This is a genomic window from Castellaniella defragrans (assembly GCF_014203015.1).
Lineage (GTDB): Bacteria > Pseudomonadota > Gammaproteobacteria > Burkholderiales > Burkholderiaceae_B > Castellaniella > Castellaniella defragrans.
Genome location: NZ_JACHIB010000001.1, coordinates 222,036 through 279,706, shown reverse-complemented (window position 1 = coordinate 279,706; position 57,671 = coordinate 222,036). Strand labels below are relative to the sequence as shown.

The following is a 57,671-nucleotide window of genomic DNA, read 5'->3' as shown; positions in this document are numbered from 1 at the left end:
CCGAACCACTTTTTCGCGTCCTCGGGCGTCATGGCGATCGTCATCAGGTCGCCGACCTTCTCGCGGGTGAAGAGCAGGTTCTTCTTGATGTCGTCCTCGGACAGGCCCAGGTCCATGAGCTTGTTGTAGCGCATGGCATTGGCGCTGTGGCAGTTCAGACAGTAGTTGACGAACAGCTTGGCGCCGTTTTGCAGGGCGGCCAGTTCGGTGATGCGGTCGGGGGTGCGATCCAGGTGTGCGCCGCCCTCGGAGGCGAGGGCCAGCGTGCAGGTCAAAGACAGGGCCAGGGCACCGAGCAGTTTTTTCAGCATGATCTTTCCGTGACAGTCAGGGGTTCGGCCTTCAGTGGGCCCGGAAGGTGACGCGGTCGGGAACCGGCTTGAAGGTGCCCAGACGGCTCCAGACGGGCATCGCCAGGAAGAACGCCAGATAGATGACCGTGCCGATCTGCCCCATCAGGGTGGCGGAGGGCGAGACCGGCTGCGTGCCCAGCCAGCCCAGGATCAGGAAATCGACGATGAAGATCGCGTACAGGACCTTGTGCCAGTTGGGACGGTAGCGGATCGACTTGACCGGGGACTGGTCCAGCCACGGCAGGAAGAACAGGATGACGACGGCGCCGCCCATGGACACCACGCCCCAGAACTTGGCGTCCAGGACCTTCATGAGGATGGCGACCAGGATCAGGATGCCGGGCACGGCCAGGCGCCAGATGCCCGAGAGCCGGCCCTTGGCGAACAGCACCACGGCGGCCAGCAGGGCGCCGGCGGCCATCACCCAGGTGAAGTCGCTGGTGGTGGCGCGCAGCATGGTGTAGAACGGCGTGAAGTACCAGACCGGGGCGATGTGCGGCGGGGTCTTCAGCGGGTCGGCCGGGATGAAGTTGTTGTATTCCAGGAAGTAGCCGCCCATTTCGGGGCCGAAGAAGATGATCGCGGCGAACACGATCAGGAAGCCCGCCACGCCGACCACGTCGTGCACCGAGTAGTAGGGGTGGAAGGGGATGCCGTCCATGGGGCGGCCGTACTTGTCCTTCGGACCCTTCTTGATCTCGACGCCGTCGGGGTTGTTCGAGCCCACTTCGTGCAGGGCGATGATGTGCGCCACGACCAGGCCGATCAGCACCAGCGGGATGGCGATCACGTGGAAGGCGAAGAAGCGGTTCAGGGTGGCGTCGGACACGACGTAGTCGCCGCGGATGAACAGGGAGAGGTCGGGGCCGATGAAGGGGATGGCCGAGAACAGGTTCACGATCACCTGGGCGCCCCAGTAGGACATCTGGCCCCAGGGCAGCAGGTAGCCGAAGAAGGCCTCGCCCATCAGGCACAGGAAGATGGCCACGCCGAAGATCCAGACCAGCTCGCGCGGCTTGCGGTAGGAGCCGTAGAACAGGCCGCGCAGCATGTGCAGGTAGACCACGACGAAGAACATCGAGGCGCCGGTGGAGTGCATGTAGCGGATGAACCAGCCGCCCGGCACTTCGCGCATGATGTATTCGACGGACTCGAAGGCGAAGCGCGCATCGGGCTTGTAGTTCATCACCAGGAAGATCCCGGTGACGACCTGGATCACCAGCACCAGCAGCGCCAGCGAGCCGAAGAAATACCAGAAGTTGAAGTTTTTCGGAGCATAGTACTCGGACATGTGCTCCTTGAACATTTTGGTGAGCGGGAAGCGGTTGTCCACCCAGCCCAGCAACCCGGTCGTCTCGACGTTTTTATCGGCCATGGAAGGCTCCTAGATTCAATATCGCAAAAGGATGAACGGGGGCGTCCATCAGGCCTTGTTGTCTTCGTCGACGCCGATGGTGATGCGGCTGCCGTCGGCGGAGAAGACGTAGGGCGGGATTTCGAGATTGTCAGGGGCGGGCTTGTTGGCGAACACCCGGCCGGCCAGATCGAAGGTGGAGCCGTGGCACGGGCAGAACCAGCCGCCCGGCCAGTCGCTGGGCAGCCCCGGCTGGGCGCCGGTCTGGAAGTGGGCGGTGGGCGAGCAGCCCAGGTGGGTGCAGATGCCGATGCAGACGAAGTATTCGGGCTTGCGCGAGCGGTATTCGTTTTTCGCCCATTCCGGCGTGAAGCCGGGGCGGTCGGACTGGGGATCGGCGAGCTCGGCGTCGTGCTTGGGCAGGGCTTCGATTTCGGCCTTGGTGCGGCGCACGATCCAGACCGGCTTGCCGCGCCATTCGACGGTCATCATCTGGCCTTCGGCCAGGCCGGAGATGTCGGCCTCGACCGGCGCGCCGGCCGCCTTGGCCTTTTCGGACGGGGCGAACGAGCCGACGAACGGCACCGCCGTGGCGACGCCCGCCACTCCGCCAAGGGTACAGGCCGATGCGACCCAGAAGCGGCGCGAAGGATCGGGGGGCAGGTTCGGGTCGACTGCGCCCTGCTCGTCGGACTGTGTCGGATGCTGACTCATTCTGTTATCCCTGGTTGCCGCCCTGGGGGCGGAGCGTTTTGAACGTGATCTGCCTGTGCGTGGAGCCGCGAAAAGGTCGCCCCACAAGGGTCTTCAACCGCGTATTATAGCGTTACGCCCAGTGGGGTAAATGGATGGAGGACGAGCGAAATGAGCGCAGCCGGGGGTTTCATCAAAGAATTCCGTGAATTCGCCATCAAGGGCAACATGATGGACCTGGCGATCGGGGTCATCATCGGCGGCGCCTTCGGCAAGATCATCGATTCGATCGTCAACGACCTGTTCATGCCGCTCATCAATTTCATCCTCGGCGGCAGCGTCAATTTCGACAACCTTTTCTGGGTGCTGCGCCTGCCCGAAGGCTATGCCGGCGCCATGACGATGGCCGACCTGACCAAGGCGGGCGCGGTGGTGTTCGCCTGGGGCCATTTCCTCACCATCTTCGTCAATTTCCTGCTGCTGGCCCTGGTGGTGTTCATGCTGGTGAAGCTGGTGAACAACGCCCGCCGCCGCTTCGAGGCCGAGCCGGCCCCCGAGGCCGCGGCGCCCCCCGAAGACATCCTCCTGCTGCGCGAGATCCGCGACGCCCTGAAAAAATAGGAAGCACAGGCCGTGCGTGCGCGGGCCGCGCGCCCGGCCGCGGCCCCCGGGGGCCCGGCCGCCGCGCTAGACGGGATTGTCGATGTCCACGAATTCGCAGGGCACGCCGAAGCGGGCCTCGATGGCCTTGCCCAGGGCCTGCACGCCGTAGCGCTCGGTGGCGTGGTGGCCGGCGCTGATGTAGGCCGCGCCCGTCTCGCGCGCCAGGTGCACGGTGGGCTCGGAGATCTCCCCGCTCACGTAGCAGTCCGCGCCCGCCGCCAGGGCGGCGTCCATCATGCCCTGGGCTGCGCCGGTGCACCAGGCCAGCCGCCGTGCCGGCTGCGCCGGGTCGCCGATCACCAGGGGCTCGCGCGCCAGCCGGCGGGCGATGTCGGCCGCCAGCGCGCCCACCGTCGTCTCGCGGGCGGGCGCGCCCAGCCAGACCAGGCCGTCCGGGCCGCAGCGCCGCGGGGCGCCGTCCGGGCCGGTGTCCGGGATCCAGTCCATGACGCGCGCCAGCTGGGCGTTGTTGCCCCATTCGGGGTGGGCGTCCAGCGGCAGGTGGTAGGCGAACAGATTGATCTCGCGCGCCATCAGGGCCGCCAGGCGGCGGTGCTTGGGGCCGCGGATGCAGGGGTCCTCGTTCTTCCAGAACCAGCCATGGTGCACGAGGATGGCGTCCGCATCGCGTGCGGCGGCGGCCTCGATCAGGGCCTGCGAGGCCGTCACGCCGGTGACGATGCGGCGGATCGCGCCGCGCCCCTGGACCTGCAGGCCGTTCGGGCAATAATCACGGAAGCGTTCCGGCTGCAACGCCTCGTTCAGCCAGTCCGCCAGTTCCTGCCGGGAGATTTCGGTAACCATGGGATGTTGTCCTTCAGCGCGTCTTTCCGTCTGTGCCGCATGGGCGGATCCGGCCGCGGGCCGGCCCGTGCGGATCGTCCTGCGTCCGGCCCATCCGGGCGGCGCCGGGGCCGCGCAGGGGACCGCACGCGCGGGACGTATCGGATGATGTCATGTTCATGCGACGATTGTGGCTGATTTTCGCCCAGACCGTGACGGTCTGCCTGGCCATCCTCTTTCTGGTGGCCACCCTGCGGCCGCAGTGGCTGCCGGGCGGCGCGCCCGAGCCCGGCCCCGCGCCCGGCGCGCCGGCGGCGCCCCGGGCCCCCTCGGCCCCCGCTCCGGGCGCGGCCCCGTTCAGCTACGCGGACGCCGTGGCGCGGGCCGCGCCGTCGGTGGTCAACATCTACACCGCCAAGCACGTGGACGTGCCGCTGGTGCCGCTGCCGGCCGATCCCGGCCTGGAACGGTTCCTGCGCGGCCTGCCGGGGTTCACGCGGCGGGAATCGGCCACCAGCCTGGGTTCGGGCGTGATCGTGCGGGCCGATGGCACGATCCTGACCAACTACCACGTGATCGAGGCGGCCGACGCGATCGAGGTGCGCCTGCGCGACGGCCGCCAGGCGGCGGCGAAGCTGGTCGGCGCGGATCCTGAAAGCGACCTGGCGGTGCTGAAGATCGGCCTGCCCGACCTGCCCGCGATCGCCTTCGATCCCGCGCCCTCGGTGCGCGTGGGCGACGTGGTGCTGGCGATCGGCAATCCGTTCGGCGTGGGCCAGACCACCACCCAGGGCATCGTCTCCGCCGTGGGCCGCAACCGCCTGGGGCTGAACACCTACGAGGACTTCATCCAGACCGACGCGGCCATCAACCCGGGCAATTCGGGCGGCGCGCTGATCGACGCGCGCGGGGAACTGGTCGGGATCAACACGGCGATCTATTCCGAGACCGGCGGCTCGCTGGGGATCGGCTTCGCCATCCCGGCGGCGGCCGCGCACCACATCCTGGACGAGATCCTGACCTACGGCCGCGTGCGGCGCGGCTGGCTGGGCCTGGAGCCGCAGGACATCACGCCCGACCTGGCGCAGGCCTTCCGCCTGAAGGACACGCGCGGCGCGATCGTCGCCCGCGTCCTGCCGGGCGGGCCGGCGGCGGGCGCCGGCGTGCGGGTGGGCGACGTCATCCGCACGCTGGACGGCCGGGCGGTGGAAGACGCCTACGACCTGGTCAACCGCCTGGCCTCGCTGCGGGCGGGCGGCACCGCCCGCCTGGGCGTATGGCGCGCCGGCAGGAACGTGACGCTGGAGGTGCCCGTGGGCGAGCGCCCGACGGTGCGGCGGCGCTGAGCCGCGGCGGCCGCGATGGGGAAGGCCGCGGCGCGGAAGGCCGCGGTGCGGCAAGCTGAGGGGCGGCAAGCCGGCAGAAATGAAAGGAATGCAACGAGCATTTCCGATCTGGATCATTTTATTACATTCGTGCTATCCTGGGCGCCCCCGGCTTTCAGGACCGCCAGGGCGTGCAGGCGGACGGAGGGCGCCGCGCGGGTGGGCGGCGGATTTCCTCCGGAGACATCAGGAAAAGAATGCGCTGATCATGAATCAGGCGGTTGGCCTCGGGACACACCTCACGCGTATGATCGCCCGCGCGGCCTGGCCGGCCGCCGCGGCGTTTCCGCTGGTGTTCGCCGCTCTGTGGGCGTGGCCGGTGTTCGGCAGCCTGGCGCTGTGGCCGGTCGACGCGATCCTGGCCGGGGCGCTGCTGCGTTCCCGCATGCGCGTGCCCTCCCTCGCCTGGCCCCTGCTGGGCGCGGCCCTGGTGCTGGCCCGGCTGGCCTGGGGTCAGGCCGCGGCGCAGGGTCTGGCCGATCTGTCGGGCCTGTTCGTCGTCTGGCTCGTCCTGTCCCGCTTCCTGCCCCAGGACAGCCTGCGCACGCCCGGCGCCATCGTCCGGATCCTGCTGGCCGGCCTGGCGGGCGCCATCGTCCTCTCGGCGGTGGCCCGCGGCCTGGGCTACCTGCAGACGGGCGGCATCCCGGGCAGCGCGGATGCCCTCAGCGGCCTGCTGGGGCGCTGGCTGGGCTATTGCGTCTTCCTGCCACCGGTGCTGCTGCTGCCCCGGCCCGGATTCCTCCGCGGCGAGCGCCGCCGCGCGGGCCGCGGCCTGCTGCGGCTGCTGGCGGCCCGGGCGGTCTGGCTGCCGCCGCTGGCGTGGCTGGCCAGCCTGGCGCTGTGCCTGGCGCTGGGCGGCGCCGGCTCCCTGGTGTTCCCGCTGGCCTCGCTGATGTATTGCGCCCACGCCTGCTCGCAGCGGATGGTGGCCTGGCTGGTCCTGCTGACGGTGCTCGGCATCGTGTCCGGCATCGGCGCCGGCTGGCCGGGGCCACCCGCCGGCGGCTCGCTGACGGGCATGTCCGGCTGGGCGCTGGTCTCCCTGCAACTGGGCCTGCTGCTGGTGGTGGCCGCGCCGCTGCTGATGTCCAGCGCCCTGGCGGCCCGCAGCGACCTGATCGTGTCCCTCAACCGCGCGCTGGACCACGACGAGATGACGCAGGCCCTGTCGCGGCCGGCCTTCATGCGCGGCGCTCAGGAATACCTCCGGCAGATCCCGCCGTTCCTGCACGGCAACGGCCTGATGATGCTGGACATCGACCATTTCAAGCAGCTGAACGACACCCACGGCCACGCGGCGGGCGACAACGTGCTGCAGGAATTCTCCCGCACGATCCGCGGCGCCATCCGCCCCCAGGACCTGTTCGGGCGGCTGGGCGGGGAGGAATTCGGCCTGATCCTGCCGGGCTGCTCCCTGGAGGACGCCGTCGAGACGGCCCGGCGCCTGCGCGCCTGCGTGGAAGGCATCAGCCTGTACTACGACAGCGACGAGCCGCTGCGCATCACGGTCAGCATCGGCATCGTGCACGATTCCCAGAGCCCGCGCGCGGACCTGGACGAGCTGCTGCGGCACGCCGACCAGGCCCTGTACCGGGCCAAGCGCGGCGGCCGCAACCGCGTCTGCCTGTACGGAACGTCGGAGCGGGACTGCCTGGCGTGCGCCGCCGAGGCCTGAACGGCAAGGGTCGAACGGCGCGCCGGCCTCAGCCCCGCGCGCGCAGGATCTTCGCCGCGGCGATGGCGAAGTACGTCAGGATGCCGTCGCCGCCGGCGCGCTTGAAGGCCAGCAGCGATTCCATCATCACCTTGTCGTGGTCCAGCCAGCCGTTGGCGGCTGCGGCCTTGATCATGGCGTATTCGCCGCTGACCTGGTAGGCGTAGGTCGGCATGCCGAAGGCGTCCTTGACCTCGCGCAGCACGTCCAGGTAGGGCAGGCCGGGCTTGACCATCACCATGTCGGCGCCTTCGCGGATGTCGGCGGCGACTTCGCGCAGGGCCTCCAGGCGGTTGGCCGGGTCCATCTGGTAGGTGGCCTTGTTGGACGCCCCCAGGTTGGCGGCCGAGCCCACCGCGTCGCGGAAGGGCCCGTAGAAGGCGCTGGCGTACTTGGCCGAGTAGGCCATGATGCGGGTGTGGATGCGGTCCTGGGCGTCCAGCGCCTGGCGCACGGCGCCGATGCGCCCGTCCATCATGTCGCTGGGGGCGACGATGTCGGCGCCCGCCTGGGCGTGGGTCAGCGCCTGGCGCACCAGCATGGCCACCGTGGGCTCGTTCAGCAGCTGGCCGTCGTCGTCGATCAGGCCGTCCTGGCCGTGGCTGGTGTAGGGGTCCAGCGCCACGTCGGTGAGCACGCCCAGTTCGGGGAACTTCGATTTCAGCAGGGCCACGGTGCGCGGGATCAGGCCGTTCGGATTGGCGGCCTCCTGGCCGTCGGGCGTCTTCAGGGACGGGTCGATGTGCGGGAACAGGGCCAGCACGGGGATGCCCAGCTCCAGGCATTGCTCGGCCGTGCGCAGCAGGACGTCGGGGGACTGCCGCGCCACGTCCGGCATCGAGGCCACCGGGTCGTGCACGTCGCGGCCCTCGCAGACGAACACCGGATAGATCAGGTCGTCGGCCGACAGGCGCGTCTCGCGCACCAGGCGGCGGGAAAAGTCGTCGCGCCGGTTGCGGCGCAGGCGCATGGCGGGAAAATCGGCGGGGGGCAGGAAGGCGGTCATGCGGGACTCCGGAAAACACCCGCCGCGCGCGGCGGGACGATGAAGGGGGCGTGGGAGGATGCTCGCGCGCTCAGGGCACGGCCTGGGGCGAGATCCAGTTTTCGATGTGGGCGGCGGCCTCGTCCAGGCCGATGCGGTGGGTGGCGGAAAAGGGCAGCGCGGTCAGCGTGCCGATGTCCGCCAGGTCCTTGCGCGCGCGCGCGGCGGCCTGGATGCGCTGGCCGTAGGGCAGCTTGTCGGCCTTGGTCAGCAGGGCCAGGGTGGGCAGGCCGCGCAGGGCGATCCAGCGGGCCAGGCGCCGGTCCAGGTCGGTGACGCCGCGGCGGATGTCGATCAGCAGCACCACGCCCGCCAGGCTGGCGCGCTCGTGCAGGTAGCCGCCCAGGACCTCGGCCCATTCGTCGCGCGCCGCGCGGTCCACGGCGGCGTAGCCGTAGCCGGGCAGGTCCACCAGGAAGCCCAGCCAGGCGTCCGGCGCGAGCGGATCGGGGATGCCGAACAGGTTGATCAGGCGGGTGCGGCCGGGCGTCTTGCTGGAAAAGGCGAGCCGGCGCTGGTTGGTCAGGACGTTGATGGCCGAGGACTTGCCCGAGTTGGAGCGGCCGACGAAACAGACTTCGGCGGTGGTCGGGGCGGGCAGCTGGTCCAGCCGGGCGGCGGACACCGTGAACCGGGCGCGATGGAGGAGAGACACGGGGGGCGGGCTCGACAGGAGAGGGGGGTGAAGCCTATTGTATAATTTCATATTGAATGTTGCGCCGCGCATCGCGTGTCCCGGGCGGATACGGTGTCGGCCTTGTCAGGCGCCGGATCCCGGCGTCGTGAACGAATCACCACCGAGGATCTCATGAAGCGTGCGCTTTCCAGTGTGTTCATGGCCGGCAGCCTGATTCTCGCCGGCGCCCTGCCCGGCTTCGCCCAAGCCCAGGACGCGCAAAAACCCGATGCCAAGGCCGGCGAGCAGCTGTTCCTGAATGGCGACATGTCGCGCGGCGTGCTGGCCTGTGTCACCTGTCACGGCGAAGGCGGCAACAGCACCATCCCCATGAATCCCAACCTGGCCGCGATGCCGCACGAATACATCGCCAAGCAGCTGCGCGATTTCGTGCCGCAGGGCGACAAGCGCGCGGTGCGCACGGGCGCCGACGGCGCGCCGTCCATCATGTCCACCATCGCCCCCACCCTGACGCCCCAGGACATCCAGAACGTCGCGCTGTACCTGTCGCAGCAGAAGATGGACTGGGACAAGGCCGGCACGGCCACGCACGAAGCCACCATGGAACGCGGCCAGACCATCTGGCGCGCCGGCATCGCCGACCGCAAGGTGCCGGCCTGTGCCGCATGCCACTCGCCCAACGGCGCCGGCCTGCCGGCCGAATTCCCGCGCCTGGCCGGCCAGCACCCCGAATACCTGCTGGACCAGCTCAAGCTCTTCCGCTCGGGCGACCGGGCCAACGACATCATGCACGACATCGCCGACCGCATGAACGACAAGGACCTGGCCGCCGTGGCCGACTACGCGGCGGGCCTGCGCTAGGGCGGCGGGCGGATTTCCCGGTCGCGCGCAGGGTCTTGGAGGGATCCCGGCGCGTACCGGTGTATCGTTGAAACTTAAAAGACTTGAATCGAGGGGGGCACGCGCGAGCGCACCCCCTGTTTTTTTACCGCCGGGCCGCCCCAAGGTAAAAAGCGCCCCCCTGGGGGGATGAGCCAGGACACGAACAAGTCCCTTCGGACCGTTTCGAGCCTGGCGAATCCCCGCGGCATGCATGCTGCGAGGTGGACGCGAGCCGAAGGCGCGGCGTGGGGCATTTCATTTTCATGAGTCGAGCCGCCGTGGCGCCTTCCCCCTCTTCCCGCCCCCTGGGCGCCGATGTCGTCGAGCTCCTGGGCTCGATGCGCTTCGCCATCAGCCTGCTGGTGTTCATCTGCGTGGCCAGCCTGATCGGCACCGTGCTGCCGCAGAACCAGTCGGCCAATGCCTACGTCGACCAGTTCGGGCCCTTCTGGTTCGCGGTCTTCGACCAGTTCTCCATCTGGCACGTCTACAACAGCGTGTGGTTCCTGCTCATCATGGCCTTCCTGGTGGTCTCGACCACCCTGTGCGTGCTGCGCAACGCGCCCAAGATGCTGCGCGACATGCGCTCGTTCCGGGAATACGTGCGCGGCTCCAGCCTCAGGGCCTTCCACCACCGCGTCGAGCTCTCCAGCGACCTGCCGCCGGAACGCGCCTGCGCCGAAGTGGGCGCGCTGCTGCGGGCCCAGGGCTTCCGCTACCGGGTGCGCGAGGACGGCGACAGCCGCATGGTGGCGGCGAAGAAGGGCGCGGCCAACCGCCTGGGCTACATCTTCGCGCACGTGGCCATCGTCGTGATCTGCCTGGGCGGGCTGCTCGACAGCGAGCTGCCGGTGCGGCTGCAGACCTGGCTGTTCGACAAGCAGCCCGTGACCGGCAACATGCTGATCTCCGAGGTGCCCGAGTCCGGGCGGCTGTCGGCGCGCAATCCCAGCTTCCGGGCCAATATGCTGGTGCCCGACGGCAAGCAGAGCAGCGTCGGCATCGTGGCGGCGGGCCAGGGCGTGCTGCTGCAGCCCCTGCCCTTCACGCTGAAGCTCAACAAATTCCACATCGACTACTACGACACCGGCATGCCCAGCGATTTCCGCAGCGACGTGACGGTGACCGACCTGGCGACCGGCGAGTCCTTCGACCGCACGATCCAGGTGAACGAGCCGCTGCACTATCGCGGCGTCACGGTCTACCAGTCCAGTTTCGACGACGGCGGCAGCACCCTGCAGCTCAAGGCCTGGCCGCTGCGGGGCGGCGGCGCGCAGCCGGTGGAAGTCGCCGGCACGGTCGGGCGCGAAGGCAGGCTGCCCGCCAGCCTGGGCGGGCTGGTGGTGGACTACACCGGCCTGCGCGTCATCAACGTCGAGAACATGGGCGACGGCCAGGGGCCGCAGCCGACCGACGTGGTCGAGCACGTGGCCGCCGTGACCGGCAGCGCGGCCCGGCCGCGCAACGACGGCCTGCGCAACGTCGGGCCCAGCGTGCAGTACCGGCTGATCGGCGCCGACGGCCAGGCGCACGAGTTCAACCAGTACCTGCTGCCGGTGATGATCGAGGACGTCCCGATGTTCCTGCTGGGGGTGCGCAACAGCGCCTCGCAGCCCTACCGCTACCTGCGCGTGCCGGCCGACGGCCAGGGGACGATGGCGGAATTCATGCGGCTGCGCGCCGCGCTGGACGACGCCGGCCTGCGCGACCAGGCCGCCCGGCGCTTCGCGGAGCGCAACGCGCCCGCCGGCGAGCAGCGCGAGCTGATGTTCCAGGCCGCGCGCGGGGCGCTGCGCACCTTCGCGCGCGACGGCTTCAACGGCATCATCGACGCCGCACCGCCCGACCAGCGGGAAAAGATCCTGAACTTCGCCGTGCCCATGATCCAGCTCAGCCTGACCGAACTGCGCGACCTGGCGCGGGCCGGCGCGGGCGAGCCGGCGCTCGATCCGCAGGGCCCGGACGCGGAGCGCGACCGCCAGTGGATGCGCCAGGCCGTACTGGCGCTGGCGACGCTGCCGGATTATCCTGCCTCTGTGGCCCTGCAGCTCACCGGCTTCGAGCAGGTGCAGGCGAGCGTCTTCCAGGTGGCCCGCAGCCCCGGCAAGACCATCGTCTACATCGGCTGCCTGCTGCTGGTGCTCGGGGTGTTCTCGATGTTCTACATCCGCGAACGCCGCGTCTGGGTGTGGATCCGGCCGCAGGACGGGGGCAGCGCCTGGCTGGCCGCCATGACCACCCAGCGGCGCACCCTGGATTTCAATCACGAATACGAACGGCTGCGGGATGCCCTGCGCCGCTTGTCCGGAGGACCCGATCATGACGTCTGATTCCATCGCCGCGCGCGCCGCGGCCGCCTGGCCCCATGACATGAACGCCAGCGGCGACCGCCGCGGCCGCCGGGGCCGGCCCGACTGGACCGATTTCGCCTTCTTCCTGCTGCTGGCCGTCGGCGCCGGCCACGTGCTGACGGAATACGGCACGTTCATGGACTACTACGAAAAGCTGATCCTGATCGGCGCGGTCGGCCTGTTCAGCTGGATGGGCTGGCTGTGGCGGCCGCTGCGCACCCTGATGGTGGCCAGCGGCCTGACGGCGCTGCTGGCGATCTGGCTCTACAGCCCCACGGGCGCGCTGCTGCAGGGCGACCTGTCGCGCGCCGAGAGCACCTTCCTGCTGAAATACCTGATCTCCTCGCAGTCGGCCATCCTGTGGATGTGCGCCCTGTTCGCCCTGGCGACGGTCTGTTACTGGATCGGCTTCGCCAGCCGCACGGCGGCCTGGGTGGGCACCCTCCTCACCTGGGCGGCGGTCTACGCCGGCGTGACCGGGCTGCTGGTGCGCTGGCGCGAAGGCCACCTGCTGGGGCCGGACATCGGCCACATCCCCGTCAGCAACCTCTACGAGGTCTTCGTCCTGCTGTGCCTGGTCACGGCGCTGTTCTACCTGTACTACGAGCGCCGCTACGCCACGCGCGCCCTGGGCGGCTTCGTGCTGCTGGTCATCAGCTCGCTGGTGGTGTTCCTGCTGTGGTATTCCTTCACCCGCGACGCCTACCAGATCCAGCCCCTGGTCCCGGCCCTGAAGAGCTGGTGGATGAAGCTGCACGTCCCCGCGAACTTCATCGGCTACGGCACCTTCAGCCTGGCGGCCATGGTGGGCTTCGCCTACCTGGTCAAGTCGCATGGCGAGACCCGCAGCTGGAAGCCGCTGGTGCCGGTGTTCGTCCTGGGGGCGGTCCTGTGCGCCGAGCCGCTGATCTTCGGCTCGCGCGAGCTGTCGGCCACCTGGATGCTGTATTTCGGCATCGGCGCGCTGGTCGTGGGCACGATCCTGGCGTTCCGCGCGCCGATCGCCCGGCGGCTGCCGTCGCTGGAGATCCTCGACGACATCATGTACCGCGCCATCGCGGTGGGTTTCGCCTTCTTCACGGTGGCCACGATCCTGGGGGCGCTGTGGGCGGCCGACGCCTGGGGCACCTACTGGCAGTGGGACCCCAAGGAAACCTGGGCGCTGATCGTCTGGCTGAACTACGCCGCCTGGCTGCACATGCGCCTGATGAAGGGCCTGCGCGGCGCCATGTCGGCCTACTGGGCGCTGTCGGGCCTGCTGGTGACCAGCTTCGCCTTCCTGGGCGTCAACATGTTCCTGTCGGGCCTGCACTCGTACGGCGAACTCTGATCCGCGGGCCCCGCTCCAGGGGCTCCGTTCCGCCGCGGGCCGTCCCGCCGGCGCGCCCTACGTCAGGCGCCGCCCGCTGATTTCCTCGATGTAGGCGCGGGCGGCCGGGTCCCCCACCAGCGGCAGGATGTTGTCGCAGGCAAGCAGGTCCAGCGGCGGCCGCGAGCCCGAGATCACGTAGCCCTGGACGTAGTCCACGCCCATGTCGGTGAGCGCGCGCAGGGTGGCGACGTCCTCGACCCATTCGGCGATGCATTCCATGCCCAGGTTGTGGGCCAGGTCCACGATGCTGTTGACGATGGCGATGTTGGCCTCGCTGGCGAGCATGTCGCGGATCAGGGTGCCGTCGATCTTGATCATGTCGGCCGGCAGTTCCTTCAGGTAGGAAAACGAGGTGTAGCCGGCGCCGAAGTCGTCCAGGGCCACGCGCGCGCCCATGCGCTGCAGGCGCCGCATGAACTGGCGGGTGCGCTCCAGGTCCTGCAGGGCCACGCCCTCGGTGATTTCCACGCACAGGCGGCGGGTGAACTGCGGCTGCTGGTTGAGGATGCCGAACAGGACGTTGATGAAGCGGTCGTCGTTGAGCGACACCCCGCTGAGGTTGACGTTGACCTGGCGGGTCTGGCCGAGCTTGAGGTGGTGCCTGGACATCCACTCCAGCAGCGTCGTGAAGACCCATTTGTCGATGGCGGTGATCATGCCGCTGTCTTCCGCCGCCTGGATGATCTTGTCGGTCTGGAGCGGCCGCGCGCCGGTGTTGCGCACCCGCAGCAGCGCCTCGAAGTTGAGCGTCTTCAGGGGATGGCGCAGCGACATGATGGGCTGCATCTCCAGGAAGATGTCCTCGGACGTGCCGGTGCTTTCCAGCTGCTCGAACAGGTGCATCTCGTCGATGTGGTCGAACAGCTCGCGGGCGTTCTCCTCGTACAGGACGACGTCCTGGTGCTGCTTGCGGGCATCGCGGCAGGCGCGGCTGGCGGCGGCGATGGCGTCCTTGGGGGTCATGTTGCGGTCGATGTCGATCAGCCCCATGGCGCTCTTGAGCTGGAAGGCCCGTTCGCCGACGTACAGCGCCGAGCCGTTCAGGCTCTCGATCATGTCCTGGGCCGCGCGGCGCGCCTCGCCGGCCCGCATGCCGGGGAACAGGATGATGAACTCGTCATTGCCGATGCGGCCCAGCGGCTGTTCGTCGGACAGCGAGTATTTCAGCCGTTCGCAGACCATCTGCAGCAGCGTGTCGCCGGTGGAATGGCCGAACAGGTCGTTGACGCGCTTGAGGTGATCCAGGTCGAGGAAGGCCAGGGCGCAGGGCGTGTTGGTCTGTTGCAGGTTCTCGATCGCCTTCTGCATGGTCTTCTCGATCCCGCGGCGGTTGAGCGTGTCGGTCAGGGGATCGTTGTCGGCCATCAGGCGCAGCTTGCGGATGGTCTCGGTGCGGGCGCTGATGTCCTGCAGGGAGCCTTCGACGCGGCTGCCCACCAGCGTGGCGCGCAGCAGGAAGTTGCGCGCCGGCGCGTCGCGCGCGGCCTGGATGCGCTGGATCTCGGTGTCGCGGCCCTGCTCCGTGGCCACGGAGATCGCCAGCCAGTCCACCTTGGGGAAGAAGTCGCTCCAGGCGAGCGCGTGCAGGTCCGAATCGGGCGCGATGTCGAGGATCTCGCGCGCGTTCGGATTGAGGTGCTCGAAATGCCGGGTGGCGCCCAGCGTGAACAGGCCCAGCGGCGTGAGCGTGTCGCGGGCGATCAGGTCGTTGCGCTGGCGCAGGCGCAGCTGGCGCTCCTCGCGCATCTTGTCGGCGGCCGCCAGGGCGATCAGCAGGTTGCACAGCAGCAGCGCGACCGTACCCGGGAAGGGGGCGATCAGGCTCGCGCGCCCCAGGCCGATCAGGACCAGGCCGGTCAGCAGGACCGCCAGGGCCAGGCAGACGCCGATGGTGTGCCAGAGCTGCGAGCGCGTGTTGAAGCGGAACAGGCCGTGGACCAGCGTGACCGTGACCAGGGCCGAGGCCAGCCAGGCGGTGAGGAAGGTCGTGAGCTGGAACCAGTCGTGGGGCAGCGCGAGCAGCGCCAGCAGCAGGCAGATCGCGCTCCAGCGGCCGACCAGGCGCAGGCGGCGCACCGTGGCGGCGTCCAGGCTGGGGCGGAACAGGGTGACGAACAGGTGGATCGTCAGGGCGTAGTAGAGCAGGACGGTCAGCTTGCGCACCCAGACCAGCGGATCGGGGGGGATGATCTGGCCCAGGAACTGGTGGTCCCAGCCCAGCGCCCAGGCGCCCAGGCGCAGGTTGCAGAGGATCCAGCAGGCCAGGACCATGTAGGGCTGCTCGCGCATGGTCAGGGCGATGATGACCAGGAAGGCCGCCAGCGTCAGCAGGCCGCCTTCCAGCAGGCCGGCGGCCTGGGCGGTGTGCGCCGTGGTCTCGGACAGCGTGTGGCCCTGCCATTGCTCGATGGAGAGCCGGGTGGGGAAGGACAGCACCAGCCGGCACAGGGCCTGGCCGGCCGCCGCGGCCGGCAGCCGCATCTGCTGTCCCAGCAGCCCGTCCCGGACCTCGATCTCCGCCAGGGGCGATCCGGCGCCGTCGTCGGCTTCGTCCCGGGCCAGCCAGCATTCGGGCGGGGCGGCCGTGTGCACCGGCAGCAGCAGGGCGAGCCCCGCGGACGCGTCGGCGTCGCGGCCGTCCGGCAGGTCGGCCAGCAGCCAGATCGGCCCGTCCGGCGCGGCCTCGGCGAGCCGGGTGGGGCGCGTGCGCAGCCGGGCCAGCGCCTGTGCCGGGTCGAGCGCGGTGTCGGCGTGCAGGAAGCGGGCCGTCAGCGGCTGGCCGGCGGAATCCGTATAGCGCGGCTGCAACAGCAGCAGGGCGGCGATCAGCCCCAGGATGATCAGGACCGGGGTCCCGGCGTACAGCAGGAACGACCAGACGCGGCCGGCGGCGGAGCGGGCGGGAGGGGTGGACGGGCTGGAAGGGAGCGTCTTGATCGCCATGAAGCAAAGGGATGGATAACGGTCCGGTTTCAGCAATGCGCACGCCGGGGCTATGGGCGATTGACGTCCGGAAGGAGCGGAAGTTTAGGGTCGGTGGGGAATGCGCTCCTGGGCGTACAGTTCCTGGATGGTTTCGCGGGGGCGGACGAGCCACGAATCCTGGCCGTCCACCAGGACTTCCGCGGCCCGCGGCCGCGTGTTGTACTGGCTGGACATGGAGAAGGCGTAGGCGCCGGCGGACTGGATGGCCAGCAGGTCGCCCTGTTCGATGGGCAGCGCGCGGCCGCGCGCCAGCCAGTCGCCGCTTTCGCAGATCGGCCCGACCACGTCGTAGGTCTCGACCGGGGTGCCGGCGCGCGGCGCCACCGGCACGACGCCGTGCCAGGCCTCGTACAGGGCGGGGCGCATCAGGTCGTTCATGGCGGCGTCCACGATGGCGAAATTGCGCGCCTCGGTCCGCTTGAGGTATTCGACCCGGGTCAGCAGCACGCCGGCGTTGCCGACCAGGGAGCGGCCCGGCTCCAGGATGAGCTGCAGGTGGTCCAGCCCGCGGGCCGCCAGCGCGGCGAAGACCGGCTCCAGCAGTTCGGCCGGGTCGGGCGGGGTCTCGTCGACGTAGCGGATGCCCAGGCCGCCGCCCAGGTCCAGGTGCTGCAGGGCGATGCCATCGGCCGCCAGGGCGTCGATCAGGTCCAGCAGCTTGTCGAGCGCGTCCAGGTAGGGGGCGATCTGGGTGATCTGGGAGCCGATGTGGCAATCCACCCCGACGATCTCCAGCCCCGGATGCTGCAGCGCCTGGCGGTACAGCTCGGGCGCCTGGCGGATGTCCACGCCGAACTTGTTTTCCTTCAGGCCGGTGGAGATGTAGGGATGGGTGCGCGCGTCGACGTCGGGGTTGACGCGCAGGGACACCGGCGCGCGCACGCCCAGTTCCTGGGCGATGTCGGCCAGGCGTTCGAGCTCGGCGGCCGACTCGACGTTGAAGCACTTGATCCCCGCGGCCAGCGCCTTGCGGATCTCCCAGCCCTGCTTGCCCACGCCGGAGAACACCACGCGCTCCGGGCTGGCGCCCGCCGCCAGGATGCGTTCGAGCTCGCCGCCCGAGACGATGTCGAAGCCGGCGCCCAGGCGCTGGAATTCGTGCAGGATGGCCAGGTTGGAATTGGCCTTGACGCCGTAGCAGATCAGCGCGTCGTGCCCGGCGATGGCGCGCTCGTAGCGGTACCAGGCGGCGCGCAGCGCGGCGCGGGAATAGACGTACAGGGGAGTGCCGTAGCGGTCGGCGAGTTCGGGCAGCGGGATGTCTTCGGCATGCAGGATGCCACCCCGGAGAGGGAAGGGGGAATCGGCGGTCATGAAGGTCAGGGCTGCGAGGCGGGGCTTGGGTGGTCCGGCGCGGACGCCGGCGCGATGGAGGGCGGGGCCGCCAGCGCGGCGTCGGCCGGCGGCGGTTCGGGCAGGCGCAGGTCGCCTTTCATGCCGCAGCCGGCCAGCGCGAGGGCCAGGCCGGCACCGGCCAGGAGGCGGACAGCGTTCGGGAGCAGGGACGAGGTCTTCATCAGAAAGGCACGCGGACGGGTTGGGGGATGGCGCCGCCGGAATCGGCATCGGAGGATTCGCCGTGCAGCTGATCGAGCAGCGTGCCGATGCCGTCCAGGCCGCCGGCGGGGGCGCCCGGGGCGCCGGGCACCGGGTCGCCCGGCGCGGGCAGGCCGACGCGGGCGATGGCCGTGCCCGGCGGGAATTCGGAAAAATAGAAGTCGCCGTCGATGCGCGTCAGGCCGCTGGGCACGGGGCCGGGCGGGATTTCCGGCTGGCCCGCCAGGGCGGCGCGCATGTAGTCCACCCAGATGGGCAGGGCGGCGCCCCCGCCGGTCTCGCCCTGGCCCATGGATTTCGGCTGGTCGAAGCCCATCCAGGCCACGGCGACCAGTTTCGGCGTGAAGCCGGCGAACCAGGCGTCCTGGGAGTCGTTGGTGGTGCCGGTCTTGCCGCCGATGTCGTTGCGCTTGAGCTCGCGGTGCGCGCGCGCGCCGGTGCCGTAGGTGGCCACGCCGCGCAGCATGTCGTCCATGACGTAGGCCGTGCGCGGATCGATCACGCGCGCCAGGGTGTCGCCGGCCACGGTGGGCCGCGAGCGCATGATGACCTTGCCGCTGCTGTCGGTGACGTAGTCGATCAGGTAGGGCGGCACGCGGTAGCCGCCGTTGGCGAAGACCGCGTAGCCGCCGGCCAGCTGCAGCGGCGTCACGCTGCCGGCGCCCAGGGCCAGCGGCAGCACGGCCGGCTGGCGCGAGCGGTCGAAGCCGAAGCGGGTGACGTAGTCCTGCACGTACTGGGGACCCACGGCCTGCATGATGCGGATCGAGACCATGTTCTTGGACTTGTACAGGCCCTGGCGCATGGTCAGCATGGGCTCGTAGGAGCGGCCGTAGTTCTTGGGGTTCCAGGCCTTGGAGCCGGTCTGCTCCGCCGTCAGGGAGAAGGGTTCGTCAGAAATCTGCGTGGCCGGCGTCAGGCCGCGTTCCAGGGCGGAGGCGTAGATGAAGGGCTTGAAGGACGAGCCCGGCTGGCGCCAGGCCTGGGTGACGCGGTTGAACTTGCCCTCGTCGAAGTCGAAGCCGCCCACCATGGCCTGGATGGCGCCGTCCTGGGCGCTCAGCGAGACCAGGGCGGCCTGGATGGCGGGCTTGTTGATGAGTTCCCAGTATTCGGGCGTCTGGTGCACGTAGACGACCGAGCCGCGCTGGATGCGCACGGATTCCTTGGCGTTGGGGGCCAGGCCGCGCGCCACGACGCGCAGGGCGCGCTTGTCGGTGATGTCGATGATCTGGCTGGCGCTGCGCGCGACCCGGACCTCGGTGGGGCTGGCCGACAGGACGATGCCGATGAGCAGGTCGCCGTTGTCGGGATGCTTTTCCTGCTGCTCGTCGATCAGGTCGTTGAGCGCCTCGGGATCGGATTCGATGCCCTTGGGCAGGTCGATGTTTTCCTCGGGGCCGGTGTAGGGCGCGCGGCGGGTGTAGTCCAGGATGCCTTCGCGCACCGCCTGGTAGGCGGCTTCCTGGCCCTTGGAGTCGATGGTGGTGTAGACGTTGAAGCCGCGCGAGTAGATGTCGTCCTGGTAGACGCCGTAGAGCAGCTGGCGGGCCAGTTCGGCCGGGTAGTCGCCGTGGATGCCGTAGCGCCCGCCCGGGGTGTTGGCCGCCGAGCGGATCACGATGGGCTGCTCCACGGCGCGCTGGTATTCGGCGTCGGTCAGGTAGCCCAGGCTGCGCATGCGGCTGAGCACGTAGGCCTGGCGCGCCTTGGCGCGCTCGAAGTTGGAGATCGGGTTGAAGCGCGACGGGGCCTTGGGGATGCCGGCCAGCATGGCGGCCTCGGCCGGGGTGATCTCGGCGAGCGGCTTGCCGAAATAGGTGCGGCTGGCCGCGGCGAAGCCGTAGGCGCGGTGGCCCAGGAAGATCTGGTTCATGTAGAGATCGAGGATCTGGTCCTTGGTGAGGGTGGCCTCGATCTTGAAGGTGAGCAGCAGCTCGTAGAATTTGCGCGTGTAGGTCTTTTCCGACGACAGGTAGAAATTGCGCGCCACCTGCATGGTGATGGTGCTGGCGCCCTGCGTCTTGGACATGTGGATGGTGTTGGCCAGGGCGGCGCGCAGCACGCCCGCCCAGTCGATGCCGCCGTGCTGGTAGAAGCGGTCGTCCTCGGCCGCGAGGATGGCGGACTTCATGACGTCCGGGATCTCGTCGAAGCGCAGGACGTTGCGGCGTTCCTCGCCGAATTCGCCGATCAGGACCTTGTCGGCGGTGTAGATGCGCAGCGGCACGCGCGGCCGGTAGTCGATCATCGCCGTCAGGTCCGGCAGATTCGGCCAGGCCAGCGCCAGCGCCAGACTCATGAGCAGCGCCCCGCACAGGCCCAGGCCGGCGAAAAGCACGATCGCCTTGAGGACCAACCGCGTGAACCAGGAGCGGGCCGCCGGGGCCTTCTGCTTGGAGGAGGTATTGGTGGGTTTCATCAGAGGCGATTGTAAGCCCTGCCCGAATGGGGCCCGGAGGCGGGGGCGGAGTCTGTGTAACAGGATGATGCGCGCAGGCGAAGCCGGCCGGGACGCCGGCTGATGCGATAATACACGCAAACGAACAGCCCGATGCCCCGCCATGACGATGGAATGCGCCACCGATTCGACCCGGATCTCCCCCGCGGAGCGGGACGGCGCGCGGCCGATTTTCCTGGTCGGCATGATGGGGGTGGGCAAGACCACGATCGGCCGCCAGCTGGCGGCGGCGCTGGGGCGCGAATTCGTCGATCTGGACCACGCCATCGAGGCGCGCTGCGGGGTGCGCATCGCCACCATCTTCGACATCGAGGGCGAGGCGGGCTTCCGCCGCCGCGAGACCGCCGCGCTGGATGAATACACGCGCCGGCCCGGCCTGGTCGTGGCGACGGGCGGGGGCGCCGTGCTGGCCGAGGAAAACCGCCGCATGCTGAGCGAGCGCGGCTGCGTCGTCTACCTGCGGGCCGGGGCCGACGAACTCTACCGGCGCGTGGCGCGGGACCGCAACCGGCCGCTGCTGCGCACCGACGATCCGCGCCAGCGCATCGCCGATCTGCTGGCGCAGCGCGAGCCGCTGTACGAAAGCGTGGCCGAGGTCACGCTGGACACGGGCGAGCAGCCCGTCGCCCAGGTGCTGCGCAGCCTGCTGCCGCTGCTGCCGGCCCGGCCCTCCGTCCAGGCCCACACCCCTCCCGTCCAGGTCCACACCACTCAATAGGAAGCCATGCACACGGTCGAAGCCACGCACACGGTCCAGGTCGAGACGCCCGGCGGGCGCTATCCCATCCACATCGGCGCGGGCCGGCTGGACGCCGTCGCGGACAGCATCCCGGCCGACGCCACGGCCATCGCCGTGGTCACCAACACCACGGTGGGCGCGCTCTACGGCGCGCGGCTGCGCGCGGCCCTGGAAGCCACCGGCAAGCCGCTGCTGGCCATCGAGCTGCCCGACGGCGAGCAGTACAAGACCTGGGAATCCCTGGACCGCATCTTCGACGCGCTGCTGGCGGCGGCCCTGGACCGCAAGGCCGTGCTGGTGGCCCTGGGCGGCGGCGTGGTGGGCGACGTCTGCGGCTTCGCGGCCTCGTGCTACATGCGCGGCATCCGTTTCGTGCAGGTGCCCACCACGCTGCTGGCGCAGGTGGATTCCTCGGTGGGCGGCAAGACGGCCATCAACCATCCGCGCGGCAAGAACATGATCGGGGCGTTCTACCAGCCCCTGGCCGTGGAGATCGATCCGGGCGTGCTGGCGACGCTGCCCGCGCGGGAAATTTCCGCCGGCCTGGCCGAGATCGTCAAGTACGGCATGATCGCCGACGCCGAATTCTTCGACTGGTGCGAATCCCACGTCGACGCCCTGCGCGCGCTCGACGGCGAGGCCATCCGGCACGCCGTGCGCCGTTCCTGCGAACTCAAGGCCTGGGTCGTGTCCCAGGACGAACGCGAATCCGGCCTGCGCGCCATCCTCAATTTCGGCCACACCTTCGGTCACGCCATCGAATCCGGCCTGGGCTACGGCCACTGGCTGCACGGCGAGGCCGTGGGCTGCGGCATGGTCATGGCGGCGGAACTGTCCGCGCGGGTCGCCGGGCTGGACGCGGCGGCCGTGGACCGCATCCGCGCGCTGGTGCGGGCCATCGGCTGCCCGGTCGATCCCCCCGGCCTGGGCGCCGCCCGCTGGCTGGACCTGATGCGGGTGGACAAGAAGAACGAAGGCCGGCGGATCCGCTACGTGCTGCTGCCGGCCCTGGGGCGGGCCGAGGTCCGGGCGGTGGACGACGACACGGTCCGTCCGCTGCTGCCGGGCGCCGCGCAATCCTAGGCCCCCGATCGAAAGGAGTCGAGCAGGCATGAACCATCGGATCGATCCGGCTCCCTACGCCTGCCACCCGGACGCTTCCCGGGGACGCCGCCATCCCGAGCCGCCGCCCGCCGGCCGCACCGCCTTCCAGCGCGACCGCGACCGCATCATCCACTGCTCGGCCTTCCGCCGGCTGGAATACAAGACCCAGGTCTTCCTCAACCACGAGGGCGACCTGTTCCGCACCCGCCTGACGCACAGCATCGAGGTCGCGCAGATCGCGCGCACGCTGGCGCGCAACCTGGGCGTGAACGAGGACCTGACCGAGGCCATCGCGCTCGCCCACGACCTGGGCCACACGCCCTTCGGCCACGCCGGCCAGGACGAGCTCAACGCCTGCCTGCGCGAGTTCGCGCCCGAGGCCGGCGGCTTCGAGCACAATCTCCAGAGCCTGCGGGTGGTCGACGAGCTGGAAGAACGCTACGCGGCCTTCAACGGCCTGAACCTCTGCTTCGAGACCCGCGAGGGCATCCTCAAGCACTGCTCGCGCGCCCACGCGCGGCGGCTGGGCGACGTCGGCGCGCGTTTCCTGGACGGCACCCAGCCGTCCCTGGAGGCCCAGCTCACCAACCTGGCCGACGAGATCGCCTACAACAACCACGACGTGGACGACGGCCTGCGCTCGGGGCTGATCACGCTGCCGCAGCTGCTGCACCTGGACATCTTCGCCGCGCACCACGAACAGGTCCTGCGCCGCTACCCGGACGCCGAGCCCAAGCGCCTGGTGTCCGAGGTCATCCGCGCCATGATCAACACCCTGGTGCTGGACCTGACGCGCACCACGGCGGACCGCATCGCCCGGCTGCGGCCGCGGTCCGCGGACGATGTCCGGGCCGGCCCGCCTCTGGCGGCCTTCTCCGACGAGATCCGCGCCCAGGCCGACGCCCTCAAGCAGTTCCTGCTGCAGAACCTGTACCGGCACTTCCAGGTCATGCGCATGACGGGCAAGGCCCGGCGCGTGGTGCGCGAACTGTTCCGGGCGTTCCTGGACGATCCCCGGCTGCTGGCCGACGAATACCGGCGCGACGACCCGCTGGACCAGGCGCGGGCGATCGCGGACTACATCGCCGGCATGACCGACCGCTACGCGATCCGCGAACACCGGGCGATTTACAGAATGGATTAGCCTGGACACGGGTCAGTCCCCTGCGGACTGAGCCGTGCCTGGCGAATCCGGGCGGTCTGCAGGCCGCGCGGTGGAGGGCTGCCGCGGTTGGAGATGCTCGCGCATGGAGGACGAATCATGGACGTCGAATCCTCGGATCACATCGGCATGCTGCGGCAGATGCTGGCCGCGCTGGACGCGGACGCGGACGCGCCGCCCGGGGCGCTGCGCGTGGAAGGCCGGGCGGGGCTGGCCTCGCGCTATCCGGTCAGCGGCCTGGCCTGCGCCGCCATCGGCTCGGCCGCGCTGATGCTGGCGCGCTGGGCGCGGCCCGGCGACCCGCCCTCCGTGCTGCTCGACCGGGCGCTGGCCTCCTGGTGGTTCGGCTACAGCATCCGGCCGCAGGGCTGGAAGCGGCCCGACGTGCGCGACGCCGTCACGGGCGACTACGCGGCCCGGGACGGCTGGATCCGCCTGCATGCCAACGCGGCCCACCATCGCCATCGCGCGCTGGCGGCGCTGGGGCTGCCCGACGACGCCGCGCGCGCGGCCGTCGCCGAGCGCATCCGGGGCGAATCCGCCGAGGCGCTGGAGGCCGCCATCGTGGAGCGGGGCGGCTGCGCGGCCGCCCTGCGCCCGCCCGCCGCCTGGCGCGACCATCCGCAGGGCCGCGCCGTCGCGGCCGAGCCGCTGGTCCACCGCCTGCCCGGATCGGCCGCGGCGCCGGACGGCGGCGGGGTGAACGGCGGGGGGGCGGCCGGCGGCGGAACGGCCTCGGGTGGAACGACCTTCGACGGGATGCACGCTCCCGATCCGCGGCGGCCGCTGGCGGGCATCCGCGTGCTGGACCTGACCCGCGTGCTGGCCGGCCCCGCCGCCACGCGCTTCCTCGCCGCCTACGGCGCCCAGGTCCTGCGCCTGGACCCGGCGGACTGGGACGAGCCGGGCATGGTGCCCGAAGTCACCGTGGGCAAGCGCTGCGCCTTCCTGGACCTGCGCAGCCCCGCGGGGCGGGACCGGTTCCGGCGGCTGCTGGCCGGCGCCGACGTGCTGGTCCACGGCTACCGGCCCGGCGCCCTGGACGCGCTGGGGCTGGACGCCGAGACCCGCCAGGCCCTCCGGCCCGGCCTGGTGGACGTCTGCCTGGACGCCTGGGGCTGGACCGGCCCCTGGCGCGGGCGCCGGGGATTCGACAGTCTGGTGCAGATGAGCGCCGGCATCGCCTGGGCGGGCGAGGACGCCGCGCCCGACCCCCTGCCGGTGCAGGCGCTGGACCAGTCGGCGGGCTACCTGATGGCGGCCTGCGCGCTGCGCGGCCTGGCGCTGCGCCGGGAAACCGGCCGCGGCGGCGGCTGGCGCGTGTCCCTGGCGCGGATGGCGCGGCTGCTGCAGGAAGCGGCCGACGCCGCGCCCGGCGCGCCGGCTCAGGATGCGCCCGCCCTGGGGCCGGCGCCCGACGCGGCCTACGACCCGGCGATCGAGCCGACCGCCTGGGGACCCGCGCAAAGACTGCGGGCGCCCTGCCGGGTGGCAGGCGCCCGCTGGGGCTGGGACCTGCCGGCAGGGCCGCTGCGCAGCGGCCCGCCCGACTGGGGATGATCGGGCCGGGGCGATCGGGACAGGCGGAGATCGGGACAGGCGGAGATCGGGTGGCCGCGTGGTCGGACGGCCGCCTGGTCCCATGCTGGCCGAGCCCGCCGGGACGGGGGCGGCCCGCTCAATCGTCGGAGGCGACGAGCTCGGCGCCGACGGCCTCGCCCCGCTGGCGCCGCCTGGCGCGGCGGCGGCGCATCACCGGCGGGACGACGACGATCAGCAGCGAGACGATCCACAGGCCCAGGGCGATCGGGCTGTCCCACAGGATGTGCAGTTCGCCGTTGGTGATGGACAGCGCGCGGCGCAGGTTCTGCTCCATCATGTCGCCCAGCACCACCCCCAGCACCATCGGCGCCATGGGCACGCCGGCCTTGCGCAGCAGGTAGCCCACCACGCCCAGGAAGGCGGCCATGGTCAGGTCGAAGGTGCCGGCGTTGATCGCGTACACCCCGATGTAGCTGATGCACAGGATGCCGGGCACCAGCAGCCAGTTGGGCAGCGACAGGACCTTCGAGAAGACCCGCACCATGGGGATGTTCATCAGGAACAGCAGCACGTTGGCGATGAACAGCGAGGCGACCAGGCCCCAGACCAGTTCCGGCTTGGTGTCGAACAGCACCGGGCCGGGGGTGATGTTGTAGAGGGTCAGCGCGCCCATCATCACCGCCGTGGTGCCGGAGCCGGGCACGCCCAGGGTCAGCATGGGCACGAAGGAGCCGACGGCCGACGCCGTGGAGGCGGCTTCCGGCGCGGTCACGCCGCGCAGGTCGCCCTCGCCGAAGCAGGCGTTGGGGTCGCGGCCTTCCTGGTAGCGCTTTTCGTTGGAGTAGGCCACGGCGGACGCCACGCTGGCGCCCGCGCCGGGCAGCACGCCGATGAAGAAGCCCAGCAGCGAGCCGCGCAGCACGGTCCATTTGGTGAACAGCAGCTCTTTCAGGTTGAACAGCTTGCGCTCGTTGGGCGGGACCTCCGGCGCCTCGCCGCGGATGGTGGATTCCAGCAGTTCCAGCAGCTCGGCGATGGCGAACAGCGCGATCACCACGACCACGAAGTCGATGCCGTCGAACAGGTGCACGGAGTCGAAGGTGTAGCGGTAGACCCCCGAATTGGCATCCACGCCCACCGTGGCGATGGCCAGGCCCAGCATGGCCGACAGCGTGCCCTTGACGGGCTGGTTGCCCAGCAGGCTGGTCAGGCAGCAGAAGGCGAAGACGATCAGGACGAAGTATTCGGCCGGGCCGAAGGCCAGCGCCCAGCTCGCCAGCAGGGGGGCCAGCAGGATCACGCCGATCGTGGAGATCAGCGCGCCGCAGAAGGCCGACCAGCCCGACAGCGACAGGGCGACGTTGGACAGGCCCTTGCGCGCCAGCGGATAGCCGTCCAGCGTGGTCATGATGGCGCTGGCTTCGCCCGGCACGTTGATCAGGATGGCGCTGATGCGCCCGCCGTATTCGGCACCCACGTACACGGCCGCCAGCAGGATCAGCGCGGTCTCGGGCGGCAGGCTGAGCGCGTAGGCGATGGGGATGAGCATGGCCACGCCGTTGATCGGCCCCAGGCCCGGCAGCACGCCGACCAGGGTGCCCAGGAAGGCGCCCAGGGCGGCGACCAGCAGGTTCATCCAGGAAAAGGCGACATCGAAGCCGATGCTCAGATGGTCAAGGATCTGGCTCATGACAGGAACTCCAGGAGGCCCAGGGGCAGCACGACGTCCAGCGCCCGGTCGAACAGCAGGAAGAACAGCACGCTCATCGTGATGCCGCCGATGATCATCTTGCCCCAGCCGCCGCCGAACAGGCGGCCGATCAGGACGGTGACGATGGCGGTGGCGATGATGAAGCCGAGCCACTCGAACAGCAGGGCGTAGCCGAAGACGTAGACCACCATCAGCAGCAGGCGCGGCCAGTCGATGTGGGGCGCCTGCTTCGTGCTGCGCCAGTTCTTGAACAGCAGCCAGGCGCCGCACAGCGCGACGATCAGCGCGATGAGCAGCGGGAAGGCGCGCGGCCCCACGGGCTCGTAGGAGAAGGGCGCCTGCAGGTCGTGGCCGAACCACGCCATCAGGGCGGCGAAGACGAGGGCGGAGACGCCCAATAGACGATCACTCATGGCGAAGTCCGGGTGTGGGCCCGGGCGCATGCGGCCGGGGAGACCTGGCCGCGCGCGCCCGGAGGCGGGATGAAGGAATCAGCGGATCAGCGGGTCGGCCGATCAGCGGATCAGGCCGAATTCGTTGGCCAGCTTGGCGTAGGCTTCCACCTGCTGCTTGACGTAGGCGTCGAGATCGGCGCCGGTCTTCTTGAAGGGGAACAGGCCCTGCTTGTCGCGCAGCGCGGCGTAGCCCGGGTCGTCCAGGGTCTTGTCGAAGGCCTGCACCCACCATTGGTAGTCGGCGTCGGACACCTTGGGGCCGAGGTAGAAGCCGCGGATGATGGGCCACTGGATGTCGAAGCCTTCTTCCTGGGCGGTGGGCACGGAGGACAGCTTGCCCGGCAGGCGTTCGTTGTTGAAGACGGCCAGGACGCGGATCGGGGCGCCGCCTTCGAGCATGGTGAAGGCCTCGGCCGCGTCGCCCATGTAGGCCTGGATGTGGCCGCCGCGCAGGGCGGTGATCGCGTCGCCGCCGCCCTCGAAGGCCACGAAGCGCATCTTGCGGTAGTCCACGCCCGCCGCGCGCGCCGTCAGGGCCGCCTTCATCCAGTCCTGGCTGCCGACGGTGCCGCCGGCGCCCAGGACGATCTTGCTGGGGTCTTCCTTGAAGGCCGCCATCAGCTCCTTCAGGTTCTTGTAGGGCGAATCGTTGCGCACCACCGCCACGCCGAAGTCGGCGCCCACGGCGGCCAGCCAGCGCACGTCGTTGACGTTGTAGCGGCCGAACTTCTTCTGCGCGAGGTTCAGCAGCGAGCCGCCGGAAAAGGCCACGATGGAATTGGCATCGTCCGGCTTCTGGGCGATCACGTGGTTGTAGGCCACGGCGCCGATGCCGCCGGGCATGTAGACGATGCGCATCGGGTCGGCCAGGGCGCCGGAGGCCTTCAGGCCTTCCTGGGCCAGGCGGCAGGTCAGGTCGAAGCCGCCGCCGGGGTTGGCCGGCGCGATGCATTCGGGCTTGGTCGGGGCCGCCTGGGCGGCCAGGCCCAGGGAGAGCAGGACGCCGCCCAGCAGCAGCGACAGGGAACGGGATTTCATGGGAAGTCTCCTCGAATGGGGAAATCGCGCCGGTGAAGGAACGGGGCGCGTTGGCGACACCATAGGTCGGCCCGGCTTTCCGCTCGCTTTCAAAAAGACGAATTCCCGGGTAAACCCTGATCGATGGGGAAGACCAGCGAGACCAGGACGCCCGGGTCGGCGGGCTCGATGCGCAGGGCGCCGCCGTGCCGCCGCATGATGGTGTGGACGATGGCCAGGCCCAGGCCCGCGCCGTGGCTGCGCTTGCCCGCCCGGCCCCGGCGGAAGCGCCGGCCCGCCTTGCGGATGTCGGCCTCGGTCATGCCCGGGCCGGTGTCGCGCACGCCCAGGACGACGCTGGCGGCCGTGTGCTCGATGCGCAGGGTGATGGCGCCGCCCTCGGGCGTGTACTTGATGGCGTTGTCCATCAGGTTGACGAGCGCCTCGCGCAGCAGCCATTCGATCCCCGGCACGACGGCGCCGAGTTCGCCGCCCTCCATGCCGATGGTCTGCCGCTTCTGGCGCGCCAGGCCGTAGAGCTGGCGGATGACGTCCTGGGCCAGCGGCGTGAGCGCCACGGGGCCCGGCGGGCTGGCGCGGGTGTCGGCTCCCCGGGCGCGGGCGAGCGCCAGCATCTGCGCGGCGGTGCGCTGCGCCTGGTCCAGGCCGCCGCGCATGGCCAGCAGGGCGGCGCGCGCCTCGGCGGGATCGGATTCGCGCAGGGCGTAGTCCAGCTGGGTGCGCAGGACGGCCAGGGGCGTGCGCAGCTGGTGCGAGGCGTCGTCCAGGAACTGGCGCTGCCGGCGCGCCTGGCGGGCGTGGCGGGCGACGTGCTGGTTGACGGCGTCCACCAGCGGCTGGACCTCGCGCGGGAGTTCCGGCGCGGCGATCGGGCTGAGGTCGTCGGGCGCCCGCCCTTTCAGTTCGCGGTACAGGCGCGTGAGCGGCCGCAGGCCGATCAGCACGCCGACGACGATCAGGCCGGTGGAGGCCAGCACCTCGATCAGGTCGCGCACGATGTTGCGCACCATCATGTCGCGGATCACCCGGTCCCGGCCGCCGCGGTCCTCGCCCACCATGACGATGATCCGGCCGTCCTTCTGCCCGTAGAGCGGCGGCGACATGGGGCGGGCCAGGGCGGCGATGCGGATGGAGGCGCCCAGGTAGTCGCGGTCGTAGAACACCGGCGCGTTCGAGGGCAGGCGCGCGTCGGGCAGCGGCAGGTCCTGGTTGCCGATGTCGGCCAGGCCGTCCTCGGTCAGGATCCGGTAGTAGACCGCGTCGTTGGCGGTCAGCTCGAAGAATTCGAGCATCAGGTAGGGCAGTTCCACGGACAGGCCGCCGCTGCCGGTGGAGATGTTGTGATCGATGGCGCGCAGGGCGCCCGCCAGGGAGCGGTCGTAGGCCAGATCGACCTGCTGGTGCAGCTGGCGGCTGGAGAACCACAGGGCCAGGCTCAGGACCGCGATCTGCGCCGGCACCAGGACCCACAGCAGCAGGGACCGGAGGCTGCCGGGCCGGCGCTCAGCCCGGCGCGTCATGCATCGGCTCCAGGCAGTAGCCCATGCCGCGCAGCGTGACGATCTGCACGCCGGCGCCGGCCAGCTTCTTGCGCAGCCGGTGGATCAGCACTTCGATGGCCTCCGGATTGATCGCCGTGTCCTCGGGGCTGATGCGCTCCAGGATCTGCTGCTTGGCCACCGGCTCGCCCGACTTCTGCATCAGGACCTTGAGGGCCGCGTATTCCCGCGGCGACAGGTTCAGCGGCTCGTCGCGGTGCAGGAAGCGCTGGCTGCCGATGTCCAGCACCAGGTCGCCCAGCACCCAGCGGGGGTGCTCGCGGCCGCGGCTGCGCCGGATCAGGGCGTTGAGCCGGGCTTCGAGCTCTTCGATGGCGAAGGGCTTGTGCATGAAGTCGTCGGCACCTTCGTGCAGCGTGCCGATGCGCTCGGACAGCGAATCGCGCGCGGTCAGCACCAGCACCGGGCAGCGGTCGTCGCGCCCGCGCAGGCGGCGCAGGAAGGCGTGGCCGTCCATGCCGGGCAGCCCCAGGTCGAGGATGATGGCGTCGAACTCCTCGACCGCCAGGCGGCGTTCGGCCAGTTCCGCGTCGTCGGCCCAGTCGACCATGAACCCGCCGTGGCGGGCCAGGCCGCGGGCCAGCCACGCGGCCAGTTCGGATTCGTCTTCGATCAGCAGGATGCGCATGCCGTCCATCATAGAGTCGGACGCGCGGGTTGCCCAGTCCGCGCAACGGGACGCGGGCGGCGCGGCCCGCGCGGCGTGGCGGCCACACCCGGCCGGATTTCCTGTTTCCTGGTGGCGCGAAATGTATGCAGATGAGAAACTGCCGGAAACAGGGCTTGGGCACCGGAGGTTCGAGGGTGAAGCGCACGCTGTCCGTCGTGATCCTGCTGTTGCTTCTGGGCGTCGCGGCCGCGCTGGGCACGGAGTTCTATGACCGTTCCCGCAGCGAGGCGCGCATCATGGCCAGCGTCCGCCAGCAGTTCGATGAACGCGCCGCGCGCCTGCGGGACGACCTGCGCGCCCTGCAGGACCTGAACGGCCGCCTGGCCGCCGCGCTCGCGGCCGCGCCCGGCGGCGAAGCGGGGCCGTTCGGTTCGATCGCGCCCGGCATGGCGCGGGCCCGGCCCGACATCCGCAGCATCGTCTTCGTCCACAAGCTGCGGATCGAGCAGGTCTACCCGATCGCCGGCAACGAGCCCGTCATCGGCCTGGACTACGGCCTGCGGCCCGAGTTCATGGCCAAGATCAGCTACATGATCCAGCACCGCGTGGCGGTGATCGACGGCTCCACCCGCCTGGTGCAGACGGGGCGCACCGGCCTGATCTTCCGCATGCCGATCTTCGACGCGCCCGAGGGCGTCGGCGGCTACCGGGGCATGACGGCCCTGACGGTCGATCTGGAAAACACCCTGCGGCGCGCCGGGCTGATCGGCCCGGACGCCGTCTTCGACGTGGCGATCCGCAGCCGCGAGGAGGACCGGCCCGCCTACGGCCTGTTCGGCGAGCCCGGGCTGTTCGACCGGCCGCACGTCCAGGTTTCGATCGTCTTGCCCGACGCCACCTGGGAATTGGCCGCCGTCCCCAAGGACGGGCTGGCCTACGACCCCGCGCGCGCCTGGCTGATCCGGGGGATGGGGGCCAGCGTCACGCTGGCCCTGCTGCTGGCGGTGCTGTATCGCCGCGGCGTGTGGTGGTCCCGCTCCGGCGGGATCGCTTCGCGCGACGGGCTGGCGTCCCTGCGCACGCTGCTGCTGATCGCCACGCTGGCGCCCATGCCGCTGATGGTCGGCCTGGCGGGCTGGCTGGTGTTCACGGCCTCGATCCAGGCGGTCGAGGACCTCGAACGGCAGCAGGTCGATGAACTGGCCGACCAGCTCAGGGACAAGGTCGTCGATTTCTTCGAGGTGCCGCGCGCGGCCGCGACCTTCAACGCCGGCCAGTTCAAGAGCGGGCTGGTCGGCCTGGACCGGCGGGACGAACTGCTGCGCGGCTTCCTGCTGCAATTGCGCCAGCAGCCCCTGTTGACGCTGCTGTCCGTCGGCATGGCCGATGGCGGCTACCTGGCGGCGGGCCGCCCGCCGGTGGGCGACGAGCGGGGCCTGCGCATCCTGCGGGCCGACCGGAGCGACGGCGGCGTGCTGCGCATCGACCGGGTCGACGACGACAATCGGCCCAGCACGTCGGCGGGCACCGGCAATCCGCGCTACGACGCCCGGACCCGCCCCTGGTTCGAGACCGCCTTGCAGGCCCGCAGCCTGCGCTGGTATCCGGCCTACCGCTATGCCATCCACGACCCGGGCGGCCTGTTCGAGGACATGGGCATGGGCATGTCGGTCGCCCTGCGCGACGAGGCCGGCCGCCTCGTCGGCGTCCTGACGGCCGATGTGGCGCTGTCGCAGATCAGCCGCTTCCTGCGCGCGGAAATGGTCCGCATCGGCGGCATCGCCTTCCTGGCCGAATCCGGCGGGGCGCTGCTCGCCAGCTCCGGCGGCGAACCGATCTACCACCTGGAGGACGGGCAGGTCCGCCGGGTGCTGGCGGATCAGAGCGAGTCGCCCGAAATCCGCCTGCTGGGCGCACGCATCCTGCATTCGGAGCGGGTCATGGGCCGGCAGTCCCTGGAAGTCGAAGGCCGCCGGTACCTGGCCCGCTGGCAGGCGATCCAGCTGCCCGACGGCCCCATGCTGACCATCGCCCTGGCGCTGCCGGAAAGCCGCTACGCCGAGCCGGCCGAACGGGCCTTGAACCGCATCGGCCTGCTGATCCTGGGCTTCTGGGTGTTCGGTGTGGCGGCCGCGCTGCTGGTGGCCTGGTGGCTGTCGCGCCCCCTGCTGTCGCTGAGCCGCTGGGCGGAAGAGCTTGCCGGGGGCGGCGGGCAGTCCAGCCCTTCGGTCCGCAGCCCGGTGCGCGAGATCGTCGTCCTGGCCCATGCGCTGGATCGCATGGCCGAACGGCAGCGCAGCCATGCCCGGGAACTCGAGCGCTAGGTGGCCGAACGCACGCAGGCGCTCGTCGAGGCCAACCAGCGCCTGGTCGGCCTGTCGCTCACCGACGGCCTGACGGGGCTGGCGAACCGCCGCCATTTCGACGAGGTGCTGGCGCAGGAGGGCGACCGGTCCCGCCGCGACCGGCGGCCGATGAGCCTGCTGATGCTGGATGTGGACTGGTTCAAGTATTACAACGACCAGTTCGGGCACCCGGCCGGCGACGTCGTGCTGTGCCAGGTGGCCCGGGTCCTGCTCGAGTCCGTGCGCCGTCCGGGCGACCTGGCGGCGCGCTACGGCGGCGAGGAGTTCGCCGTGATCCTGCCGGGCCTGGACGTCCGCGCGGCGCAGGCGATGGCCGAGCGCATCCGGGCCCGGGTCGAGGCGCTGGGCATCGTGCATGCGCACGGCCTGTCGGGCCGGGTCACGATCAGCATCGGCGTGGCGGAAATGGACCTGGACGACGCCCATGGGGCCGGGACCCTGGTGGGCCAGGCCGACGCGGCGCTCTATCGGGCCAAGGCCGGCGGGCGCAACCGCGTCGAGACCGCCCGCCCGGACGCAGGGCCGGGAGAGCCGGCCGCATCCTGAATCAGGCTGAAGCCGGCCGCGTCCCGGATCGAGCCAGGCTCGGCAGAGTCCAGGCCGGGCTCAGGCCGTGCGCGCCAGCACGTCCGCGAGCCACCGGCCGGTGTGGCTGCCGGGCGTGGCGGCGACGGTTTCCGGCGTGCCCTGGGCGACGATCCGGCCGCCGCCCGCGCCGCCTTCGGGGCCCAGGTCCACGACCCAGTCGGCGGTCTTGATCACGTCCAGATTGTGTTCGATCACCAGTACGGTGCTGCCCGCGTCCACCAGGCGCCGCAGCACGTCGAGCAGCACCTCGATGTCGTGGAAGTGCAGGCCGGTGGTGGGCTCGTCCAGCACGTACAGGGTGCGCTCCGAGCCGCGCCGGGACAGCTCCTGGGACAGCTTGATGCGCTGCGCCTCGCCGCCGGACAGGGTGGTGGCGCTCTGGCCCAGGCGGATGTAGGACAGGCCGACGTCCATCAGGGTCTGCAGCTTGCGGGCCACGGCGGGCACCGCCTCGAACAGCTCCAGGGCCTGGGCCACCGTCAGGTCCAGCACCTCGCTGATGGTCAGGCCGCGGTAGCGGATGTCCAGGGTCTCGCGGTTGTAGCGGCGGCCCTCGCAGACCTCGCAGGGCACGTACATGTCGGGCAGGAAGTGCATTTCCACCCGCACCACGCCGTCGCCCTGGCAGGCCTCGCAGCGTCCGCCCTTGACGTTGAAGGAAAAGCGCCCCGGGTCGTAGCCGCGCAGGCGGGCCTCGGGCACGCCCGCGTACAGCTCGCGGATCGGCGTGAACAGGCCCGTGTAGGTCGCCGGGTTGCTGCGCGGCGTGCGGCCGATGGGGTTCTGGTCGACGCTGATGATCTTGTCGAAGGCCTCCAGGCCCTCGATGCGCTCGTGCGGGGCGGGATCGGTCTGGGCGCGGTTCAGCGCCTGGGCGAGCGCGGCCACCAGGGTGTCGTTGATCAGGGTGGACTTGCCCGACCCCGACACGCCCGTGACGCAGGTCAGGCGGCCCACCGGGATGGCCAGGTCCACCGACTGCAGATTGTGGCCGCGGCAGCCCAGGGCGCGCAGCCAGGCCTGGTCCGGCCCGACCGGGCGGCGCGGCGGGATGGCGATCCGCCGGGCGCCCGACAGGTACTGGCCGGTCAGCGACTGGGGCTGGGCCATGATCTGCTCGGGGGTGCCCTGGGCGATGACGCAGCCGCCCTGCTCGCCCGCGCCCGGGCCCATGTCCAGCACGTGGTCGGCGGCGCGGATCATGTCCTCGTCGTGCTCGACCACGATCACGCTGTTGCCCAGGTCGCGCAGCTGCCGCAGGGTGTCGATCAGGCGGTGGTTGTCGCGCTGGTGCAGGCCGATGGACGGCTCGTCGAGCACGTACATGACGCCGGTCAGGCCCGAGCCGATCTGGCTCGCCAGGCGGATGCGCTGCGCCTCGCCGCCGGACAGGGTGTCGGCGCCCCGGTCCAGGGACAGGTAGCCCAGGCCCACGTTGACCAGGAAGTCCAGCCGCGCGCGGATCTCGTGGATGATGCGGTCGGCGACCTCGCGCCGCGCGCCCTCCGGCGACCAGTCGAGGAACCACTGCCGGCAGTCGGCCAGCGACAGGGATTCGATTTCATACAGGGCGCGGCCGCGCCGCTCGCCGGGGCCGGGATCCGGGGGAACCTCTGAACCAGTCACCGCGTCGCGTGCATCTGCGGATCCGGGCGGTCTGCTGCGTTGCTCATCCTCTCGATAGCTGCGGCTATCGCCGCGGTTCGCGCCTTGCATCCCATCCCCACCCACAGCGCCCGCTTTCCGCTCGACTTGTTCAGAGGTTCCCGGGCCGATGAGGACGTTGCGGGCCTCGGAGCACAGGCGGGCGCCCCGGCATTCCGGGCAGAGGATCAGATGGCGCAGGCGGCCGAGTTCCTCGCGCACGGCGCTGGAATGCGTTTCGCGCCAGCGCCGCTCCAGATTGGGGATGACGCCCTCGAAGGCGTGCCGCCGCAAGGTGGGCACGCCGCCTTCGCCAAGGTACTGGAAGGCGATCTCCTGGCTGCCCGAGCCGTGCAGGATGCGGTCGCGCACGGCCGGGTCCAGCGCCTGGAAGGGCGTGTCGAGGTCGAAGCCGTAGTGCTGCGCCAGGCTGGCCATCATGGCGTAGCTGAAGGCGTTGCGGCGGTCCCAGCCGTGGATGGCGCCCGCGGCCAGGCTCAGTTCGGGGAAGGCCACGACGCGCGCCGGGTCGAAGGTTTCCACCTGGCCCAGGCCGTTGCAGGTCGGACAGGCGCCGGCCGGGTTGTTGAAGCTGAACAGGCGCGGCTCCAGCGCGCCCATGCCGCGCGCGCAGACCGGACAGGCGTAGGCGGCGGAAAAGGCCTGCTCCTGCCCGGTGTCCAGGTCCAGCGCCAGGGCGCGGCCCTGCGCCAGGCCCAGCGCGGTCTCGAAGCTCTCGGCCAGCCGCTGGCGGCTGTCGGGGCGCGCGCGCAGCCGGTCCACGACCACGTCCAGGTCCCAGGGGCCGTCGGGCGCCGCCGGCGGCGCGCCGCCGTCCAGCGGCTGGATGGCGCCGTTGACGCGCACCCGCACGAAGCCCAGCGCCTGCAGGCGGCGGCATTCGGCCGCCAGGTCGTCGCGCCGGCCGCGGGCCACCGGCGCCAGGATGGCCACGCGGCTGTCCTCGGGGCGGGCGAGGATCTGGTCCACCATCTGGCTGACGCTCTGCGCCCGCAGCGGCAGGCCGTGTTCGGGACAGTAGGGGGTGCCGACCCGGGCGTAGAGCAGGCGCAGGTAGTCGTGGATCTCGGTGACCGTGCCCACGGTCGAGCGCGGATTGTGGCCGGCGGTCTTCTGCTCGATGGCGATGGCGGGCGACAGGCCGGTGATGACGTCCACGTCGGGCTTGTCCATCATCTGCAGGAACTGCCGCGCGTAGGCCGACAGGCTCTCGACGTAGCGGCGCTGGCCCTCGGCGTACAGGGTGTCGAAGGCGAGGGACGATTTCCCCGACCCGGACAGGCCGGTGAGCACGACCAGTTTCCGCCGGGGCAGATCGACCGAGACGTTCTTCAGATTGTGGGTGCGCGCGCCGCGGATGCAGATGGCGTCCATGCCGGTGGGGGGGTTCAGGTTTTTCAAAGGCCAACTTGATACTATAACGCGCAGCTTCCATTCTTTTGGCCCGCCCCATGTCCGCATCCCCTCGTTCGCGCTCGCCCATGCTCCGGCTGACCCCTCTGGAACGGCGCAGCAGCATCGCCCTGGCCACGCTGTTCGCCGCCCGGATGCTGGGCCTGTTCCTGCTGACGCCGATCTTCGCCGTGGCGGCGCGCACCCTGGCCGGGGGCGACGACCCGGTGCGGGTGGGGCTGGCCCTGGGCGCGTACGGCCTGACCCAGGCGGTCATGCAGATTCCGCTGGGCATGGCGTCCGACCGCTACGGACGCCGCCCCGTGATCGTGTTCGGCATGCTGCTGTTCGTGGCGGGCGGGGTGATCTGCGCCCTGACCAACGACGTGGACTGGGTGACGGTCGGGCGCGTGATCCAGGGGATCGGGGCGGTGTCGGCCGCCATCACGGCCTGGATCGCGGATGCCACCCGCCCCGAGGTCCGCACGCGCGCCATGGCCATGGTGGGCGGCTCCATCGGGGTGTCCTTCGCCCTGTCGCTGGTGCTCTCGCCCATGCTGGTGGGCGCCTTCGGCCTGTCGGGGCTGTTCTGGGCCATCAGCCTGCTGGGCTTCGTCTGCCTGCTGATCGCCATGTTCTTCGTGCCCGACGTGCCGCGCTCCGAAGCCGACATCGTCCAGGCCACGGCGCACGACGTGCTGGGCCACCGCGACCTGCTGCGGCTGAATTTCGGCGTGTTCTGCCTGCACTTCATCCTGATGTCCCTGTTCATGGTGGCGCCCGGCCTGCTGGGCCGCCTGGGGGGCTACGATTCCGCCACCCTGTGGCAGGTCTACCTGCCGGTCATCCTGGCGTCCTTCGTCCTGATGGTGCCGGCCGTCTTCTACACCGAGACGCGCAAGGCCCACAAGCCCGCGCTCGAATGGGCGGTGCTGGGCCTGGCCGTGGTGCTGGGCGCGCTGCCCTGGCTGACCGATTCCTTCTGGCTGGTGGTGTTGGCCTTCGTCGCCTTCTTCGTGGCCTTCAACATCCTCGAGGCCCTGCAGCCCTCGCTGGTGTCGCGCGTGGCGCCGCCCGCCTACAAGGGCCTGGCGCTGGGGTTCTACAACACCGCCCAGTCCCTGGGGGTGTTCGCCGGCGGCGTGCTGGGCGGCATCCTGGCGCGCAGCGGCGGCGCGTCCATGGTGTTCTGGGCCGGCGCCATGCTGGCGGCCGTCTGGCTGTACACGGCGCGGGGGTTCAAGGACGCGCGCTGATCCGGCGGCGGGGCCCGTCGCGTCGCCCGCCTTGCGGCAGGCGCGCCATCGCGTCGGATTGCGCTCCGGCTGGCGCATGCGTCCGATCCGGGATGCCGGGACAGGGATGGCTTGTTGGGGTAATCCCGCGTGGGCGATAATGATCATTTGATGCATTTCGATGCGCCCGGGGCGATCCGCGTCCCCGATAATGGCAGCCACATCGTTCAACTACAGGATTTTCCGCCATGGCCTCCGTCAACAAAGTCATTCTCGTCGGCAATCTGGGGCGCGACCCCGAAGTGCGCTACAGCCCGGACGGCGCCGCCATCTGCAACGTGTCCATCGCCACCACCTCCCAGTGGAAGGACAAGGCCTCCGGCGAGCGCCGGGAAGAAACCGAATGGCACCGCGTGGTGTTCTACAACCGCCTGGCCGAGATCGCCGGCGAATACCTGAAGAAGGGCCGCTCGGTCTACGTCGAGGGCCGCCTGAAGACCCGCAAGTGGCAGGACAAGGAAACCGGCGCCGACCGCTACAGCACCGAGATCGTCGCCGACCAGATGCAGATGCTGGGCGGGCGCGACAGCGGCGGCGAAATGGGCGGCGGCGACGCGGGCGGCTTCTCCCAGCCGCCGGCCCGGCGCGCGCCCCAGCAGCAGCCCCGGCCCGCCGCCCCGGCGGCGTCCCCGGCCGGCAACCTGGCGGACATGGACGACGACATTCCGTTCTAGACGCGGATCGTTCCCGCGCGGCGACGACGAGGACCAGCCATGCGCGCATCCCAGCCGAGGATCGGACTGGCCCTGGGCAGCGGCTCGGCGCGCGGCTGGTCGCACATCGGTGTCATCCGCAGCCTGGAAGCCGCCGGCATCGCGCCGGACATCGTGTGCGGGACCTCGATCGGCGCGCTGGTCGGCGCGGCCTACGCCGACGGGCAGCTGGAAAAATTCGAGACCTGGGTGCGCAGCCTGACCTGGCAGGCCGTGGTGGGCCTGCTGGATTTCACCATCAACGGCGGGCTGATCCATGGCGAGAAGCTGTTTTCCTTTCTTCGCTCGCACCTGGACGACAAGACGATAGCCAGCCTGCCCAAGGCCTACGGGGCGGTCGCCACCGAGCTGGCCTCGGGGCGGGAAATCTGGCTGCGCGAGGGCTCCGTCATCGACGCCGTGCGCGCCTCCGCTGCCTTGCCGGGCCTGTTCACGCCCGCACGGCGCGAGGGCCGCCTGCTGGTGGACGGCGCGCTGGTGAATCCGGTGCCCGTGTCCCTGTGCCGCGCGATGGGGGCCGACATCGTCATCGCGGTGGACCTGAATTCGGATCTGATCGGCCGGCACCTCAAGCCGGACGACGCGCCCGAGCCCTCCGGGGCGGCGGCGCCCGGCGCGCTCGCCTCGGTGCTGAGCCGGCTGCCGCTGGGGTTCGGGGCGGCCCGGGGCGGGGCGCCGGAGGCGGCGGGCATGCCGTCGATCTTCGACGTGCTGAGCATGAGCCTGAACATCATGCAGGTGCGCATCACGCGCAGCCGCCTCGCGGGGGAGCCCGCGGACGTGATGATCCGGCCCCGGCTGGCGGATTTCGCCCTGATGGACTATCACCGCGCGTCGATCGCGATCGACGAGGGCGAGCGGGCGGCGCGGCGGGCGCTGCCGGAACTGCGGGAGGCGATCGGCCGGCCCTAGCGCTCAGGCCCGGTGGATCGCGGCCAGGTCGAGCAAGGCGCGCCGTGCCGCGTCGGCCGTTTCGCCGCGCTGCAGCGCCTGCGCCACGGCCGCCCCGCCCCGGCACGGCGGTATCCATAGGTTACAGCCGCGCCGGCCGCTTCTCTTTAGCATGATGGTTTTCTTTTTCGAGCGAAGGCGTCCGCCGTGAATGCGATTGCTGGTGTGCGTGTCCGCGGGCCCCTGGCGGGCGCCGGTACCGAGGGCCTGCCGGCCTGGCTGTCCGACGGGCGCTGGGCCGCCGCCGTCGAGGAAAGGCGCGGGATCGACGCCCTGGGCGCCTACCGGGATCTGCGCCTGGCGCGGGATGCGGCCGCCCGCTGGGCGCCGGACGGCGACACGGCGGACCTCGCGCGGACCCTGGCGCTGCAGCCGGACGCACACACGGCGGACCTGGAAAAGGAGATCTTCGTCGCCCTGCTGCTGTCGCCGGTGCGCTTCGACTTTCCCAGCGCGGGCGAACTGGCCGCGGCCGTGCGCGTGCGCCGCCGCATCGTGCAGGCCGCCCGGCGCACGGTGCTGGCCTTCGACACCGAGCAGGCCGAGCGCCCCGAGTGCTGGTCCTGGACCGAGGAGACCGGCTTCATCCTGAGGCCGGGCCACGAGCTGATCCCCTCGCTTGAACGCACGCTCTGGCCGGACCTGTCGGGCCGGCTCTTTTCCTTTTCGTGCTACCGGGCGACGGAATACGTGCTGCTGCTGGCGCTGGCCCAGGAACTGGCCGAGAGCCACCCGGCCGCCCTGGCCGCGCTGCAGCGCCAGTGGCGCACGCGCGCGATCCAGTCGGGCGCCTTCCACGACGTGTTCCTGCGGGAATACGGGTCGCTGCGGGCCCCGCTGCCGCCCCGCTACTACGTCCCGGGCGACCGGCTGTGGTTCCGCAATCCGGACGCCGCCTCGGCCGAGGTCGAAGGCTACGAAGGCTCCTGGGTGTTCTACCTGGGATCGGGGCGCTTCACGAATTTCTGGAAGCCCGGCCAGCCCTATACGCTGGTGTCGAAATGCGTGGAGCTCTACCACTGGCGCGACGGCCTGCGGCGGGACGGCGGCCGCGCATGGATGGACGAGTCCGTGGTCGAGGCCCGCGTGGCCGAGTCCCTGGCCGACCCGGCGGCGACGTCCCGCATCCTGGCGCGCATGATGCGCCTGCGCGATCCGGGCGGCGTGTATGCCGAGGGCGGCTGCATCGACGCCTCACGCGAGGCGCTGCGCAGCCTGCTGCCCGGCACCTGGGACCTGGGCCTGCCGAGCCTGGCGGCCACGGCCTGAGGGGCGGCCCGCGCCGGCCCGCGCCCGGCCGGCCGGCCGGCCGCTCCGGCTGAAAACCCCGGCCGGAAACCCCGGCTGGAAAACCAGGCCGCGGAACCCCGGCCGCGGAACTGCCGGAACTGCCGGAACTACCGGAACTACAGGAAGTGATCCAGGATGCGGCGGCTGGCCTTGTCCAGCGCCGCCGTGTCGCGCACCAGGAACTGCACGCCATGGGCGTCGGTGATCAGCAGCGACGAGGCCGGCAGGCGGCGGATGTCCTCCTCGGCCTTCAGGGTCAGGCGGGCCGGTCCCCGGTCCGTGTCCACCTCCCAGTGGCTGGGCGTGGCCCAGGTCGAGGCGTGGCGGATGCGCAGGATCTCCGGCCTGAATTCGCGCTGGGACAGTTCCTCGTCCAGCAGGCGGCGCGTCTCGATGGGCAGTGCGTCCAGGCGCTCGATCCAGGCCAGCTCCAGGCCCTGGGCGCCGATCAGGGCGATGTCCTCGTCGGGCGCGGTGATGGGAAAGCCGCGGACCGGCGTCACCGGCGCGTCGGGCTGGCCGGGGCGCGACAACATCAGCCGGCCGAAGGCGTCGCGCGCCAGCGACCAGTCCGGCCGGCCGGGCACCCGGCCGCCGGCGTGCTCGGCCGTCCGATCGGCCGTCCGGCCGTCCGCCCGCAGGGAGGGCGCGGAGCCGGCGCCGGCATGCGCCGGTGCGTGATCCGGTGCGTGATCAGGACGCATCCAGGGCCTCCTCGGCGGTGTCGTCGGCTTCTTCCCAGCCGGGCTCGGCGGGCGACTGGCCCTGCAACTGGGCCCGGTGGAGGCGGGCGTAGGCGCCGTTGCGCGCCAGCAGTTCCTCGTGGCGGCCGATCTCCACGATCCGTCCGCGGTCCATGACCACCAGGCGGTCGGCCTCGCGCAGCGTGCTCAGGCGGTGGGCGATGGAGATCGTCGTGCGGCCCCGCACCAGGTTGTCCAGCGCCTTCTGGATCTCGTTTTCCGTGGTGGTGTCCACCGACGAGGTGGCCTCGTCCAGGATCAGGATGGGCGGGTCGATCAGCAGCGCGCGGGCGATGGAGATGCGCTGGCGTTCCCCGCCGGACAGGGCCTGGCCGCGTTCGCCGACCAGGGCGTCGTAGCCGTGCGGCAGGCGCAGGATGAATTCGTGGGCGTGGGCGGCGCGGGCGGCGGCGACGATCTCCGCGCGGCTGGCGTCCGGGCGCCCGTAGGCGATGTTTTCCGCCACCGTGCCGTAGAACAGGAAGGGCTCCTGCAGCACCAGGCCGATGCGGCGGCGGTAGTCGGCGATGGCGTAGCGGCGGATGTCCGTGCCGTCCAGGCGGATCGCCCCGCCGGACACGTCGTAGAAGCGGCAGATCAGGTTGACCAGGGTGCTCTTGCCCGAGCCGCTGTGGCCCACCAGGCCGACCATCTCGCCCGGGGCGATGTCCAGGCTCAGGTCGTGGATCACCGTGCGGCTGCCGTAGCGGAAGCTGACGTGGCTGAGCTCGATGCGGCCGGCGACGTGCTCGGCGCGGTGGGGCACGGCGGGCTCCGGCACGCTGGAGACGTGGTCGAGGATGTCGAAGATGCGCTTGGCGCCCGCCGCGGCCCGCTGGGTGGTCGAGACGATGCGGCTCATGGAGTCCAGGCGCACGTAGAAGCGGCTGATGTAGGCCAGGAACGCGGTCAGCACGCCGACGGTGATCGAGCCGCGCGACACCAGCCAGATGCCGAAGACCCACACCACCAGCAGGCCCAGTTCGGTCAGCAGCGTGATGGTGGGCGTGAACAGCGACCAGAGGGCGTTGACGCGGTCGTTGATCGCCAGGTTGCGGTCGTTGGCCTCGCGGAAGCGCGCGACTTCCCGGCGTTCCTGGGCGAAGGCCTTGACCACGCGGATGCCGGGGATGGTGTCGGCCAGCACGTTGGTGATGTCCGACCAGACGCGGTCGGCCTTCTCGAAGCCGTGGCGCAGGCGGTCGCGCACCCAGTGGATCATCCAGAGGATCAGCGGCAGCGGCGCCAGGGTCGCCAGCGCCAGCAGCGGGTCGATCGTCAGCAGCACGGCCGCCGTCATCACGATCATCAGCACGTCGGTGACGAAGTCCAGCAGGTGCAGCGACAGGAACAGGCAGATGCGGTCGGATTCCGAGCCGATGCGCGCGATCAGGTCGCCGGTGCGCTTGCCGCCGAAGTACTGCAGCGACAGCTGCTGCAGGTGCTGGTAGGTGGCGGTGCGCAGGTCGGCGCCGATGCGCTCGCTGACCCAGGCGAGGATGGCGCTGCGCGCCCAGCCCAGCCCCCAGGCGAGGATCGAGGACGCCAGCAGGCCGCCCAGGTAGAGCGCCACCAGGGGATAGTCGATCGGCACGCCGTTCTGGAACGGGATCAGCACGTCGTCCATCAGCGGCATGGTGAGGTAGGGCGGGACCAGCGAGGCCGCCGTGGCCGCCAGGGTGAGGGCCAGGCCGGCGGCGAGCTGCCGGCCGTAGGGGCGGGCGAAGCGCCACAGGCGGAACAGGGAACTGGCGCGCGGGGCGGCCGGCGCCGGTTCGGCGGCGGGCGCGTCGGCGGGCGCGCCCGAGCGCGCCGGCTCGCGCAGGGCCTGCCAGGCGGCCGCCAGGCGCTGGGCTTCGGGTTGGCGCGCCAGCGTGTAGCGCCAGCGCGACAGCCGGGCATGGGCGTCCACCAGTTCCAGGGTGCCCACCCCGGCGTGGTCCTGCAGCCGCGCCTCCAGGTCGGGGCGCAGCGGCCAGGACCGGCTGTCCTGGGCGTCCGTCCCGCAGCCGAGCCAGCGGCGGTCGGTGAGGACGACCAGCCCGTCGCCGTAGCGCAGCTGGGCGTCCAGGTCGGTGCGCAGCCAGCCCAGGACGCGCTCGCCGGCGGCGAGCTGGGCGGCCAGGGCGGCGCGCCACGGCTCGGGCAGGCCCGGCGGGCACGGATCGGCCGGCGTGGAATCGGAGGCAAGGCCCTGCATGGACGAGGATGGTCGGGAAGGGGGAAAAAGTGCGGATCGGGGGGGCGGGATCGGGGCGGTGTTCAGGGTCCTGTCAGGGCCGTATTCAGGGGCCTGTAAGCGCGATTTCAGGGGGTTGTCAGCGCGGGAAATCGCGTCACAATTTTCAACGTTTTTTTCGTGCCGCGCAATAACGGCGCGATTAATATGTGTGCCGATGTTTTTCAGCGGCCCCCGAAAAATGCCCCTGCGCTGCGCCTTCGGCTTGCTGCCTCCCCACGGGGGGCGCTGTTTGCCTTGGAGCGGCCCGGCGGCAAAAAATGCGGCCGTTTTCGCCGGTCCCGGCACCTGACGCATGGTTCGATCATGAACGGTAGAAATATTGAGTTTCTCAATATGGTGCATTTGCGGGGGCCGAACATCTGGGCCTACCGGCCCGTCATCGAGGCGCTGGTGGACATCCACGATCTCGAGGACTGCCCGTCCAATCTCATCCCCGGTTTCTACGAACGCCTGAGCGCCTGGCTGCCGACCCTGGTCGAGCACCGCTGCAGCGTGGGCGAGCGCGGCGGCTTCCTCAAGCGGGTGCGCGAGGGCACCTGGCCGGCCCACATCCTGGAGCACGTCACGCTGGAACTGCAGAGCCTGGCCGGCATGCCGGGCGGGCTGGGGCGCGCGCGGGAAACGCCGCTGCGCGGCGTCTACAAGGTGATCGTGCGCGCCTGGCACGAGCCGCTGACGCGCGAGGCGCTGCACGCGGCGCGCGACCTGGTGATGGCCGCCATCGAGGACCGGCCCTTCGATGTGGCCGGGGCGGTCGAGCGGCTGAAGGACCTGGCCGAATCCCTGAGCCTGGGACCCAGCACGGCGTGCATCGTGGACGCGGCCGACGACCGCGACATCCCGGCGATCCGCCTGAGCGACGCCAATCTGCTGCAGCTGGGCTACGGCGCCCGCCAGCGGCGCATCTGGACGGCGGAGACCAGCCGCACCAGCGCCATCGCCGAAGGCATCTCGCGCGACAAGGACCTGACCCGCCGGCTGCTGCAGGCCTGCGGCGTGCCGGTGCCCGAGGGCCGCCTGGTGGACAGCGCCGCCGACGCCTGGACGGTGGCGCAGGAGCTGAGCCTGCCGGTGGTGGTCAAGCCCTCGGACGGCAACCACGGGCGCGGCGTCTTCACCTGCCTGAACACGCGCGAGCAGATCGAGGCCGCCTATGCCGTGGCGGTGGACGAGGGCAGCGGCGTCATGGTCGAGCGCTTCATCCACGGCGACGAGCACCGCCTGCTGGTGGTGGGCGGCCGCGTGGTGGCCGCCGCGCGCGGCGAGGCCGCGATGGTGGTGGGCGACGGCACGTCCACCGTGCTGCAGCTGATCGAGAGCCAGCTCAATTCCGACCCGCGCCGCGGCCGCGACGAGGACCATCCCCTGAACTTCATCCGCCTGGACTCGGCGGCCCGCCTGGAGCTGGAGCGCCAGGGCCTGCACGGCGACGCCGTGCCCGAGCGCGGCCGCGCGGTGCTCGTGCAGCGCAGCGGCAACGTCTCCATCGACGTCACCGACGAGGTGCATCCCGACGTGGCCGAGCAGGTGGCGCTGGCCGCCCGCGTGGTCGGGCTGGACATCGCCGGGGTGGACCTGGTGGCGCGCGACATTTCCCGGCCCCTGGCCGGGCAGCAGGCGGCCATCGTCGAGGTCAACGCCGGCCCCGGCCTGCTGATGCACCTGAAGCCGGCCGTGGGCACGCCCCGGCCGGTGGGCCGCGCCATCATCGACGATCTGTTTCCCGCGTCCGAGGACGGGCGCATCCCGGTGATCGGGATCAGCGGCAGCCGGCCCACCGCGCCGGTCGCGCACCTGGTCGCGCACCTGCTGCGCCTGACCGGCCGGGTGGTCGGCCTGGCCTCGTCCGAGGGGCTGTTCATGGGCGCGACCCGGGTGACGGCGCAGGATTCCGCCCACTGGGAGGCCGCGCGCCGCGTCCTGCTGAACCGCGCGGTCGAATACGCCGTGATCGAGAACGGCGGCCGCGCCATCCTGGGCGAGGGCCTGGCCTACGACCGCTGCCAGGTCGGCGTGGTCACCGGCATCGATCCGGCCGCGACCTGGCCCGAGTTCTACATGGAGACGCCGGATCAGCTCGCGCGGATCTTCCGCACCCAGGTGGACGTCGTCCTGCCGGCCGGCGCGGCCGTCCTGAACGCGGACGACCCCCTCGCGGCGGAACTGGCGCCGCTGTGCGACGGCGCCGTGCTGTTCTACGGGCTGGACCCCGACGGGGAGGCCCTGCGCGCCCACGTGGAGCGCGGCGGCCGCGCCGTGTCCGTGTACGGGGGCATGGCGGTGCTGTCCGAAGGCGGCGTCCAGATCCCGGTGATCAGCCTGGATGAGATCGGACATGCCATGGTCCCCGCGGGCCATGGCATGCCTATCGAATCGGAGCGGCATGCCGGCCGCGAGGTGGAGAGCTGCGATCGCTGGAGATATGCCGTGCCTGCCGAAGCCGGGGATCTTTCCGCCATGCTCGCGGCCGTGGCCGTGGCCTGGGCGCTGGGGCTGGCCGTCGAGCGCATGCGCATCGGCCTGCGCACCTGGAACGCCCGCCGCATGCCGGACGAACCCCCGCTCGCCGCCTGATTCCTGTCAGGTCCGGCGGGTTGGCCGCCGGGCCCGCCCCCACTCCTCCAAGGACATTGGTCATCATGGAAGTCTCCCGAGTCCGGGCCCTGCGCGGGCCCAACCTGTGGTCGCGCCAGACCGCGATCGAAGCCGTCGTCGCCTGCTCCGAAAGCGAGTGCGCGATCGGCGACATGGAGGCGTTCGAGACACGCCTGCGCGCGCGCTTTCCGGACATCGACCTGCCGGGGCCTCCGAGCCTGGAGGGCACCCATTCGCTGGCCCACCTCCTGGCGGTCGCCGCCTTGCGGCTGCAGGCCCAGGCGGGCTGCCCGGTGGCCTTCTGCCGCACCGCTCCGACCCCGGAGACGGGCGTCTACCAGGTGGTGATCGAGTACGTCGAGGAAGCCGTCGGCCGCCTGGCGTTCGACCAGGCGCTGGCGCTGTGCATGGCCACGCTGCGCGACGAGCCCTTCGACCTCGCGCCGGCGATCGCCGGGCTGAAGGCCCTGTACGAGGACCTGCGGCTGGGCCCCAGCACCGGCGCCATCGTGCAGGCGGCCGTGCGCCGGGGCATCCCGTACCGCCGGCTGACCGAGGGCAGCCTGGTGCAGTTCGGCTGGGGGCGCCGCCAGCGCCGCATCCAGGCGGCCGAGACCGACGCCAGCGGCGCCATCGCCGAGGCCATCGCCCAGGACAAGGCCCTGACCAAGGCGCTGCTCGCCTCGGCCGGCGTGTGCGTGCCGCAGGGCCGCTGCGTGGAGGACGCCGAGGATGCCTGGGCCGCCGCCTGCGAGATCGGCGGCCCGGTCGTGGTCAAGCCGCTGGACGGCAACCAGGGCAAGGGCGTGGCGGTGAACGTGCAGGGGCGCGAGCCGGTGATGGCCGCCTATGCCGTGGCCCGCGCGCATGGCTCGGGCGTGCTGGTGGAGCGCTATTTCCCCGGCCACGACTTCCGCCTGCTGGTGGTGGGCGACCGCCTGGTCGCGGCGGCGCGGCGCGATCCGCCCCAGGTGGTGGGCGACGGCCGCCGCACCATCGCCGAACTGGTCGAGCAGGTCAACCAGGACCCGCTGCGCGGCGAGGGCCACGGCACCTCGCTCACGCGCATCCGGCTCGACGAGATCGCCCTGAACACCCTGGCCTCGCAGGGCTTCGACCCCGGCTCGGTGCCGGCGCCCGGCGTCTGCGTGGTGCTGCGCAACAACGCCAACCTGAGCACGGGCGGGACCGCCACGGACGTGACCGACCACGTGCACCCCGACCTGGCCGCCAGCGCCGTGATGGCGGCGCGCATGGTGGGCCTGGACGTCTGCGGCATCGATCTGGTGAGCCGGGACGTCTACCAGCCGCTGGCGCCGGAGACCGGCTGCGTCGTCGAGGTCAACGCGGCGCCCGGCCTGCGCATGCACCTGAGCCCGTCCTTCGGCGCGGGGCGCGACGTGGGCAGCGCCATCATCGACATGCTGTTCCCCGCCGGCGAGAACGGCCGGGTGCCGGTGGCGGCGGTGACCGGCACCAACGGCAAGACCACCACCGTGCGCCTGCTCGCGCACCTGTGCGCCCAGTCCGGCGCCTGCGTGGGCATGACCAACTCCGACGGCGTCTACGTCGGCAGCCGGCGCATCGACACGGGCGACTGCAGCGGACCGCGCAGCGCGCGCAACGTGCTGCTGCATCCGGACGTGGACATGGCGGTCTTCGAGACCGCGCGCGGCGGCATCCTGCGCGAGGGCCTGGGCTTCGACCGCTGCGACGTGGCCGTGGTGACCAACATCGGGATCGGCGACCACCTGGGGCTGAACTACATCAGCACCGTCGAGGAGCTGGCCACCGTCAAGCGCGTCATCGTCGAGAACGTGGCGCCGGCCGGCATGGCCGTCCTCAATGCCCAGGACCCCATCGTCGCCCGCATGGCCGCCGGCTGCCCGGGCGCGGTCACCTTCTTCGCCCGCGACGGCCGCCACCCGGTGATCGAGACCCACCGGGCGCAGGGCGGCCGGGTGGCGTTCGTGGACCAGGGCGACCTGGTGTTCGCGGAAGCCTGCGCCGAGACGCGCATCGAGCTGGCCGCCGTGCCCCTGACCCATGGCGGGCGCATCGGCTTCCAGGTCGAGAACGCCCTGGCGGCCGCCGCCGCGGCCTGGGCGCTGGGGGTGGACTGGGTGCGCATCCAGGCGGGGCTGGCCTCCTTCGTCAACGACGCCGGCACGGTGCCCGGCCGCTTCAACGTGTTCGACCATCGGGGCGCCACGCTGATCGCCGACTACGGCCACAACCCGGACGCGATCCTGGCGCTGGCCGAGGCCGTCGAGACCCTGCCCGCGCGGCGCCGCACCGTGGTCATCAGCGGGGCGGGGGACCGGCGCGACCAGGATATCCGCCGCCAGACGGAGATCCTGGGCGACGTGTTCGACACGATCGTCCTGTACCAGGACCAGTGCCAGCGCGGCCGCGGCGACGGCGAGGTCCTGGCCCTGCTGCGCGAGGGCCTGGGCGCGGCCCGGCGCATGAGCCGCCTGGAGGAGGTTCACGGCGAATTCCTGGCCATCGACGCCGCGCTGGAGAGCCTGGAGCCCGGCGACCTGTGCCTGATCCTGATCGACCAGGTCGAGGAGGCGCTGGCCCACATCGCCCGGCGCATCGGCCCGCCGGACGAGGAGATGGCTACAATCATCCCCGTCAAGGAAGGGGTGTTGCGAGCGCATGCGTATCAGTAGTTTCGGGAGCCTCGGGAATTTCGGAAGCCTCGGGAATTTCAGGCGCCTCGGGCATGTCGCCCGTCCGGGCCTGCGCCGCCTGGCCGGCGGCCTGGTGCTGCTGGGCGCGGCCCTGGCGGCCGCGCCCGCCGGCGCGCGGGGCTATATCGGCCGCACGCTCGACGCGCCCGTGCCGGGCGGCGTGGCGGTGGTGCCCCTGGGCACCGGCGGCCAGGCGCCGCGGGCCAGCTACGAGGGCCGGCGCGTCCTGGTGGTGCGCGACAGCGACGGCGCCTGGATCGCCCTGGTGGGCATCCCCCTGGGTACCCGGCCGGGGCGCCAGTCCCTGCAGGTGCAGGGCGGCCCGGCGGCCGCGTTCGAGGTCCGCGCCAAGCAATACGCGGCCCAGCACATCACGCTGAAGAACCGCCGGCAGGTCACGCCCGATCCCGACGACGTCAAGCGGATCGAGCGCGAGCTCGACCTGCAGATGGCCGCCTATCGCACGTACCGGGACGGCGTCGTGCCGAGCAACGTCATGCTGGACCGTCCCGTCGGCGGGCGCCTGTCCAGCCCGTTCGGCCTGCGGCGCTTCTTCAACGGCGAGGAGCGCAACCCGCACTCGGGCCTGGATTTCGCCGTGCCGGCGGGCACGCCCGTCAAGGCGCCGGCCGCCGGGCGGGTGACGCTGGTGGGGGATTATTTCTTCAACGGCAAGACCGTGTTCATCGACCACGGGCAGGGCTTCATCAGCATGTTCTGCCACCTGTCGGCCATCGGCGTGAAGGTGGGCGACGAAGTCGCGCGCGGCGCCGTGGTGGGCAAGGTGGGCGCGACCGGCCGCGCCACCGGGCCGCACCTGCACTGGAACGTCAGCCTGAACGACGCGCGGGTGGACCCCGCCATTTTCATCGGGGCGGCGCGGCGGCCGTAGGCGGCGCGCCACCGGGCGGACCCCTGGGCGGACCTCTGGCACCGCGGCCCATGGCCGCCGGCGCGCGCTTGCTTTAATATAGACGGCTTCACCCGCGCCGACCGCCCGAAGATCCGGGCCGGCCGGCGATTTCCAATCGACCGGCCCACAAGGCAGGCCCCCATTCGGAATCAATCATGGACACGTCCGTTTCCCGCACGCTTTTCTCCCAACGCGCCAACCGGCTCACCAGTTCGGCCATCCGCGAAATCCTCAAGATCACCGAACGGCCCGAGGTCATCTCGTTCGCCGGCGGCCTGCCTTCGCCCGAGGGGTTCCCCATCGCCGAACTGCGCGCGGCCTTCGACAAGGTGCTGGCCACGCAGGGCGCCACGGCGCTGCAGTACGGCCGCACCGAGGGCTACACGCCGCTGCGCGAGTGGGTGGCCCAGGACCTGTCCCGCCCGGGGCTGGACATCGATCCCGAGGAAGTCCTGATCGTGTCGGGCTCGCAGCAGGCGCTGGACATGCTCGGCAAGCTGTTCATCGACCAGGGCTCGCCCGTGCTGGTCGAGGCCCCCAGCTATCTCGGCGCCCTGCAGTCGTTCTCCCAGTTCCAGCCGGAATACCGGGCCGTGCCCACCGACGAGCGCGGCCTGGTGCCCGAAGCCCTCGACGACGATCTCGTCCGCGATGCGCGCTTCATCTACGTGCTGCCCAATTTCCAGAATCCCACCGGCCTGACGCTGGACCGCGCGCGCCGCCAGGCCCTGGTCGAGCGCTGCGCCCGCCTGGACCTGCCCATCATCGAGGACGATCCCTACGGCGAACTGCGCTACGCCGGCGACCCCCAGCCCGGCCTGCTCGAACTGGGCCGTCCGGCGGGCGCCACCGTGATCCGCCTGGGCACCTTCTCCAAGGTCCTGGCGCCCGGCATGCGCCTGGGCTACGTCGTGGCGCCGCGCCCCATCATCTCCAAGCTCGTGCAGATCAAGCAGGCCACCGACCTGCACACCGCGACGGTCACCCAGATGGCGGTGCACGAGGCCGTGCGCGGCGGCTTCCTGCGCGAACACCTGCCCAAAGTGCGCGAGCTCTACCGCCGCCAGTGCGGCTACATGCTCGACGCCCTGCAGGCCCATTTCCCGTCCGACGCGCGCTGGACGCGCCCGGAAGGCGGCATGTTCATCTGGGTCACGCTGCGCCCGTCCATCGACACCGCGCAGCTGCTGCAGGCGGCGATCCAGCGCAACGTCGCCTTCGTGCCGGGCGCGCCGTTCTACGCCGGGGCCGGCGCGCCGGCGAACACCCTGCGCCTGAGCTTCGTCACCGTGCCCGAGGACCGCATCCGCGCCGGCGTGCGCACGCTGGGCGAGCTCATCGGTCCGGCGCCCGAGCACGCATGACGGCGGACGGCTCCTCCTCGCGCCCGGAGCGGGCCGCCCCCGATCTGTCGGACATGCGCTTCGACGACTGGGTGGCCCGCTGGCTGCCCGCGTCCTGGGGACCCTACGCGCGCCTGTGCCGGCTGGACCGGCCCGTCGGCACCTGGCTGACCCTGCTGCCGGCGCTGGCCGCGCTGGTCCAGGCGGCCGACGGCATGCCCACCCTGTGGCGCATCGCGGTGTTCTCCGTGGGGGCGCTGCTGATGCGCGGCGTGGGCTGCACCTTCAACGACATCTTCGACCGGGATTTCGACCACCGCGTCGAACGCACGCGCTTCCGCCCCCTGACCAGCGGCCAGCTCACGCTGCGGGCGGCGCTGTGGTTCGCCGTGGCGCAGCTGCTGGTCAGCGCCACGCTGCTGCTGGCCATCAACGCCACCAGCCGCTGGCTGGCGCTGGCGCTGCTGCCGCTGGTGGTGATCTATCCCCTGTGCAAGCGCTACACCTACTGGCCGCAGGCTGTGCTGGGGGCGGCCTTCAACTGGGGCATGCTGATGGCCTGGTCCGACACGCGCGACGCGGTGCCCTGGTACGCCGTGGCCATGTGGCTGGGGGCGGTGCTGTGGCAGATCGGCTACGACGCCATCTATGCCTACATCGACCTGCGCGACGACCGCATGCTGGGCCTGAAGTCGGTCGCCATGCGCTTCGGCGACCAGGGCCGGGCCTGGATCGGCGGCATGTACGCCGCCACGGCGGCCTTGTGGACCGCGTCGGGCTGGGGCATGGGCATGGACTGGCCCTACTACCTGGGCATGGCCGTCATCGCCGGCCACTTCGCCTGGCAGGTGCGCGTCTTCGACGTGCGCCACCCGGAACGCGGCCTGCGCCTGTTCCGCTCCAACATGCAGGTCGGCGTGCTGCTGATCGCCGCCGCCCTGGCCGGCACGGTCCTGCGTCCCTGGCTGTAGGCCGTCTGGCGCCGCAGCGGCGTTGCGGCTAGACTGGTTTCCATTAGTAAACAACGGAGCCGCTTCCAGGCGCCGGAGGAGACCGCACGCCATGACCGCAGGAACGACGGACGCCGCCGCGCTGGAATTCGATTACGTCATCGTGGGGGCCGGCTCGGCCGGCTGCCTGCTGGCCAACCGCCTGTCGCGCGAGCACCGCGTCCTGCTGCTCGAAGCGGGCGGCGCCGACGACTGGCGCTGGATCCACATCCCGGTCGGCTACCTGTACTGCATCGGCAATCCGCGCACCGACTGGTGCTACCACACCCTGCCGGATCCGGGCCTGAACTACCGCTCGCTGGGCTATCCGCGCGGCCGGGTGCTGGGCGGCTCGTCCTCCATCAACGGCATGCTCTACGTGCGCGGTCAGGCCGCCGACTACGACGGCTGGGCGGCGCTGGGCAATCCGGGCTGGTCCTGGGCCGACGTGCTGCCGCTGTTCAAGGACGTCGAGGACCATCACGCCGGGGCCAGCGAATTCCACGGCGCCTCGGGCACCTGGCGGGTCGAGCCGCAGCGCCTGCGCTGGGACGTGCTCGACGCCTTCCGCGAGGCGGCGGCCCAGGCGGGCATCGAGCGCACCGACGACTTCAACCGCGGCGACAACGCCGGCTGCAACTACTTCGAGGTCAACCAGCGCCGCGGCGTGCGCTGGAACGCGGCCAAGGCCTTCCTGCGCCCCGTCATGCACCGCAACACGCTGCGCGTGATGACCGGCGTGCGGGTGGAGCGCATCCGCTTCTCCGGGCGCCGCGCCACCGGGGTCGATTGCGTGGGCGAGGGCGGCCGGCTGCGGGCCGTGGCGCGGCGGGAGCTCATCCTGGCGGCCGGGGCGATCGGCTCGCCCCAGCTGCTCCAGGTCTCCGGCGTCGGCTCGGCCGAACGCCTGCGCAAGCTGGGCGTGCCGGTGGTGCTGGACCTGCCCGGCGTGGGGGAAAACCTCCAGGACCATCTCCAGCTGCGCATGATCTACCGTCTGCGGGGCGCCCGCACCCTCAACACCCTGGTGAATTCCTGGCACGGCAAGGCCTGGATGGGCCTGCAGTACGGCCTGTTCCGCAGCGGGCCGCTGTCCATGGCGCCCTCGCAGCTGGGGGCCTTCGCGCGCTCGGATCCGTCGCGCCCGCGCCCCAATCTGGAATACCACGTCCAGCCCCTGTCGCTGGACAAGTTCGGCGATCCGCTGCACGACTTCCCGGCCCTGACGGCCTCGGTCTGCAACCTGCAGCCCGGCAGCCGGGGCTACGTGCGCATCGTCTCGCCCAATGCCGCCGACGCGCCGGACATCCTCTGCAACTACCTGCAGACCCCGGAGGACCGCGCCGTGGCGGCCGACGCCCTGCGCCTGACGCGGCGCATCATGGCCCAGCCGGCGATGGCGCGCTACCAGCCCCGCGAATACCTGCCGGGCGACGCCGTCCAGAGCCAGGAAGCGCTGGAGGCCGCCGCGGGCGACATCGGCACCACCATCTTCCATCCGGTGGGCACATGTAAAATGGGCGTCGATCCGTTGGCCGTGGTGGATCCGGAGCTGCGTGTCCGGGGGCTGGAAAGCCTGCGGGTGATCGACGCGTCCATCATGCCGGTCATCACCTCGGGCAACACCAACTCGCCGACGATCATGATTGCCGAAAAGGGCGCGCGCCTGATCCTGGGCAACGCCTGAATCCCTCTTCAGCCTCTCACACAGGACCCGGACATGGTCAGTCACACCGAGGTCGTGGCAAGCATTCTGTTTGCCATCGCCATCATCCACACGTTCTCCGTACCCGTCTTCGCCCGGCTGGCCAACCGGGGCGGACCGCACGCCGGACTGTGGCACCTGCTGTCCGAGGTCGAGGCCGTGTTCGGCGTCTGGGCCTGTGCGCTGTTCGTGTGGATGGCGCTGACCCTGGGGGTGCACGGCGCGGTCGAATACCTCGACACGCGCAACTTCACCGAGCCGGCCTTCGTCTTCGTGATCATGGTGGTGGCGGCCAGCCGGCCCATCATCGAGCTGGTCCGCCTGATGGTCGATCTGGTGTCGCGCCTGCTGCCCGTGGCCGGCGAGCTGTCGCGCTTCTTCGTCATCATGACCCTGGTGCCGCTGTCGGGTTCGCTGATCACCGAGCCGGCCGCCATGACCCTGGCCGCCCTGCTGCTGCGCCAGGCCTATTTCCGCCGGCCCGGCCAGGACGGCTTCAAGTACCTGACCGTCGGCGTGCTGTTCGTCAACGTGTCCATCGGCGGGGTGCTGACCGCCTACGCCGCGCCGCCGGTGCTGATGGTGGCCCATACCTTCGGCTGGGACACGGCCTTCATGGCCACCCATTTCGGCTGGCGCGCGGCGATCGCCGTGCTGTTCAACGGGTTCGTCCTGACGCTGATCTGCCGGCCCTTCCTGCTCAACGGCAGCATCGGCGTCCGGGAGGACGAGGGCGAGCGCCGCCCGCCGGTGTCCCCGGTGGTCATGGCCGTGCACGTGCTGTTCCTGGTGTGCGTCGTGCTGGCCTCGCACCACATGCAGATCTTCATGGCCCTGCTGGTGCTGTTCATCGGCTACGCCCACGCCTACAAGCGGCACCAGTCGCCGCTGCTGCTGCGCGAGGGCCTGATGGTCGGCTTCTTCCTCGCCGGCCTGGTGGTGCTGGGCGGCCTGCAGCAGTGGTGGCTGCAGGACCTGCTGGGCGGCCTGTCGCCCTACGTCCTGTACCTGGGCGCCACGGCCCTGACGGCGATCACCGACAACGCGGCCCTGACCTACCTGGGCTCGCTGGTCGAAGGCACCGGCGACCTCTGGCGCTACATGCTGGTGGCCGGCTCGGTCACGGGCGGCGGCCTGACCGTGATCGCCAACGCGCCCAACCCGGCCGGCTTTTCCATCCTGAAAGGCTGCTTCGGCGACGGCACCATCTCGCCCCTGCGCCTGCTCGCCGCCGCCGCCGTGCCCACGCTGGTCGCGGCCGCGATGTTCATGCTGCCCAATTCGTTCGGCTGACGCGTGCGGACACGGCGGCGCAAGGCCCGTTCCGCCGCCGAGCCGCCCCGGGGCGAAACGCGCCCCCCGCGGGGGGCCTTGCGCCAAAAGGATTAAAATCCAGGCCGTCGATCATTTCGGAATCATCGCTGTGCCTATCTACGCCTATCGTTGCAGCCGCTGCGGCCATGAGCAGGACGTGCTGCGGAAAATCTCCGATCCCCCGCTGAAGACCTGTCCGGCCTGCGGCGAGGACGCCTACGAAAAACAGGTGACCGCGGCCGGCTTCCGCCTCAAGGGCACCGGCTGGTACGCCACCGATTTCCGCGGCGGCGGCAAACCCGCGCCCAAATCCGCCGATGCGGCGGGCGGCGCCGCGCCGGCAGCGGCCGCGGCCCCCGCCTCCGGCGGCACCCCGCCCGCCTCGACGTCGGGCTGATTCCGGGAATCCATGCGCTTTCTCAAACGCTACTTCATCACCGGCCTGCTGATCTGGCTGCCGCTGGTGGCCACGGTCTGGGTGCTGACCATCCTGATCGGCACCCTCATGTCCCTGGTGCCTTCGTTCCTCTCGCCCGAGGCCCTGTTCGGGGTGGCGATCCCGGGGTTCGAGCTGGTCCTGGTCCTGGCCGTGATCCTGCTCACGGGGCTGTTCTGCGCCAATTTCATCGGCCGTGCCATCCTGTCGCGCTGGGAATCCCTGCTGGGGCGCATCCCCCTGGTGCGCTCCATTTATAATTCGGTCAAGCAGGTCAGCGACACCGTGTTCGCGCCCAACGGCCAGGCCTTCCGCGAGGCCGTGCTGGTGCAGTATCCGCGCCAGGGCGCCTGGACCATCGGCTTCCTGACCGGCACCCCCTGCACCGAGATCGCCGCGCTGCTGGACGGCGATTTCGTCAGCGTCTACGTGCCCACGACGCCCAATCCGACGTCGGGCTTCTTCCTGATGATGCCGCGCGCCGATGTCCAGGTGCTCGACATGTCGGTGGAAACGGCACTGAAATACATCGTGTCCATGGGGGTGGTGGCGCCGCCCGGCCTGCCGCCCCAGACGCAGATGGACCTGCCGGCCGTGGAATCCCCCGACGGACAGGCCCATTGAAACTCGAACAATTCCTCTGACGGAGCCATTCTTGAACCGCACTTGCTACACCGGCGAGGTGTCCAAAGCCCACCTCGACCAGACCGTGACCCTGTTCGGCTGGGTGCATCGCCGCCGCGACCATGGCGGCGTGATCTTCATCGACCTGCGCGACCGCGCGGGCCTGGCCCAGGTGGTGGTGGACCCGGACAACGAGGCCGCGTTCGAGACCGCCGAACGGATCCGCAACGAATACTGCCTGCGGATCACCGGCCTGGTGCGCCTGCGCCCCGCCGGCACCACCAATCCCGACCTGCTCTCGGGCGAAGTCGAGATCCTCTGCCGCGAGATCGAGATCCTCAACGCCTCCGTCACGCCGCCGTTCCAGCTCGACGACGACAACCTGTCCGAGACCACGCGCCTGACGCACCGGGTGCTGGACCTGCGCCGCCCGCAGATGCAGCGCAACCTGATGCTGCGCTACCGCGTGTCCATGGTGGCGCGCAACTACCTCGACGCGCTGGGCTTCATCGACATCGAGACCCCGATGCTCACGCGCAGCACGCCGGAAGGCGCGCGCGACTACCTGGTGCCCTCGCGCGTGAATCCGGGCGAATTCTTCGCACTGCCCCAGTCGCCGCAACTGTTCAAGCAGATGCTGATGGTGTCCGGCTTCGACCGCTACTACCAGATCACCAAGTGCTTCCGCGACGAGGACCTGCGCGCCGACCGCCAGCCGGAATTCACCCAGATCGATTGCGAGACCTCCTTCCTCGACGAAGTCCAGATCCGCGAGATCTTCGAGGGCATGGTGCGCGAGATCTACCGCCAGGTGCTCGGCGTGGCCCTGCCCGATCCCTTCCCCGTCATGAGCTGGGAAGAAGCCATGCGCCGCTTCGGCTCGGACAAGCCCGACCTGCGCGTGAAGCTGGAATTCACCGACGTGGCCGACCTGATGCGCGACGTGGGCTTCAAGGTCTTCGCCGGCCCGGCCAACGACCCGGCCTGCCGCGTGGTGGCCCTGCGCGTGCCCGGCGGCGCCAGCATGCCGCGCAGCGAGATCGACGCCTACACCCAGTTCGTCGGCATCTACGGCGCGCGCGGCCTGGCCTACATCAAGGTCAACGACGCCGCCTCGATTCCCGACGGCCTGCAGTCGCCCATCGTCAAGAACATCCATGCGGACGCCCTGCGCGCCCTGATTGAACGCACCGGCGCGCAGAGCGGCGACCTGATCTTCTTCGGCGCCGACCGCGCCAAGGTCGTCGCCGACGCCATCGGCGCCCTGCGCGTGAAGATCGGACAGAGCGAGTTCGGCCGCGCCAACGGGCTGTTCGAGCCGGGCTGGAAGCCGCTGTGGGTGGTGGACTTCCCCATGTTCGAGTACGACGAGGGCGAAGGCCGCTACACCGCCGCGCACCACCCCTTCACCTGCCCCAAGCCGGGCCACGAGGACCTGCTGGAGACCGATCCGGGCAAGGCCCTGGCGCGCGCCTACGACATGGTCATGAACGGCTGGGAAGTCGGCGGCGGCTCCGAGCGCATCCACCGCGCCGACGTCCAGCGCAAAGTCTTCAAGGCCCTGAAGATCGACGAGGAAGAAGCCCGCCTGAAGTTCGGCTTCCTGCTCGACGCCCTGCAATATGGCGCGCCGCCGCACGGCGGCCTGGC

The 57,671-nt window shown here is 70.9% G+C and carries 43 protein-coding genes and 1 pseudogene (2 of these 44 cut by a window edge); 26 read left to right on the top strand and 18 right to left on the bottom strand.

Annotation, left to right across the window (positions count from 1 at the left end; translation table 11 throughout):
• The 3 genes in view from HNR28_RS01225 to petA are tightly spaced (at most 48 nt apart) and all read right to left on the bottom strand, a layout consistent with a single transcriptional unit that may run on beyond the window.
• Window positions 1-311 carry the 5' portion of a cytochrome c1 gene (locus HNR28_RS01225; protein WP_043679477.1) on the bottom strand. It extends 538 nt beyond the left edge of the window, so the window shows 311 of its 849 coding nt (coding positions 1-311); the start codon lies at window positions 309-311; its stop codon lies off the left edge, out of view.
• A 31-nt stretch (window positions 312-342) separates the two neighbouring features.
• A complete protein-coding gene (locus HNR28_RS01220) occupies window positions 343-1,728 on the bottom strand; it encodes a cytochrome b (protein ID WP_043679480.1) in 1,386 nt (461 codons plus the stop codon).
• A gap of 48 nt (window positions 1,729-1,776) precedes the next feature.
• Window positions 1,777-2,421 (bottom strand): ubiquinol-cytochrome c reductase iron-sulfur subunit, encoded by a 645-nt coding sequence (petA, locus tag HNR28_RS01215; RefSeq protein WP_043679482.1) that lies wholly within the window; start codon window positions 2,419-2,421, stop codon window positions 1,777-1,779.
• 150 nt (window positions 2,422-2,571) lie between these two features.
• Between petA and mscL the strand changes: the two genes are divergently transcribed.
• Window positions 2,572-3,021, top strand: a complete 450-nt coding sequence (gene mscL, locus HNR28_RS01210; RefSeq protein ID WP_043679485.1) for a large conductance mechanosensitive channel protein MscL — start codon at window positions 2,572-2,574, stop codon at window positions 3,019-3,021.
• Between the two features lie 66 nt (window positions 3,022-3,087).
• Here the strand turns inward: mscL and HNR28_RS01205 are convergent, their stop codons facing one another.
• Window positions 3,088-3,867: a Nif3-like dinuclear metal center hexameric protein gene (locus HNR28_RS01205; protein WP_043679496.1), complete on the bottom strand. Its 780-nt coding sequence runs from the start codon at window positions 3,865-3,867 to the stop codon at window positions 3,088-3,090.
• 158 nt (window positions 3,868-4,025) lie between these two features.
• On the opposite strand from HNR28_RS01205, the gene HNR28_RS01200 reads away from it, so the two are divergent.
• Complete coding sequence (locus HNR28_RS01200; RefSeq protein WP_184142442.1) at window positions 4,026-5,192, top strand: trypsin-like peptidase domain-containing protein; 1,167 nt, start codon at window positions 4,026-4,028, stop codon at window positions 5,190-5,192.
• Window positions 5,193-5,478: 286 nt separating this feature from the next.
• Window positions 5,479-6,909, top strand: coding sequence for a GGDEF domain-containing protein (locus tag HNR28_RS01195; protein WP_184142436.1), 1,431 nt, complete (start codon window positions 5,479-5,481; stop codon window positions 6,907-6,909).
• 28 nt (window positions 6,910-6,937) lie between these two features.
• On the opposite strand, the gene hemB is transcribed toward HNR28_RS01195, so the two are convergent.
• Window positions 6,938-7,954: a porphobilinogen synthase gene (hemB, locus tag HNR28_RS01190; RefSeq protein WP_043679502.1), complete on the bottom strand. Its 1,017-nt coding sequence runs from the start codon at window positions 7,952-7,954 to the stop codon at window positions 6,938-6,940.
• Between the two features lie 70 nt (window positions 7,955-8,024).
• Entirely contained in the window at window positions 8,025-8,648 is a 624-nt protein-coding gene (yihA, locus tag HNR28_RS01185; RefSeq protein WP_043679505.1) for a ribosome biogenesis GTP-binding protein YihA/YsxC, read from the bottom strand.
• Between the two features lie 153 nt (window positions 8,649-8,801).
• Between yihA and HNR28_RS01180 the strand changes: the two genes are divergently transcribed.
• From HNR28_RS01180 to ccsB, 3 genes are all read left to right on the top strand, one after another.
• Window positions 8,802-9,491: a c-type cytochrome gene (locus HNR28_RS01180; RefSeq protein WP_043679508.1), complete on the top strand. Its 690-nt coding sequence runs from the start codon at window positions 8,802-8,804 to the stop codon at window positions 9,489-9,491.
• A 284-nt stretch (window positions 9,492-9,775) separates the two neighbouring features.
• The gene (locus tag HNR28_RS01175) at window positions 9,776-11,842 is read left to right on the top strand and encodes a cytochrome c biogenesis protein ResB (RefSeq protein ID WP_151024895.1); all 2,067 of its coding nucleotides are present in this window, start codon (window positions 9,776-9,778) and stop codon (window positions 11,840-11,842) included.
• A 40-nt stretch (window positions 11,843-11,882) separates the two neighbouring features.
• Window positions 11,883-13,193: a c-type cytochrome biogenesis protein CcsB gene (gene ccsB, locus HNR28_RS01170; protein WP_409360352.1), complete on the top strand. Its 1,311-nt coding sequence runs from the start codon at window positions 11,883-11,885 to the stop codon at window positions 13,191-13,193.
• Window positions 13,194-13,250: 57 nt separating this feature from the next.
• On the opposite strand, the gene HNR28_RS01165 is transcribed toward ccsB, so the two are convergent.
• From HNR28_RS01165 to HNR28_RS01150, 4 genes are all read right to left on the bottom strand, one after another.
• Window positions 13,251-16,178 carry a putative bifunctional diguanylate cyclase/phosphodiesterase gene (locus HNR28_RS01165; protein ID WP_151024896.1) on the bottom strand — a complete coding sequence of 976 codons (2,928 nt, stop codon included), beginning with the start codon at window positions 16,176-16,178 and terminating at the stop codon, window positions 13,251-13,253.
• Window positions 16,179-16,262: 84 nt separating this feature from the next.
• Complete coding sequence (lysA, locus tag HNR28_RS01160) at window positions 16,263-17,534, bottom strand: diaminopimelate decarboxylase (protein WP_052355520.1); 1,272 nt, start codon at window positions 17,532-17,534, stop codon at window positions 16,263-16,265.
• Window positions 17,535-17,539: 5 nt separating this feature from the next.
• Entirely contained in the window at window positions 17,540-17,737 is a 198-nt protein-coding gene (gene lptM / locus HNR28_RS18205; RefSeq protein WP_052355521.1) for an LPS translocon maturation chaperone LptM, read from the bottom strand.
• The gene (locus HNR28_RS01150; protein ID WP_151024897.1) at window positions 17,737-20,199 is read right to left on the bottom strand and encodes a penicillin-binding protein 1A; all 2,463 of its coding nucleotides are present in this window, start codon (window positions 20,197-20,199) and stop codon (window positions 17,737-17,739) included. Before HNR28_RS01150 ends, lptM begins: the two co-directional genes overlap by 1 nt.
• Window positions 20,200-20,347: 148 nt before the next feature.
• Here HNR28_RS01150 and HNR28_RS18200 point away from each other — a divergent pair, with 148 nt between their 5' ends.
• The 4 genes from HNR28_RS18200 to HNR28_RS01130 all read left to right on the top strand — a co-directional run bounded on the left by HNR28_RS18200 (window position 20,348) and on the right by HNR28_RS01130 (window position 24,803).
• Window positions 20,348-20,956, top strand: a complete 609-nt coding sequence (locus tag HNR28_RS18200; protein ID WP_052356014.1) for a shikimate kinase — start codon at window positions 20,348-20,350, stop codon at window positions 20,954-20,956.
• Window positions 20,957-20,962: 6 nt separating this feature from the next.
• The gene (gene aroB / locus HNR28_RS01140; protein WP_151024898.1) at window positions 20,963-22,060 is read left to right on the top strand and encodes a 3-dehydroquinate synthase; all 1,098 of its coding nucleotides are present in this window, start codon (window positions 20,963-20,965) and stop codon (window positions 22,058-22,060) included.
• 28 nt (window positions 22,061-22,088) lie between these two features.
• Window positions 22,089-23,225 (top strand): deoxyguanosinetriphosphate triphosphohydrolase, encoded by a 1,137-nt coding sequence (locus HNR28_RS01135; RefSeq protein WP_043679520.1) that lies wholly within the window; start codon window positions 22,089-22,091, stop codon window positions 23,223-23,225.
• A 117-nt stretch (window positions 23,226-23,342) separates the two neighbouring features.
• Entirely contained in the window at window positions 23,343-24,803 is a 1,461-nt protein-coding gene (locus tag HNR28_RS01130) for a CoA transferase (RefSeq protein WP_184142433.1), read from the top strand.
• Between the two features lie 118 nt (window positions 24,804-24,921).
• Here the strand turns inward: HNR28_RS01130 and HNR28_RS01125 are convergent, their stop codons facing one another.
• The 5 genes from HNR28_RS01125 to HNR28_RS01105 form a co-directional block, all read right to left on the bottom strand.
• On the bottom strand, window positions 24,922-26,475 hold the full coding sequence (locus tag HNR28_RS01125) for a tripartite tricarboxylate transporter permease (protein WP_043679527.1): 1,554 nt from the start codon (window positions 26,473-26,475) through the stop codon (window positions 24,922-24,924).
• Window positions 26,472-26,909 (bottom strand): tripartite tricarboxylate transporter TctB family protein, encoded by a 438-nt coding sequence (locus tag HNR28_RS01120; protein WP_151024905.1) that lies wholly within the window; start codon window positions 26,907-26,909, stop codon window positions 26,472-26,474. The genes HNR28_RS01125 and HNR28_RS01120 overlap by 4 nt, the downstream gene beginning before the upstream one ends.
• 102 nt (window positions 26,910-27,011) lie before the next feature.
• Entirely contained in the window at window positions 27,012-27,989 is a 978-nt protein-coding gene (locus HNR28_RS01115; RefSeq protein ID WP_043679532.1) for a Bug family tripartite tricarboxylate transporter substrate binding protein, read from the bottom strand.
• An 89-nt stretch (window positions 27,990-28,078) separates the two neighbouring features.
• The gene (locus tag HNR28_RS01110) at window positions 28,079-29,509 is read right to left on the bottom strand and encodes a sensor histidine kinase (protein ID WP_170288484.1); all 1,431 of its coding nucleotides are present in this window, start codon (window positions 29,507-29,509) and stop codon (window positions 28,079-28,081) included.
• Window positions 29,493-30,176, bottom strand: a complete 684-nt coding sequence (locus HNR28_RS01105) for a response regulator (RefSeq protein WP_043685484.1) — start codon at window positions 30,174-30,176, stop codon at window positions 29,493-29,495. Before HNR28_RS01105 ends, HNR28_RS01110 begins: the two co-directional genes overlap by 17 nt.
• 176 nt (window positions 30,177-30,352) lie before the next feature.
• Between HNR28_RS01105 and HNR28_RS01100 the strand changes: the two genes are divergently transcribed.
• Entirely contained in the window at window positions 30,353-32,482 is a 2,130-nt protein-coding gene (locus HNR28_RS01100; protein WP_170288485.1) for a CHASE domain-containing protein, read from the top strand.
• The gene (locus tag HNR28_RS01095) at window positions 32,483-33,070 is read left to right on the top strand and encodes a GGDEF domain-containing protein (RefSeq protein WP_151024907.1); all 588 of its coding nucleotides are present in this window, start codon (window positions 32,483-32,485) and stop codon (window positions 33,068-33,070) included.
• A gap of 60 nt (window positions 33,071-33,130) precedes the next feature.
• Here the strand turns inward: HNR28_RS01095 and uvrA are convergent, their stop codons facing one another.
• A complete protein-coding gene (gene uvrA, locus HNR28_RS18195) occupies window positions 33,131-36,151 on the bottom strand; it encodes an excinuclease ABC subunit UvrA (protein WP_244978152.1) in 3,021 nt (1,006 codons plus the stop codon).
• Between the two features lie 77 nt (window positions 36,152-36,228).
• Here uvrA and HNR28_RS01080 point away from each other — a divergent pair, with 77 nt between their 5' ends.
• From HNR28_RS01080 to HNR28_RS01065, 4 genes are all read left to right on the top strand, one after another.
• A complete protein-coding gene (locus HNR28_RS01080; protein WP_151024908.1) occupies window positions 36,229-37,425 on the top strand; it encodes an MFS transporter in 1,197 nt (398 codons plus the stop codon).
• 227 nt (window positions 37,426-37,652) lie between these two features.
• Complete coding sequence (gene ssb / locus HNR28_RS01075; protein ID WP_151024909.1) at window positions 37,653-38,138, top strand: single-stranded DNA-binding protein; 486 nt, start codon at window positions 37,653-37,655, stop codon at window positions 38,136-38,138.
• A 39-nt stretch (window positions 38,139-38,177) separates the two neighbouring features.
• Complete coding sequence (locus tag HNR28_RS01070) at window positions 38,178-39,089, top strand: patatin-like phospholipase family protein (RefSeq protein ID WP_043679544.1); 912 nt, start codon at window positions 38,178-38,180, stop codon at window positions 39,087-39,089.
• A 186-nt stretch (window positions 39,090-39,275) separates the two neighbouring features.
• Window positions 39,276-40,397: a hypothetical protein gene (locus HNR28_RS01065; RefSeq protein WP_084330449.1), complete on the top strand. Its 1,122-nt coding sequence runs from the start codon at window positions 39,276-39,278 to the stop codon at window positions 40,395-40,397.
• A gap of 137 nt (window positions 40,398-40,534) precedes the next feature.
• Here the strand turns inward: HNR28_RS01065 and HNR28_RS01060 are convergent, their stop codons facing one another.
• On the bottom strand, window positions 40,535-41,122 hold the full coding sequence (locus HNR28_RS01060; protein ID WP_151024910.1) for a cyanophycin metabolism-associated DUF1854 family protein: 588 nt from the start codon (window positions 41,120-41,122) through the stop codon (window positions 40,535-40,537).
• A complete protein-coding gene (locus HNR28_RS01055) occupies window positions 41,112-43,361 on the bottom strand; it encodes a cyanophycin metabolism-associated ABC transporter (RefSeq protein WP_184142431.1) in 2,250 nt (749 codons plus the stop codon). The genes HNR28_RS01060 and HNR28_RS01055 overlap by 11 nt, the downstream gene beginning before the upstream one ends.
• A 345-nt stretch (window positions 43,362-43,706) precedes the next feature.
• On the opposite strand from HNR28_RS01055, the pseudogene HNR28_RS01050 reads away from it, so the two are divergent.
• From HNR28_RS01050 to aspS, 10 genes and pseudogenes are all read left to right on the top strand, one after another.
• Window positions 43,707-45,938: pseudogene (locus tag HNR28_RS01050) on the top strand (cyanophycin synthetase); the annotation flags it as partial.
• A gap of 104 nt (window positions 45,939-46,042) precedes the next feature.
• Window positions 46,043-48,676, top strand: a complete 2,634-nt coding sequence (gene cphA, locus HNR28_RS01045) for a cyanophycin synthetase (protein WP_151024446.1) — start codon at window positions 46,043-46,045, stop codon at window positions 48,674-48,676.
• Complete coding sequence (locus HNR28_RS01040; protein WP_151024447.1) at window positions 48,663-49,589, top strand: peptidoglycan DD-metalloendopeptidase family protein; 927 nt, start codon at window positions 48,663-48,665, stop codon at window positions 49,587-49,589. Before cphA ends, HNR28_RS01040 begins: the two co-directional genes overlap by 14 nt.
• 176 nt (window positions 49,590-49,765) lie before the next feature.
• Window positions 49,766-50,974, top strand: coding sequence for an aminotransferase-like domain-containing protein (locus HNR28_RS01035; RefSeq protein WP_043679547.1), 1,209 nt, complete (start codon window positions 49,766-49,768; stop codon window positions 50,972-50,974).
• On the top strand, window positions 50,971-51,924 hold the full coding sequence (ubiA, locus tag HNR28_RS01030; protein ID WP_151024448.1) for a 4-hydroxybenzoate octaprenyltransferase: 954 nt from the start codon (window positions 50,971-50,973) through the stop codon (window positions 51,922-51,924). Before HNR28_RS01035 ends, ubiA begins: the two co-directional genes overlap by 4 nt.
• Window positions 51,925-52,015: 91 nt before the next feature.
• A complete protein-coding gene (locus HNR28_RS01025; protein ID WP_151024449.1) occupies window positions 52,016-53,629 on the top strand; it encodes a GMC family oxidoreductase in 1,614 nt (537 codons plus the stop codon).
• A 33-nt stretch (window positions 53,630-53,662) separates the two neighbouring features.
• Window positions 53,663-54,940: a putative Na+/H+ antiporter gene (locus HNR28_RS01020; protein WP_151024450.1), complete on the top strand. Its 1,278-nt coding sequence runs from the start codon at window positions 53,663-53,665 to the stop codon at window positions 54,938-54,940.
• A gap of 130 nt (window positions 54,941-55,070) precedes the next feature.
• A complete protein-coding gene (locus HNR28_RS01015) occupies window positions 55,071-55,358 on the top strand; it encodes an FmdB family zinc ribbon protein (RefSeq protein WP_043679559.1) in 288 nt (95 codons plus the stop codon).
• 12 nt (window positions 55,359-55,370) lie between these two features.
• Entirely contained in the window at window positions 55,371-56,021 is a 651-nt protein-coding gene (locus tag HNR28_RS01010; RefSeq protein ID WP_151024451.1) for a DUF502 domain-containing protein, read from the top strand.
• A 31-nt stretch (window positions 56,022-56,052) separates the two neighbouring features.
• Window positions 56,053-57,671, top strand: the 5' portion of a protein-coding gene (gene aspS / locus HNR28_RS01005; RefSeq protein ID WP_151024452.1) for an aspartate--tRNA ligase. 175 nt of this gene lie beyond the right edge of the window; only the first 1,619 of its 1,794 coding nucleotides appear in the window; it begins with the start codon at window positions 56,053-56,055; the stop codon falls past the right edge of the window.

Excerpts from the sequence above, each read along its gene's own strand:
- HNR28_RS01220 (WP_043679480.1), bottom strand. The coding sequence starts at position 1,728 with ATGGCCGATAAAAACGTCGAGACGACCGGGTTGCTGGGCTGGGTGGAC.
- petA (WP_043679482.1), bottom strand. The coding sequence starts at position 2,421 with ATGAGTCAGCATCCGACACAGTCCGACGAGCAGGGCGCAGTCGACCCG.
- mscL (WP_043679485.1), top strand. The coding sequence starts at position 2,572 with ATGAGCGCAGCCGGGGGTTTCATCAAAGAATTCCGTGAATTCGCCATC.
- HNR28_RS01205 (WP_043679496.1), bottom strand. The coding sequence starts at position 3,867 with ATGGTTACCGAAATCTCCCGGCAGGAACTGGCGGACTGGCTGAACGAG.
- HNR28_RS01200 (WP_184142442.1), top strand. The coding sequence starts at position 4,026 with ATGCGACGATTGTGGCTGATTTTCGCCCAGACCGTGACGGTCTGCCTG.
- HNR28_RS01195 (WP_184142436.1), top strand. The coding sequence starts at position 5,479 with ATGATCGCCCGCGCGGCCTGGCCGGCCGCCGCGGCGTTTCCGCTGGTG.
- hemB (WP_043679502.1), bottom strand. The coding sequence starts at position 7,954 with ATGACCGCCTTCCTGCCCCCCGCCGATTTTCCCGCCATGCGCCTGCGC.
- HNR28_RS01180 (WP_043679508.1), top strand. The coding sequence starts at position 8,802 with ATGAAGCGTGCGCTTTCCAGTGTGTTCATGGCCGGCAGCCTGATTCTC.
- HNR28_RS01175 (WP_151024895.1), top strand. The coding sequence starts at position 9,776 with ATGAGTCGAGCCGCCGTGGCGCCTTCCCCCTCTTCCCGCCCCCTGGGC.
- ccsB (WP_409360352.1), top strand. The coding sequence starts at position 11,883 with ATGAACGCCAGCGGCGACCGCCGCGGCCGCCGGGGCCGGCCCGACTGG.
- HNR28_RS01165 (WP_151024896.1), bottom strand. The coding sequence starts at position 16,178 with ATGGCGATCAAGACGCTCCCTTCCAGCCCGTCCACCCCTCCCGCCCGC.
- lysA (WP_052355520.1), bottom strand. The coding sequence starts at position 17,534 with ATGACCGCCGATTCCCCCTTCCCTCTCCGGGGTGGCATCCTGCATGCC.
- lptM (WP_052355521.1), bottom strand. The coding sequence starts at position 17,737 with ATGAAGACCTCGTCCCTGCTCCCGAACGCTGTCCGCCTCCTGGCCGGT.
- HNR28_RS01150 (WP_151024897.1), bottom strand. The coding sequence starts at position 20,199 with ATGAAACCCACCAATACCTCCTCCAAGCAGAAGGCCCCGGCGGCCCGC.
- HNR28_RS18200 (WP_052356014.1), top strand. The coding sequence starts at position 20,348 with ATGGAATGCGCCACCGATTCGACCCGGATCTCCCCCGCGGAGCGGGAC.
- aroB (WP_151024898.1), top strand. The coding sequence starts at position 20,963 with ATGCACACGGTCGAAGCCACGCACACGGTCCAGGTCGAGACGCCCGGC.
- HNR28_RS01135 (WP_043679520.1), top strand. The coding sequence starts at position 22,089 with ATGAACCATCGGATCGATCCGGCTCCCTACGCCTGCCACCCGGACGCT.
- HNR28_RS01130 (WP_184142433.1), top strand. The coding sequence starts at position 23,343 with ATGGACGTCGAATCCTCGGATCACATCGGCATGCTGCGGCAGATGCTG.
- HNR28_RS01125 (WP_043679527.1), bottom strand. The coding sequence starts at position 26,475 with ATGAGCCAGATCCTTGACCATCTGAGCATCGGCTTCGATGTCGCCTTT.
- HNR28_RS01120 (WP_151024905.1), bottom strand. The coding sequence starts at position 26,909 with ATGAGTGATCGTCTATTGGGCGTCTCCGCCCTCGTCTTCGCCGCCCTG.
- HNR28_RS01115 (WP_043679532.1), bottom strand. The coding sequence starts at position 27,989 with ATGAAATCCCGTTCCCTGTCGCTGCTGCTGGGCGGCGTCCTGCTCTCC.
- HNR28_RS01110 (WP_170288484.1), bottom strand. The coding sequence starts at position 29,509 with ATGACGCGCCGGGCTGAGCGCCGGCCCGGCAGCCTCCGGTCCCTGCTG.
- HNR28_RS01105 (WP_043685484.1), bottom strand. The coding sequence starts at position 30,176 with ATGCGCATCCTGCTGATCGAAGACGAATCCGAACTGGCCGCGTGGCTG.
- uvrA (WP_244978152.1), bottom strand. The coding sequence starts at position 36,151 with ATGGACGCCATCTGCATCCGCGGCGCGCGCACCCACAATCTGAAGAAC.
- HNR28_RS01080 (WP_151024908.1), top strand. The coding sequence starts at position 36,229 with ATGTCCGCATCCCCTCGTTCGCGCTCGCCCATGCTCCGGCTGACCCCT.
- ssb (WP_151024909.1), top strand. The coding sequence starts at position 37,653 with ATGGCCTCCGTCAACAAAGTCATTCTCGTCGGCAATCTGGGGCGCGAC.
- HNR28_RS01070 (WP_043679544.1), top strand. The coding sequence starts at position 38,178 with ATGCGCGCATCCCAGCCGAGGATCGGACTGGCCCTGGGCAGCGGCTCG.
- HNR28_RS01060 (WP_151024910.1), bottom strand. The coding sequence starts at position 41,122 with ATGCGTCCTGATCACGCACCGGATCACGCACCGGCGCATGCCGGCGCC.
- HNR28_RS01055 (WP_184142431.1), bottom strand. The coding sequence starts at position 43,361 with ATGCAGGGCCTTGCCTCCGATTCCACGCCGGCCGATCCGTGCCCGCCG.
- cphA (WP_151024446.1), top strand. The coding sequence starts at position 46,043 with ATGGAAGTCTCCCGAGTCCGGGCCCTGCGCGGGCCCAACCTGTGGTCG.
- HNR28_RS01040 (WP_151024447.1), top strand. The coding sequence starts at position 48,663 with ATGCGTATCAGTAGTTTCGGGAGCCTCGGGAATTTCGGAAGCCTCGGG.
- HNR28_RS01035 (WP_043679547.1), top strand. The coding sequence starts at position 49,766 with ATGGACACGTCCGTTTCCCGCACGCTTTTCTCCCAACGCGCCAACCGG.
- ubiA (WP_151024448.1), top strand. The coding sequence starts at position 50,971 with ATGACGGCGGACGGCTCCTCCTCGCGCCCGGAGCGGGCCGCCCCCGAT.
- HNR28_RS01025 (WP_151024449.1), top strand. The coding sequence starts at position 52,016 with ATGACCGCAGGAACGACGGACGCCGCCGCGCTGGAATTCGATTACGTC.
- HNR28_RS01020 (WP_151024450.1), top strand. The coding sequence starts at position 53,663 with ATGGTCAGTCACACCGAGGTCGTGGCAAGCATTCTGTTTGCCATCGCC.
- HNR28_RS01010 (WP_151024451.1), top strand. The coding sequence starts at position 55,371 with ATGCGCTTTCTCAAACGCTACTTCATCACCGGCCTGCTGATCTGGCTG.